At 61.8% G+C, this 56,297-nt stretch carries 58 protein-coding genes and 1 riboswitch (2 of these 59 running past the window's edge); of the genes, 29 read left to right on the forward strand and 29 right to left on the reverse strand.

The features are described from left to right. The 4 genes from B058_RS17225 to nifJ form a co-directional block, all read right to left on the reverse strand. Positions 1-222 carry the 5' portion of a hypothetical protein gene (locus B058_RS17225; RefSeq protein WP_157265501.1) on the reverse strand. The gene continues 57 nt to the left of window position 1, outside the view, so only the first 222 of its 279 coding nucleotides appear in the window; the start codon lies at positions 220-222; its stop codon lies off the left edge, out of view. 255 nt (positions 223-477) lie between these two features. Beyond that, positions 478-1,170: a cation:proton antiporter domain-containing protein gene (locus tag B058_RS17230; protein WP_081616720.1), complete on the reverse strand. Its 693-nt coding sequence runs from the start codon at positions 1,168-1,170 to the stop codon at positions 478-480. Between the two features lie 73 nt (positions 1,171-1,243). Further along, positions 1,244-2,260: a dihydroorotate dehydrogenase-like protein gene (locus B058_RS0104075; protein WP_018507203.1), complete on the reverse strand. Its 1,017-nt coding sequence runs from the start codon at positions 2,258-2,260 to the stop codon at positions 1,244-1,246. 1 nt (position 2,261) lies between these two features. After that, a complete protein-coding gene (gene nifJ / locus B058_RS0104080; RefSeq protein ID WP_018507204.1) occupies positions 2,262-5,972 on the reverse strand; it encodes a pyruvate:ferredoxin (flavodoxin) oxidoreductase in 3,711 nt (1,236 codons plus the stop codon). 151 nt (positions 5,973-6,123) lie between these two features. Here nifJ and B058_RS0104085 point away from each other — a divergent pair, with 151 nt between their 5' ends. Next, complete coding sequence (locus B058_RS0104085; RefSeq protein WP_018507205.1) at positions 6,124-7,830, forward strand: cation:proton antiporter domain-containing protein; 1,707 nt, start codon at positions 6,124-6,126, stop codon at positions 7,828-7,830. Positions 7,831-7,901: 71 nt separating this feature from the next. On the opposite strand, the gene cysG is transcribed toward B058_RS0104085, so the two are convergent. The 15 genes from cysG to dsrA all read right to left on the reverse strand — a co-directional run bounded on the left by cysG (position 7,902) and on the right by dsrA (position 22,128). Beyond that, positions 7,902-9,341, reverse strand: coding sequence for a siroheme synthase CysG (gene cysG, locus B058_RS0104090; RefSeq protein WP_018507206.1), 1,440 nt, complete (start codon positions 9,339-9,341; stop codon positions 7,902-7,904). A gap of 6 nt (positions 9,342-9,347) precedes the next feature. Beyond that, positions 9,348-9,683, reverse strand: coding sequence for an iron-sulfur cluster biosynthesis family protein (locus B058_RS0104095; RefSeq protein WP_018507207.1), 336 nt, complete (start codon positions 9,681-9,683; stop codon positions 9,348-9,350). A 19-nt stretch (positions 9,684-9,702) separates the two neighbouring features. Then, entirely contained in the window at positions 9,703-11,076 is a 1,374-nt protein-coding gene (locus B058_RS0104100) for a cobyrinic acid a,c-diamide synthase CobB (RefSeq protein WP_018507208.1), read from the reverse strand. 91 nt (positions 11,077-11,167) lie between these two features. After that, the gene (gene nrfD / locus B058_RS0104105) at positions 11,168-12,370 is read right to left on the reverse strand and encodes an NrfD/PsrC family molybdoenzyme membrane anchor subunit (RefSeq protein WP_018507209.1); all 1,203 of its coding nucleotides are present in this window, start codon (positions 12,368-12,370) and stop codon (positions 11,168-11,170) included. A 6-nt stretch (positions 12,371-12,376) separates the two neighbouring features. Beyond that, entirely contained in the window at positions 12,377-13,156 is a 780-nt protein-coding gene (dsrO, locus tag B058_RS0104110; protein WP_018507210.1) for a sulfate reduction electron transfer complex DsrMKJOP subunit DsrO, read from the reverse strand. Continuing rightward, positions 13,153-13,650, reverse strand: coding sequence for a hypothetical protein (locus tag B058_RS0104115; RefSeq protein WP_018507211.1), 498 nt, complete (start codon positions 13,648-13,650; stop codon positions 13,153-13,155). The genes dsrO and B058_RS0104115 overlap by 4 nt, the downstream gene beginning before the upstream one ends. A gap of 2 nt (positions 13,651-13,652) precedes the next feature. Continuing rightward, the gene (locus B058_RS0104120) at positions 13,653-15,611 is read right to left on the reverse strand and encodes an NAD(P)-binding protein (RefSeq protein ID WP_026240625.1); all 1,959 of its coding nucleotides are present in this window, start codon (positions 15,609-15,611) and stop codon (positions 13,653-13,655) included. Positions 15,612-15,675: 64 nt separating this feature from the next. Further along, positions 15,676-17,199 carry a sulfate reduction electron transfer complex DsrMKJOP subunit DsrK gene (gene dsrK, locus B058_RS0104125; RefSeq protein WP_026240626.1) on the reverse strand — a complete coding sequence of 508 codons (1,524 nt, stop codon included), beginning with the start codon at positions 17,197-17,199 and terminating at the stop codon, positions 15,676-15,678. 49 nt (positions 17,200-17,248) lie between these two features. Continuing rightward, positions 17,249-17,974 (reverse strand): respiratory nitrate reductase subunit gamma, encoded by a 726-nt coding sequence (locus B058_RS0104130; RefSeq protein ID WP_245539262.1) that lies wholly within the window; start codon positions 17,972-17,974, stop codon positions 17,249-17,251. A 183-nt stretch (positions 17,975-18,157) separates the two neighbouring features. Beyond that, positions 18,158-18,493 carry a TusE/DsrC/DsvC family sulfur relay protein gene (locus B058_RS0104135; RefSeq protein WP_018507215.1) on the reverse strand — a complete coding sequence of 112 codons (336 nt, stop codon included), beginning with the start codon at positions 18,491-18,493 and terminating at the stop codon, positions 18,158-18,160. Positions 18,494-18,516: 23 nt separating this feature from the next. Further along, positions 18,517-18,816 carry a sulfurtransferase complex subunit TusB gene (gene tusB, locus B058_RS0104140; RefSeq protein ID WP_018507216.1) on the reverse strand — a complete coding sequence of 100 codons (300 nt, stop codon included), beginning with the start codon at positions 18,814-18,816 and terminating at the stop codon, positions 18,517-18,519. 10 nt (positions 18,817-18,826) lie between these two features. Continuing rightward, on the reverse strand, positions 18,827-19,222 hold the full coding sequence (gene tusC / locus B058_RS0104145; protein WP_018507217.1) for a sulfurtransferase complex subunit TusC: 396 nt from the start codon (positions 19,220-19,222) through the stop codon (positions 18,827-18,829). An 11-nt stretch (positions 19,223-19,233) separates the two neighbouring features. Next, entirely contained in the window at positions 19,234-19,593 is a 360-nt protein-coding gene (gene tusD / locus B058_RS0104150) for a sulfurtransferase complex subunit TusD (protein WP_018507218.1), read from the reverse strand. 82 nt (positions 19,594-19,675) lie between these two features. Then, complete coding sequence (gene dsrB, locus B058_RS0104155; protein ID WP_018507219.1) at positions 19,676-20,746, reverse strand: dissimilatory-type sulfite reductase subunit beta; 1,071 nt, start codon at positions 20,744-20,746, stop codon at positions 19,676-19,678. A gap of 80 nt (positions 20,747-20,826) precedes the next feature. Further along, complete coding sequence (gene dsrA, locus B058_RS0104160) at positions 20,827-22,128, reverse strand: dissimilatory-type sulfite reductase subunit alpha (protein ID WP_018507220.1); 1,302 nt, start codon at positions 22,126-22,128, stop codon at positions 20,827-20,829. 373 nt (positions 22,129-22,501) lie between these two features. Between dsrA and B058_RS0104165 the strand changes: the two genes are divergently transcribed. The 14 genes from B058_RS0104165 to grxD all read left to right on the forward strand — a co-directional run bounded on the left by B058_RS0104165 (position 22,502) and on the right by grxD (position 32,997). Then, positions 22,502-22,723, forward strand: coding sequence for a DUF6967 family protein (locus B058_RS0104165; protein ID WP_018507221.1), 222 nt, complete (start codon positions 22,502-22,504; stop codon positions 22,721-22,723). Further along, the gene (cas6, locus tag B058_RS0104170) at positions 22,720-23,379 is read left to right on the forward strand and encodes a type I-MYXAN CRISPR-associated protein Cas6/Cmx6 (RefSeq protein ID WP_026240628.1); all 660 of its coding nucleotides are present in this window, start codon (positions 22,720-22,722) and stop codon (positions 23,377-23,379) included. The genes B058_RS0104165 and cas6 overlap by 4 nt, the downstream gene beginning before the upstream one ends. 57 nt (positions 23,380-23,436) lie before the next feature. Continuing rightward, a complete protein-coding gene (locus tag B058_RS0104175; RefSeq protein WP_018507223.1) occupies positions 23,437-23,769 on the forward strand; it encodes a TusE/DsrC/DsvC family sulfur relay protein in 333 nt (110 codons plus the stop codon). Between the two features lie 81 nt (positions 23,770-23,850). Further along, a complete protein-coding gene (locus tag B058_RS0104180) occupies positions 23,851-24,699 on the forward strand; it encodes a sulfurtransferase (RefSeq protein ID WP_018507224.1) in 849 nt (282 codons plus the stop codon). A gap of 2 nt (positions 24,700-24,701) precedes the next feature. Next, positions 24,702-25,322, forward strand: coding sequence for a hypothetical protein (locus B058_RS0104185; RefSeq protein ID WP_018507225.1), 621 nt, complete (start codon positions 24,702-24,704; stop codon positions 25,320-25,322). Positions 25,323-25,330: 8 nt separating this feature from the next. Further along, positions 25,331-26,245, forward strand: coding sequence for a TauD/TfdA family dioxygenase (locus B058_RS0104190; protein ID WP_018507226.1), 915 nt, complete (start codon positions 25,331-25,333; stop codon positions 26,243-26,245). Positions 26,246-26,295: 50 nt separating this feature from the next. Next, the gene (hemA, locus tag B058_RS0104195; RefSeq protein ID WP_018507227.1) at positions 26,296-27,546 is read left to right on the forward strand and encodes a glutamyl-tRNA reductase; all 1,251 of its coding nucleotides are present in this window, start codon (positions 26,296-26,298) and stop codon (positions 27,544-27,546) included. Further along, positions 27,543-28,625: a peptide chain release factor 1 gene (gene prfA, locus B058_RS0104200; RefSeq protein ID WP_018507228.1), complete on the forward strand. Its 1,083-nt coding sequence runs from the start codon at positions 27,543-27,545 to the stop codon at positions 28,623-28,625. Before hemA ends, prfA begins: the two co-directional genes overlap by 4 nt. 3 nt (positions 28,626-28,628) lie before the next feature. Further along, a complete protein-coding gene (gene prmC / locus B058_RS0104205) occupies positions 28,629-29,492 on the forward strand; it encodes a peptide chain release factor N(5)-glutamine methyltransferase (RefSeq protein WP_018507229.1) in 864 nt (287 codons plus the stop codon). Between the two features lie 143 nt (positions 29,493-29,635). Further along, on the forward strand, positions 29,636-30,301 hold the full coding sequence (locus B058_RS17765) for a hypothetical protein (RefSeq protein WP_157265503.1): 666 nt from the start codon (positions 29,636-29,638) through the stop codon (positions 30,299-30,301). Between the two features lie 38 nt (positions 30,302-30,339). Then, the gene (locus tag B058_RS16420; protein WP_018507231.1) at positions 30,340-30,594 is read left to right on the forward strand and encodes an HPr-rel-A system PqqD family peptide chaperone; all 255 of its coding nucleotides are present in this window, start codon (positions 30,340-30,342) and stop codon (positions 30,592-30,594) included. After that, complete coding sequence (locus tag B058_RS0104220) at positions 30,591-31,511, forward strand: HprK-related kinase A (RefSeq protein ID WP_018507232.1); 921 nt, start codon at positions 30,591-30,593, stop codon at positions 31,509-31,511. The genes B058_RS16420 and B058_RS0104220 overlap by 4 nt, the downstream gene beginning before the upstream one ends. Before the next feature lie 5 nt (positions 31,512-31,516). Beyond that, complete coding sequence (locus tag B058_RS0104225) at positions 31,517-32,614, forward strand: nucleotidyltransferase domain-containing protein (protein ID WP_026240629.1); 1,098 nt, start codon at positions 31,517-31,519, stop codon at positions 32,612-32,614. A 62-nt stretch (positions 32,615-32,676) separates the two neighbouring features. Continuing rightward, complete coding sequence (gene grxD / locus B058_RS0104230) at positions 32,677-32,997, forward strand: Grx4 family monothiol glutaredoxin (RefSeq protein ID WP_018507234.1); 321 nt, start codon at positions 32,677-32,679, stop codon at positions 32,995-32,997. A gap of 79 nt (positions 32,998-33,076) precedes the next feature. On the opposite strand, the gene ntrC is transcribed toward grxD, so the two are convergent. The 4 genes from ntrC to glnA all read right to left on the reverse strand — a co-directional run bounded on the left by ntrC (position 33,077) and on the right by glnA (position 37,756). Then, a complete protein-coding gene (gene ntrC / locus B058_RS0104235; RefSeq protein WP_018507235.1) occupies positions 33,077-34,495 on the reverse strand; it encodes a nitrogen regulation protein NR(I) in 1,419 nt (472 codons plus the stop codon). A gap of 5 nt (positions 34,496-34,500) precedes the next feature. Beyond that, entirely contained in the window at positions 34,501-35,556 is a 1,056-nt protein-coding gene (gene glnL / locus B058_RS0104240; RefSeq protein ID WP_018507236.1) for a nitrogen regulation protein NR(II), read from the reverse strand. Positions 35,557-35,742: 186 nt separating this feature from the next. Then, the gene (locus tag B058_RS0104245) at positions 35,743-36,213 is read right to left on the reverse strand and encodes a DUF4124 domain-containing protein (protein WP_018507237.1); all 471 of its coding nucleotides are present in this window, start codon (positions 36,211-36,213) and stop codon (positions 35,743-35,745) included. Between the two features lie 133 nt (positions 36,214-36,346). Continuing rightward, entirely contained in the window at positions 36,347-37,756 is a 1,410-nt protein-coding gene (gene glnA, locus B058_RS0104250) for a type I glutamate--ammonia ligase (RefSeq protein ID WP_018507238.1), read from the reverse strand. A 285-nt stretch (positions 37,757-38,041) separates the two neighbouring features. Between glnA and B058_RS0104255 the strand changes: the two genes are divergently transcribed. The 5 genes from B058_RS0104255 to B058_RS16430 all read left to right on the forward strand — a co-directional run bounded on the left by B058_RS0104255 (position 38,042) and on the right by B058_RS16430 (position 41,481). After that, positions 38,042-38,497, forward strand: a complete 456-nt coding sequence (locus B058_RS0104255) for a rhodanese-like domain-containing protein (RefSeq protein ID WP_018507239.1) — start codon at positions 38,042-38,044, stop codon at positions 38,495-38,497. 36 nt (positions 38,498-38,533) lie between these two features. Continuing rightward, positions 38,534-39,331: a shikimate dehydrogenase gene (gene aroE, locus B058_RS0104260; RefSeq protein ID WP_018507240.1), complete on the forward strand. Its 798-nt coding sequence runs from the start codon at positions 38,534-38,536 to the stop codon at positions 39,329-39,331. Further along, the gene (mtgA, locus tag B058_RS0104265; RefSeq protein ID WP_018507241.1) at positions 39,331-40,029 is read left to right on the forward strand and encodes a monofunctional biosynthetic peptidoglycan transglycosylase; all 699 of its coding nucleotides are present in this window, start codon (positions 39,331-39,333) and stop codon (positions 40,027-40,029) included. Before aroE ends, mtgA begins: the two co-directional genes overlap by 1 nt. A gap of 76 nt (positions 40,030-40,105) precedes the next feature. Then, entirely contained in the window at positions 40,106-40,624 is a 519-nt protein-coding gene (locus B058_RS16425) for a hypothetical protein (protein WP_040723288.1), read from the forward strand. A gap of 80 nt (positions 40,625-40,704) precedes the next feature. Next, complete coding sequence (locus tag B058_RS16430; RefSeq protein ID WP_169335075.1) at positions 40,705-41,481, forward strand: hypothetical protein; 777 nt, start codon at positions 40,705-40,707, stop codon at positions 41,479-41,481. 361 nt (positions 41,482-41,842) lie between these two features. Here the strand turns inward: B058_RS16430 and B058_RS0104285 are convergent, their stop codons facing one another. After that, a complete protein-coding gene (locus tag B058_RS0104285; RefSeq protein WP_018507245.1) occupies positions 41,843-43,213 on the reverse strand; it encodes a magnesium and cobalt transport protein CorA in 1,371 nt (456 codons plus the stop codon). Between the two features lie 168 nt (positions 43,214-43,381). On the opposite strand from B058_RS0104285, the gene B058_RS17770 reads away from it, so the two are divergent. The 4 genes from B058_RS17770 (at position 43,382) to B058_RS0104305 (ending at position 47,315) form a co-directional block, all read left to right on the forward strand. Further along, positions 43,382-43,534: a hypothetical protein gene (locus tag B058_RS17770; protein ID WP_018507246.1), complete on the forward strand. Its 153-nt coding sequence runs from the start codon at positions 43,382-43,384 to the stop codon at positions 43,532-43,534. Next, positions 43,531-45,273 carry a lipid A export permease/ATP-binding protein MsbA gene (gene msbA, locus B058_RS0104295; RefSeq protein ID WP_018507247.1) on the forward strand — a complete coding sequence of 581 codons (1,743 nt, stop codon included), beginning with the start codon at positions 43,531-43,533 and terminating at the stop codon, positions 45,271-45,273. Before B058_RS17770 ends, msbA begins: the two co-directional genes overlap by 4 nt. 122 nt (positions 45,274-45,395) lie before the next feature. After that, positions 45,396-46,124: a tRNA 2-thiocytidine(32) synthetase TtcA gene (locus tag B058_RS0104300; RefSeq protein ID WP_018507248.1), complete on the forward strand. Its 729-nt coding sequence runs from the start codon at positions 45,396-45,398 to the stop codon at positions 46,122-46,124. A 75-nt stretch (positions 46,125-46,199) separates the two neighbouring features. Beyond that, positions 46,200-47,315, forward strand: coding sequence for a pyridoxal-phosphate-dependent aminotransferase family protein (locus B058_RS0104305; RefSeq protein WP_026240631.1), 1,116 nt, complete (start codon positions 46,200-46,202; stop codon positions 47,313-47,315). 57 nt (positions 47,316-47,372) lie between these two features. Here B058_RS0104305 and B058_RS0104310 read toward each other — a convergent pair whose 3' ends face one another. The 5 genes from B058_RS0104310 to metK form a co-directional block, all read right to left on the reverse strand. After that, the gene (locus tag B058_RS0104310) at positions 47,373-48,689 is read right to left on the reverse strand and encodes a hemolysin family protein (protein WP_018507250.1); all 1,317 of its coding nucleotides are present in this window, start codon (positions 48,687-48,689) and stop codon (positions 47,373-47,375) included. A gap of 119 nt (positions 48,690-48,808) precedes the next feature. Next, positions 48,809-49,639, reverse strand: a complete 831-nt coding sequence (gene metF / locus B058_RS0104315) for a methylenetetrahydrofolate reductase [NAD(P)H] (RefSeq protein WP_018507251.1) — start codon at positions 49,637-49,639, stop codon at positions 48,809-48,811. Between the two features lie 3 nt (positions 49,640-49,642). Next, a complete protein-coding gene (locus B058_RS0104320; RefSeq protein WP_018507252.1) occupies positions 49,643-49,990 on the reverse strand; it encodes a phage holin family protein in 348 nt (115 codons plus the stop codon). A 27-nt stretch (positions 49,991-50,017) separates the two neighbouring features. After that, on the reverse strand, positions 50,018-51,433 hold the full coding sequence (gene ahcY, locus B058_RS0104325) for an adenosylhomocysteinase (protein WP_018507253.1): 1,416 nt from the start codon (positions 51,431-51,433) through the stop codon (positions 50,018-50,020). Positions 51,434-51,491: 58 nt separating this feature from the next. Beyond that, positions 51,492-51,564, reverse strand: a riboswitch (S-adenosyl-L-homocysteine riboswitch). Positions 51,565-51,599: 35 nt separating this feature from the next. Further along, on the reverse strand, positions 51,600-52,766 hold the full coding sequence (gene metK / locus B058_RS0104330; RefSeq protein WP_018507254.1) for a methionine adenosyltransferase: 1,167 nt from the start codon (positions 52,764-52,766) through the stop codon (positions 51,600-51,602). A gap of 219 nt (positions 52,767-52,985) precedes the next feature. Between metK and B058_RS0104335 the strand changes: the two genes are divergently transcribed. The 5 genes in view from B058_RS0104335 to dapF are tightly spaced (each overlapping or abutting the next) and all read left to right on the forward strand, a layout consistent with a single transcriptional unit that may run on beyond the window. Then, a complete protein-coding gene (locus B058_RS0104335) occupies positions 52,986-53,876 on the forward strand; it encodes a lysophospholipid acyltransferase family protein (protein ID WP_018507255.1) in 891 nt (296 codons plus the stop codon). Continuing rightward, positions 53,873-54,787 carry an LpxL/LpxP family acyltransferase gene (locus B058_RS0104340; RefSeq protein WP_018507256.1) on the forward strand — a complete coding sequence of 305 codons (915 nt, stop codon included), beginning with the start codon at positions 53,873-53,875 and terminating at the stop codon, positions 54,785-54,787. Before B058_RS0104335 ends, B058_RS0104340 begins: the two co-directional genes overlap by 4 nt. Next, positions 54,780-55,277, forward strand: coding sequence for a GNAT family N-acetyltransferase (locus B058_RS0104345; RefSeq protein ID WP_018507257.1), 498 nt, complete (start codon positions 54,780-54,782; stop codon positions 55,275-55,277). Before B058_RS0104340 ends, B058_RS0104345 begins: the two co-directional genes overlap by 8 nt. Beyond that, complete coding sequence (locus B058_RS0104350; protein ID WP_018507258.1) at positions 55,274-55,693, forward strand: CoA-binding protein; 420 nt, start codon at positions 55,274-55,276, stop codon at positions 55,691-55,693. The genes B058_RS0104345 and B058_RS0104350 overlap by 4 nt, the downstream gene beginning before the upstream one ends. Next, positions 55,690-56,297: the 5' portion of a diaminopimelate epimerase gene (gene dapF / locus B058_RS0104355; RefSeq protein WP_018507259.1), read on the forward strand. It continues 241 nt past the right edge of the window; only the first 608 of its 849 coding nucleotides appear in the window; the start codon lies at positions 55,690-55,692; its stop codon lies beyond the right edge, outside the window. The genes B058_RS0104350 and dapF overlap by 4 nt, the downstream gene beginning before the upstream one ends.

A 56,297-nucleotide genomic window follows, 5' to 3' on the forward strand; every position in this document is an offset into this window, starting at 1 on the left:
CCCGCTCAACCGGGTTTTCTTGATCACGGCCTCATCGGTGAACCATTGAGTCAAGGCTGCGTGCGCCATGTCCTTGCCGAACAGGAAGCGGCCCCGCAGATGACGCGAACGGGCCGCAAGCTGTTTTTCGTCCTCGGGCATCAGCTGGTAGGCCGGCGCACGCCCGAACAAGGGGGCGAAATGCAGCGCCGCCAGCGAATTGACATCGTCGTTGCTGGTCATGGCCATGAGTTTCCGATCCCGCTGATCTCGACACGGTCCAGCACGGTGCCGGAAAATATGCTGGCATAAAAGGTCGAATGCCGGCCATGCGTGCAGCCGACACGTTGTGCAGGCTGTTGTCCACCAGCATGACGGCATAGCCTTCATCCAGGAGGACCTTGGCCATTTCGCGAACCCGGAAGCGCCCTCCCAGAAAGAGGACGCCTTGCGGTTCGGCCTTGGCCAGGCCAAGCCGCCGCGCGACCAGCGGCGCGGTCAGGCCATACAGGGCCACGGTTCCGATGATGGCAAAGAAGGTCTGCGGAACCGGCACATCGGCATTCTCCAGCCCCACCTCCTCCATGCGCAGTGCGAATACCTGCTCCACGGCAGGGCGACGATGCCGCGCGGTGCCATCCACGATATGAACAGCTTCTCGCGGAAACTGGGCTTGCTGCCCAGCGTGGAGGCAAAGACGGCGGCCGGCCGCGCAATGAACACCAGGACCAGGAAAAACGCGAAACTGGCGATCCCGATCTGGTCGAGGCCTGATGGCTGGAGGTGGGCGGCCAGCAGGATGAATACGCCCGTGATCAGCAGTACCCGCAGGTTTTCCTTGAATTCGACGATGTGATGAATCGGGACGACTTTCTGGTTGGCCATGGCAAATCCCATGATCGTCACGGCCAGCAAACCCGACTTGGATTGCAGCAGGTGGGCGCCGGTAAAGACCGCGACGACGAACATGACGGCCACCGGGTTTTGCAGGGAATCCGGAATCAGGTCCCGTTTCAGGCACAGCCCCAGGATCAATGCGCCCAGCAGGATCGCCAGGGCCAGTCGAGCCCGAGTGTCCAGTGCGCCGCCAGCGTGTCGATGGCCCAGGTGATACCCGCTCCCAGCGTGACCAGCCAGGCCACCACGTGGCCAATGGCGCGAAACTCCTTCACCGGCGACGATGCCAAGCATGACGACGGCACTGAGGCTGACCAGGGCGTGTTCAACCAGGCATTACTCTTCTTGACATGGCGCCGGCATCCGCTCAGGACCAGACACCCGGCCGCGGGGTAAAACTGTCCAGCACGCGCAGGTAGCTCGCACGCGCGACGAGCGAGGGATCGGGCAGGTTCTTCTGGCTCATGCTGCCTTTCAACTGGGCGATCGAGGCATATTCCTTTTCCTCCATCCAGTTCTGCATCGCCGCGAGAATCCCGGTCAGCTTGTCGGGACCATGCTGCAGCAGGCAGGAGGCCAGGTGCACGACGTCGGCGCCGGCCAATAAGAGTTTCAGCGCCTCACTCTCGCTATGGACGCCGCCGGTGGCGGCAAGCGTCAGGCGAGTGCGGCCGTACAAGATGGCGATCCAGCGGATGCGCAACAGGGCCTCTTCGGCCGACGAGAGATGCAGCTGGTCGGTCATGCGCATCTCGTCGAGGTCGATATCGGGCTGGTAGAAGCGATTGAAGACGGCGACGCCGTTCGCACCGGCCGCTTCGAGTTGGCGCACGAAATGCGGCAGCGACGAAAAGAAAGGTGACAGCTTCATGACGATGGGCAGGCTCACCACGCGACGCAGTGCGGTCAGCAGATCGATGTAACGCGCCTCGACAGCCTCGCCGGCAGCGTGCATGTCGGCGGCGACATGATAGACGTTGAGTTCGAGCGCATCGGCGCCGGCCTGTTCCAGTGCACGCCCGAGTTCTACCCAGCCCGACGGCGACACGCCATTGAGGCTCGCCACCACGGGAATCTCCAGGCGTCGCTTGAGCTGGTGCAGGTGCGTCAGGTAGCGCTCGAGCCCGCCTTGGACTTCACCCAGGTCGGGCAGGAAGCCATCCTCCGCTTCGCTGCACCCAAGTCCTCTGTGCAGCAGAAAGCGATCCATCATCGCGTCCTCCGCCCGCAGTTCTTCCTCGAACAGGGAATACATCACCAGTGCGGCGGCACCGGCATCTTCCAGTCGCAGCGCGGTGTCGAAACTGCGCGACAGCGGCGAGGCCGATGGCACCAGCGGATTCTTGAGCGTGAGACCGAGGTAGTCGGTGGAGAGGTCGATCATGTCAGGCTCCGGATTTGGATTCGTCGGCATGGCCCTGCACCCGCGAAGGGCACGCCGCCAGATCTTTATGACCTTCAGGGTGCTCGCCCTCCGGGCGGTCTTGGCGCAGCGCCATGTCCTGATAGGCCTTGTAGCGCCGGTCGGCTTCCTGCTGGGCCTGCTCCAGGAAGTGCAGCGCTGCCTCGGGATGGCTGCGCTGCAACATGGCGAAGCGGGTCTCCGATTCCATGAAGACCTTGACCGGTTGGCTGGGCGCCGCGGAGTCAAGCCTGAAGGGGTTGGCACCGGTTTCCGCCAGTCGCGGGTCGAAGCGGATGAGTGGCCAGTGTCCGCTTTTCACCGCAAGCTCCTGCTGGCGCTGGTTGTAGAGCATGTCATAGCCATGGGCGATGCAGGGACTGTAGGCGACGATGAGCGAGGGACCGGCATACGACTCGGCTTCGTGGAACACGCGCAGGGTCTGCACGTCCTTGGCGCCATACGCTGCCGTCGCCACATACACGTGGCCATAATCGGTGGCGATTTTGGCGAGGTCCTTTTTCGCAGTGGCCTTGCCACCGGCGGAGAACTTTGCGACCGCACCGATCGGCGTGGCCTTGGAGGTCTGACCGCCGGTGTTGGAATAGACCTCGGTATCGAGTACCAGGATGTTGACATCGTAGGGCAGCGCGAGCACGTGGTCGAGGCCGCCGTAGCCGATGTCGTAGGCCCAGCCGTCGCCGCCGATGATCCATACCGAGCGGCGGATCAACCATTCGGCGACGCTGGCGAGCGCCTGCGCGCGTGGGTGCCGCGAAGACACCAGTTTTTCGAGAAGCCGTGCCACACGTTGGCGCTGCGCGACGATCTCCGCCTCCTCGCGCTGGTCGGCTGTGACGAGTGCGTCGGCAAGATCGCCACCGATCTCCGTGGCCATTTCCTTGACCAGTTGCTGTGCGTAGCCCATCAACTGGTCGGCCGCCAGCCGCATGCCGAGGCCGAATTCGGCGTTGTCCTCGAACAGAGAATTGCTCCACGCCGGACCGCGCCCGGCGCCGTTCACCGTGTAGGGCGTGCTCGGCAGGTTGCCGCCGTATATCGACGAGCAGCCGGTGGCATTGGCGACCAGCATATGGTCGCCGAACAACTGGGTGGCGAGGCGGATGTAGGGCGTCTCGCCACAACCGGCGCAGGCTCCGGAGAACTCGAACAGCGGATCGAGCAGCATGGCACCCGGGATGGTGTTGTGCTTCACCGCGGTACGATCGAACTCGGGCAGGCGCAGGAAGAAGGCGAAGTTGTCGCGTTCCTGCTCGCGCAGCGGCGCAACCGGCGCCATGTTCACGGCCCGGCGGGATACGTTCGACTTGTCGTGGATCGGGCAGGCTTCGACGCAGTCGCCGCAGCCGGTGCAGTCTTCCGCCGCCACCTGATAACTGATGTGGGTCCCGGCAGGGAACTCCTTGCTCTTCGCCGGCACGTGCTTGAAAGTCGGCGGCGCCTCCTTGACCGCCTCGGCCGCGAACGCGCGCGCACGAATCGCCGAATGCGGGCAGACGAATACGCACTTGCCGCACTGGGTGCAAAGGTCAGCCTCCCACACCGGGATTTCCAGCGCGATGTTGCGCTTCTCGTATTGCGCGGTGCCGAGCGGATAACTGCCGTCAGCCGGCAAGCGGGACACCGGCAGGGCATCGCCGTGGCCGTGATAGATCGGCAGCGTCAGATCGCGCACAAAGTCCGGATAGGCAACGGGCATCCCGGTTTCGGCAAGCTGTCCGGGCGCCACGCTTGGCGCTCGCTGGGCGGGAATCGCAACCTGCTGCAGTCTGGACAAGGTCGTGTCGATGGCGCGGTAATTCAACTCGACCAGCCGGCGGCTCTTCTTGCCGTAGGTCTTGTCGACCGCCTGCTTGATCGCAGCGATCGCCTCGTCCTTCGGCAGAATGCCGGAGATGGCGAAGAAGCAGGTCTGCATGATGGTGTTGATGCGCCGTCCCATGCCCGCCTCCGCGGCGACGGCATAGGCGTCGATCGTCCACAACTGCAGACGTTTCTCCCGTATCTGTGCGCGCAATGCCTGCGGCAGCGTATCCCATACCTGGTCCGGCGGCGCGGGCGTGTTGAGCAGGAAAACCCCGTCGGGCGCGGCGTGTTCGAGCAGTTCATAGCGGTCGACGAACATCGGCTGGTGGCAGGCGACGAATCCGGCCATGCCGGGCTCGACCAGATAGGTGGAGCGGATAGATTCCGGACCGAAACGCAGGTGCGACACCGTGACGGCACCGGATTTTTTCGAATCGTAGACGAAATAGCCCTGGGCCTGCAGGTCAGTGGTCTCGCCGAGGATCTTGATCGAATTCTTGTTGGCCGACACCGTGCCGTCGGCGCCGAGCCCCCAGAACACGGCATGCTGCAGTTGCCGCGAGGCATCGGTGCGGAAGTTGGTGTCCCATGGCAGCGACAGGTGGGTAAGATCGTCGTGGATGCCGACGGTGAACTGGCGCATACGACCTTTCACGGGCTTCAGCCCGTCGAAAGTCGGAGTCCCCTTGGGGGGCTTGGGCACGCCCTGCGAAAGCTCGTCGAACACCGCCTTCACCATGCCTGGAGTGAATTCCTTGCTGGCCAGACCATAGCGGCCACCGATCACGCGCGGCATGCTGCGCAGGCCGTCTGCCGAAGCCTGCGCCAGCGCGCCGAGCACATCCTTGTAGAGCGGTTCGCCGTCGGCGCCAGGCTCCTTGCAGCGGTCGAGCACGGCAATGGATTTCACAGTGTCCGGCAGCGCGGCCAGAAGTGTCGCCGGCGAGAATGGCCGGTACAGTCGCACCTTCAGCACCCCTACCTTTTCGCCACGCGCGACGAGATGCTCGACTGTCTCGTGTGCGGCCTCGGCGCCGGATCCCATCAGTACGATCACCCGCTCGGCATCCGTGGCCCCGACATAGTCGAACAGCGTGTACTGACGTCCGGTGAGTTCGCCGAAACGATCCATCGCGTCCTGCACGATGCCGGGGAAGGCATCGTAGTAGGGATTGGCGCGCTCGCGCGACTGGAAGAACACGTCAGGATTCTGCGAGGTACCACGCAGCACCGGATGTTCCGGCGACAGCGCGCGTGCCCGATGCGCTGCCACGAGGCTGTCATCGATCATCGCGCGCACGGTTTCCGCATCGACCGCAGCGATTTTCGCCACCTCGTGCGAGGTGCGGAAACCATCGAAGAAATGGATCACCGGGATGCGTCCTGCCAGGGTTGCCGCCTGCGCGATCACCGCAAAGTCCTGTGCCTCCTGCGGGGAATTGGCGGCAAGCATGGCGCAACCGGTGGCGCGGCATGCCATGACGTCGGACTGGTCGCCGAAGATGGACAGTGCGTGCGTCGCCAGTGTGCGCGCCGCCACATGCAATACGAAGGGTGTCAGTTCACCGGCGATCTTGTAGAGGTTGGGAATCATCAGCAGCAGGCCCTGGCTGGCCGTGAAGCTGGTCGCCAGCGCGCCGGAGGTGAGCGCGCCATGCAGCGCGCCGGCGGCGCCGCCTTCAGACTGCATCTCGATGATTTTCGGCACCGCCCCCCACAGGTTGGACCGGCCCTGCGAGGCCCATTCGTCCGCCCATTCGCCCATACTGGATGCCGGCGTGATGGGATAGATCGCAATCACCTCGTTGCCGAGGTAGGCCATGCGGGCAACGGCTTCGTTGCCGTCGATGGTGAGTGTTGTGGTCATAAGTGACTCTTACAGGATAACTCCGTCCTTTATTCTAGACACGACACGCGAATGAGCCAGCCACCGCGCGACGATAAGCACATCGGGAATGAATTTGCATCCAGTACACTAAACCCTTTGTGTCCACTGAAGCTCCGTCCGCTCACCTGCCATGCCCCACAGCGTCGAACTCATCACCACCATTGCTGCCGCGCTCGGCCTGGCGCTGATATTCGGTTTCATTGCCGTTCGCTTCAAGCTGCCTGCATTGGTCGGCTATCTGCTGGCTGGCATCGTGATCGGCCCTTTCACCCCGGGCTTCGTGGCGGATACCGCGCTCGCGGGCCAGCTCGCGGAAATCGGGGTCATGCTGCTGATGTTTGGCGTGGGTCTGCATTTCTCGCTCGACGACCTTCTGTCGGTGAAGAAGATCGCCCTGCCCGGCGCCATAGTCCAGATTGCCGTGGCGACCGCGATGGGCATGGCGCTGGCCAGCTGGTGGGGCTGGGATCTGATGGCCGGCATCGTGTTCGGCCTGTCGCTGTCGGTCGCAAGTACGGTGGTGTTGCTGAAGGCGCTGGAAAGCCTGGGTGCGCTGGCCACGCCGAACGGCCGCATCGCAGTGGGCTGGCTGATCGTGGAAGACCTGGTGATGGTGATGGTGCTCGTATTGCTGCCGCCGCTGGCCCAGGTGTTCGGCAACACCCCTGGGACGACAAGTGGTCATTCGCTGGTGGCTACGTTGGCGATCACGCTCGGAGAGGTTGCGCTGTTCATCGGGTTGATGCTGGTCGTTGGGCGGCGCTTCTTCCCCTGGCTACTGTGGCAGGTGGCTCGCACCGGCTCGCGCGAACTGTTCACGCTGTGCGTGGTGGCCGCTGCGCTCGGTATTGCCTACGGCTCCTCCGTGCTGTTCGGCGTCTCCTTTGCGCTGGGCGCATTCTTTGCCGGCATGGTGCTGCGCGAATCGGCATTGAGCTACCGCGCCGCCGAGGAAACATTGCCGTTGCGCGATGCTTTTGCCGTACTTTTCTTCGTCTCGGTCGGCATGTTGTTCGATCCGAGCGTATTGCTGAACCAGCCGCTGCAAGTACTCGCCGTGGTTGCCATCATCGTTTTCGGCAAGTCATTGGCGGCGTTTCTGCTGGTGCTGGCGTTCCGCTACCCGCTCAATACCGCGCTGACCGTCTCGGCGAGCCTCGCGCAGATCGGTGAATTCTCCTTCATCCTGGCGGGCCTGGGCGTGATGCTCGGCGTACTGCCCACCGAGGGGCAAAGCCTGATCCTGGCCGGCGCACTGATTTCGATTGCGCTCAACCCCCTGGTCTTCACAGCCATCGTGCCCGCACAGACGTGGATCCGCTCACGCTCGAAACTGGCTCGCAAACTGGAACAACGTGACGACCCGCTGGCCGAACTGCCCTCCGACGTCACGCCACACACGCTCACGGGCCACATCGTACTGGGGGGATATGGCCGCGTCGGCCGTCATATCGCGGAAGCGCTCGATGCTCAGGGCCAGCCCTATGTGGTAGCCGAACAGCAGCGCGAGGAAGTGGAAAAACTGCGTACCCGCGGCATTCACGCCGTTGTCGGGGACGCTTCCGAACCGGCCGTCCTGATCCAGGCACACATCGCACGCGCGCTGCTGCTGGTCATCGCCATCCCCGACGCCTTCCAGGCACGCAAGATGATCGAGATCGCACGCACGCTCAACCCTCGCATCCACATCGTGGTGCGTTGCCATTGTGAAGACGAGGCTGCCCTGCTACGGCGCGAACAGAGCGTGGATGTCCTGGTGGCGGAACGTGAGTTGGCGAACAGCATGGTGCGCCACGTGAGCGAGTGCGTGAAGGGACAGGCCGAGGCACACGCCTAAACGCACGCCTCTCGGCACGATATGTCGGACGCGGTAGCGGCCGGCCCTGAAACCGCTATCGGCCGAACGATTCAGCGCAAGTGATCCACCGCCTCGAGAGGGGTGGCGTGGGCCTGCTCGCTGTGCAACTCGGGCTGATACCAGCCGAGCTTTTCGCGCAGCTTGACCACATTGCCGACGATGATGAGCGTCGGCGCCTTGAGCCCGGCTTGCTCAGCCAGCTTGGGCAGCGTGGTGAGATCACCGGTGATGACGCGTTGCGTCGGCAGAGTGCCATGCTGGATGATGGCCGCCGGCGTGTCGGCGGTCAGGCCATGCTTGATCAGCGCCTCGCACAACAGCGGCAGGCCTTTCAGCCCCATGTAGATGACGATGGTCTGGTCTTTGCGCGCGATGCCCTCCCAGTTCAGGTTGAAGGTGTTTTCCTTCAGATGTCCTGTAACGAAGGCAACCGACTGCGCGTAATCGCGATGGGTGAGTGGAATCCCGGCGTAGGACGCCACGCCGGCGGCGGCGGTGATGCCCGGCACCACCTGGAACGGCACGCCGTGCTCGACCAGGGTTTCGATCTCCTCACCGCCACGGCCGAAGATGAAGGGGTCGCCTCCCTTGAGCCGCAGCGTCCGCTTGCCTTCCTTGGCCAGTCGCACCAGCATCAGGTTGATTTCCTCCTGCGGCACGGCGTGGTCGTCGCGCTCTTTGCCGACGTAAATGCGCTCGGCATCGCGCCGGCACATGTCGAGAATAGGCGGCGAGACCAGGCGATCGTAGACGATCACGTCGGCTTGCTGCATCAGGCGCAGGGCGCGGAATGTGAGCAGGTCGGGATTGCCTGGGCCGGCACCGACCAGATAGACTTCGCCGCGGCTGGTAGTATGCTCGGCGCCGTCCTGGATCATGGCCTGGAGCTGTGCCTCGGCCTCGGCATCGCGCCCGGAGAACACCATTTCGGCAACCGGCGAGAGGAACACTTTTTCCCAGAACGCGCGACGCTGTTCCGGCTTGATCGCCGCACGCACACGATCCTTGTAGCGCGAAGCCAGTGCGCTCAGGCGGCCGTAGGCAGCCGGGATCAGGGTTTCCAGCCGCGCCCGCAGCATGCGCGCGAGCACCGGCGATTCGCCGCCGCTCGAGACCGCCACCATGATCGGCGAACGGTCGATGATCGACGGCAGGATGAAGCTGCACAATGCCGGCTTGTCGGCCACATTGACCGGGATGTGGCGCGCGCGCGCGGCGTCGGCGACGACCTTGGCGGCTACCGCATCGTCCTCGACCACGATCACCGCATCCTTGCCATCGAGCAGGCCGGGCGTAAAGGCATCCGCCACGCGATTCAGGCAATCGGCATGTGGCAGACGTTCAAAGCCTTCATGCAGGGAGGGGGCGGCGACATCGACGCGCGCACCGGCACGCAGCAGCAGTTCGGCCTTGCGTGCGGCAGTCTCGGAACCGCCCACCACCAGGCAGTGGCGGTCGCGCAAGTCGAGGAAAATCGGCAGGTAGTTCATAAGGATTTACTCGGTGGTCGCAGCATCGTCGCCCGACTCGGCAGGTCCGTCTTCCGCCGAATAGGGTGGGATAAAGATGAAGCGCATGTCGCCCGGCTTCATTTCGACGAAATCGAGCGTCACGCCCTGCAGATAGGGGGTGCTCGATGCGGCGATCAGGATTTCGATGCCGTTGATGACGAGGTGTTCGTCGGCCTCGCGTTCGGTATCGAAGCCCATGCCGTAGTTCACGCTGCCATCGTCCTCCTGGTAGGCAGCCACCCGCAGGATCATCTCGAATACATCGGGATTATTGTTGGCAGCGCGAATCTGCGCGGCAGCAGCGTCGGTGATCTTGATCATGGGTTTGTCCCTCGATTAATTAAGCGGCAGCGCGCGCCTTATGCGCACGCACCTGATTCAGAAAAGGCGCGATCCAGCCCTGTTCCCCGCTGCCGCGGCGATGCACGTAACCAGCGAGAAGATTGTATTGCTGGTAGCCGTCATGTACGCCATCGATGCCATGACCGCGCTTGACCCGGTACGCATAGATGGAGTCGGCCGGGAGATTTTCCAAGCTGGAGTAATGAAATTCGTGCGCGGGAATGCGCACGGATTCCCGCCAGCGATCGACACCGGTCGGCTGCAGACTGGCGTAGCCCCGTCCAACCGGACGCTCGTGCATGACCGTATCGCCCGGCACCACGCCCACCATCTCGCACGTACGGCCCTGCCAGCTGAGTCGCCGCGACAGATACATCAAACCGCCGCACTCGGCATAGGTGGGTAGACCCGCTTCGATGGCGGTACGAATACTGGCGCGCAAAGGAACATTGGCTTCGAGTTCATCCATGAAGACTTCTGGAAAACCGCCCCCGATAATGAGCCCGTCCACCTCCGGCAGGGTATCTGCATGCAGCGTATCCAGCTCCACCAGCTCCACATTGGACGAACGGAGGCTGTCGAGATCTTCGCTGTAGTAGAACCCGAATGCCGGATCGTGCGCGATCGCTACCCGTACCCGCTCCGGGACAGCTTGCCCGGAGCGTTCGGCGGGCACCACTTCACGCGCGGGTGCGCTGTCTGCGATAACCAGCAGCCGGTCAAGATCGACCTGGGCGGCGACCCGCTCGCCCACGTGCCGGATGCGCGCCAGTGCAGCCTGCTGCTCGTTGGCCGGCACCAGGCCCAGATGGCGTTCGGCGATCTGCATGCTGGCGTCGTGCTGGACGGCGCCGATCACCTCGACCTCGGTGTAATGCTCGATCACTGCGCGCAGTTTGGACTCATGGCGGCTGCCGCCGAGATTGTTGAGGATGACGCCGGCGATGCGGATGTCCGGATCGAACGCCTGATAACCCAGGATCAGCGGCGCCACCCCGCGTGTCATGCCGCGCGCGTCGATCACCAGCACCACCGGGGCACCCAGCAGCTTGGCAAGTGCGGCATTGCTGTTGCTGCCGTCGAGATCGAGGCCGTCGTACAGCCCTTTGTTTCCCTCGATCAGGCTGATGCGCGCACCGGCCGCGGCACTGGCGAACTGCCGCTCGATTTCGCTGCGCTGCATCATGTGGAAATCGAGGTTGTAGCAGGGACGCTGCGCTGCCATGCCCAGCCACAGGGGATCAATATAATCCGGGCCTTTCTTGAACGGCTGGACCCCATGACCACGCGCATGCAGCGCAGCGCACAAACCCAGCGTGAGCGTGGTCTTGCCCGACGATTTGTGCGCGGCAGAAATAAAGACGCGGGGCATTGGAGCCCCGCGCTTGTCAGAATCGTTTGATGTGGCTTGCTGGTTCATTCCGGACGATCCCCTGCCGGACTGACGTCCGGCAGGTTATGCATCAATGTTCCAGTTTGGCAACCGTGGCGTCGTCCAGATTGGCCGGCAGCAAACGCAGTACCTTGACGGCAAAGGTGGTGGCCAGCAGCGCAATGGCCACGCCGCCCAGCCCCAGGAAGAGCTCGGCCATGGTCGGCGAATACTGGTGGATCACGCCGTCATAGAAGCTGCTCTTCATCGTCATCCCCGGGAACATATCCAGCGGGTAGGCTTGGGCCCCGATAATGGTGACATACATCTGTGCAATACCGCCCAGGATGACCAGCGCACTGGCAATCATGATCCAGCTGCGCTGTCTGCCCAGGCTGCTCAGCAGGATCACCAGCGGGGCGGCACAGCCGATCACGATCTGTCCCACCCAGAACAAGGTGGTGATGATGCCGCCGTCGCGCAGGATGAAGCTTTCGACGCTGCCCATCTTGGCGAAGTACAGGTTGGTCAGGTGATACACCACGACGAAGTAGAGCACTGCGGCGACGAACACCGCGAGGAGGCTCTTCAGCCGCATCATCACGGCATCGCCAAGCGGCCGGCCGGTCCAGGCGTAGGCCGCGACCAGCACCATCAAGTAGATGGCCAGTCCGTAGGCGAACGACATGATGATGAACATTGGCGCCAGCATCGAAGTGCCGTACAGTTCACGTGCGACCAGAAAGCCGAACAATGAACCGGTACCGGTGGTCAGCGTCAGACGCCAGATGAAGGCCGCCGTGCCTGCCGCCTTGGAATAAGCCTTGACGTTGCGGTCCAGCATGGTCCACAGGTAGATGCCCACCAGCGCGAAGAAGCCGGAATAGAGGAACACGTTCCAGGTGAACATCGACTTGAAGTTGAAGTGCGTCATCGCCACGATCAGACGATCGGAGCGCCCGAGGTCGAGCACCAGCACCAGCAGGCCGCCCAGCATCAGTGCCAGCGCCAGGATGGCCGACAGCGGTGCCAACGGCTTGTACATCGGCTTGTTGAAAACCGAGGCGATGGAGGCTACGTTCAGCGCACCCGAGGCGGCCACGATCAGGAACACCGCAAATACGTGCGGCAGGCCCCAGACGATCTGGTTGTCCATGCCGGTCACCACGTGGCCGTGATGGTGCATATACAAATAGGACAGAAAGCCGAACAGTACAAAGAGGCCGATGCCCCCGAACAGCATCCAGTACTTCAGGCTGCTGCCTTCAACTTCGCGGAAAGTAATGCTTGCCATGTTGTTTTAGATTCCGTGATAGCGAACGCCGAGGTTGAGATTGAGGTCGGCCCGCACCTGCTTGGTCGGCAGTTCGCGCAGACGCTTGGAGATCTCGCTTTCGGGGTCGTTCATGTCGCCGAACACCAGGGCGTTGTGCCCCGAGGCCGTACACGCTTCGACACAGGCCGTCGTGCCGTCGCCGCGATCGACCTTCTGCACGCAGAAAGTACAGGCTTCGACGCAGCCGATGCCACGCGGTACATCCGGTTTCTGGGTATCGTTCAGCGGTTCGTGCACCAGCGAGCGCGCCTTGTAGGGGCACGCCATCATGCAGTAACGGCAGCCGATGCAGGTATGGCGGTTGACCAGCACGATGCCGTCAGCACGTTTGAACGAGGCCCCGGTCGGGCACACGTCCACGCACGGCGGCTCTTCGCAATGCTGGCACATCATGGGCAAGTTGGTTTCCGCCTGCGTCAACGGGTCCTGCAATTCCAGCTTGCGGATCCATTGCGGCGCCTGCTTGGGATGCGCGCTTTCAGCCACTGGGGTCCAGCCGTTTTCGGTACTGCAGGCCGACACACACTCGTCACAGCCGCTGGCGCACTTGGTCGCGTCGACCAGCATGCCCCAGCGCACCGCGTTACTGGCAGCCTGCTCTTCAGGACGGCCATGCGCCACGTCGATCAACATCACGCCAGGGGCCAAAGTCACGCCTGCCGCCGTCACCGTCGCGACGCTGATAAAACGACGACGCTCGGGCGAACTGGGCGTATCGTCGGACATCGATTTCATATTGTTCATTGGGCTATCCCAGCCATCTCTTCCGCGCTGACCTTGCTATTGGCCTGGGCCGCAAGCTTGTGCGCGTAATGCGCCGTCTCAGCGTTCAAAGGGTGCATCGCCATCGAGCCCTGCGGCTTCGTGGAATGGCAGTCGAAACAATCGATTTTCACAGCCGCATAGCTGTGGCAGCTCACGCAAAAGTCGTCCTTGGACGCGGCAACGCTGCCAGTTTTTTCACTGGCATGGCAATTGATGCATTCCTTGAGGCTGTATTTCTTGGTACGGACACCTTCAAGCACAGTCTCATCGCGATGATGCAGCAGCACTTTCATGTGGTTGCGTCGCATGAAGTCGTTGGGTTCGACGCACTGCTCGCCCTTGACAGCCTTCGTAATCACGGGCTTGGGCGCGCCACTGGCCTTGGGCTGGTCATCCGACCCGGCCCAAGCCAGGGCCGCGGTCGTCAACACGACCGCACCCAAAGCCAGGAGGCGTTTGATCTTGCCTGCCACGCTCAGTCACCCATACCCATGACGATGTAGCCGGTCGGGCAGACGTCGGCGCAGATATGGCAACCGATGCACTTGCCATAGTCAGTGTCGACGTAACGGCCCACAGTGGGATTGTCCTTCTTCTTCACCTTGAACACGGCGGTCTGCGGGCAGTACACCACGCAGTTGTCGCACTCGAAGCACTGGCCGCAGGACATGCAGCGCTTGGCTTCGTCGACAACGGCCTTCTCGGATAGCGCGTGCAAACGCTCTTCGAAGTTGCCCAATGCACCTTCCTTGTCGAGCATCGTCACCTCGCGGATATTGCGCGGCACATTGGGGAAATGGCCCAGGAACAACTCGGTGTGCGAGGTGATGTGGCGCGCCGAACGGTCTTCGAAGTTGTGCAGGATGTCCTTGCGCTCTGAGGTGCCCCAGATCTGGCCCTTGACTTCGCTGTACTCGTGGCCGGATTCGAGCCACTTGCGGATTTCGTCGAAATGGTGGACGTCGACCTTCGGGCGCTTGTCGAGTTCCTTGCCGGCAAGGAAGGCATCGATGCCGTCGACGGCGATGGCGGCATGGCCGATCGCAGTGGTCAGCAGGTGCGGACGCAGCACGTCGCCGCCGACGAAGATGTGCTCTTTGCCGGGGAAGCGATAGTTCTTGTCGGCCTTCATCAGGCCGTTGTTGTTGTTGAACTGCTCGAGACCGGTGAAGTCGACGCCCTGGCCGATGGCGGACACGATCAGGTCGGCCGGCAAATCGCGCTCGGTTCCCTCGACGATCTTGGTTTCCTTGCCTTCCATCACAAAGTCGGCCACGCGCAGCGCGGTAGCACGGCCATTCGCGTCGACGACCACGGCAACCGGGGTCACGCCGCCGATGATCTCGATGCCTTCCTGCTGGGCATGCTCGACTTCGTGCTTGTTGGCAGCCATCTTGTCAACCGTAGCGCGCGAAACCAGCACCACCTCGGCACCTTCACGGGCGGAGATCGAGGCGACGTCGGACGCCATGTGGCCAGCGATCACAGCCTCGGGACGGTCATCATGGGTACCGGATTTGGTCACGTTGCCGAGACGGCGGGCAACGGTCGCAACGTCGATCGAGGTGTCGCCACCGCCGATAACCACCACGCGGTTGCCGACGTGCTGCAGGCGACCTTCGTTGAAGGCGCGCAGGAACGCAACGGCAGTCACGCAGTTGGGGGCTTCGGCACCGGGAACCGGCAGCGGACGACCTGCCTGGGCACCCATCGCCATGAAGATGGCGTCGTATTCTTTTTCAATCTGCTCGAAGCTGACGTCGGAACCGATACGGGTCTTCAGACGGGTCTCAACGCCGAGGTCGATGATGCGCTTGATTTCGGCATCGAGCATTTCACGCGGGGTACGGAAACCGGGAATGCCGTAACGCATCATGCCACCGAGTTCTTCGTGCTCGTCGAAAATGGTCACGCCGTGGCCGCGCAGACGCAGCTGGTAGGCGGCGGCCAAGCCGGCAGGGCCGGCGCCGATCACGGCAACCTTCTTGCCGGTTTCGGCAGCGGTGGACGTGTAGGCCATGTTGTTTTCGATGCCCCAGTCGCCAACGAAGTGCTCGACCGAGTTGATGCCGACGTGGTCTTCGACCTGATTGCGGTTACAGCCGGATTCGCACGGTGCGGGACAGACACGGCCCATCACGCCCGGGAAGGGGTTGGCTTCGGTGATGCGGCGGAACGCATATTCCTGCCAGGTCACGCCTGCAGGCGGCTTCTCGATGCCGCGCACGATATTGAGGTAGCCGCGAATGTCTTCACCGGCCGGGCAGGAGCCCTGGCAAGGCGGCGTAGCGAGCATGTATTCCGGGCACTTGTGCGTCCAGCTCGACTGGAAAATCCTGTCCTGTGCGGAACGGAAGTCAGCGTCTGACTCGCCATCCTTATAACGACGCCATGTAACGCCTTCGGTTTTTGCTTTGTTCGTCGTGACAGCCATGTTGGTTCTCCTAACGCCTACGTAACTAAAGATAGATAAATCGCAATCAGCCCGGTAATCGAACTCAGTCCAGCTTGATCGCCTTGCTAACCAATTGATGCACCCCGCCCACCATGCTCATGTCGAAGCCATATTTAGGCAAAACTTTGGTGAACTGCGCCTTGCAGATGGCGCAGATGGTGGCCATGAAGTTGACCTGGTATTCCTTGACCACATTGTTGAGTGCAGTGGCGCGCGGCAACGCGCCCTTGACGCGTACTTCCATCAGGTCGTCCGTCAGTACGCCGCCGCCGCCGCCGCAGCAGTATGTGGCTTCATAGATGGTGTCGTCCGCCATGTTGTGGAAGTTGTTCACGACCGACTTGATCAATTCGCGCGGGATGGTGAACTGGCCGCCCGGTTCGGTGCCCATGCGCGACGCGCGGGCCACGTTGCACGAATCGTGATACGTCACGATCAGGTCATCGTTCATCGACGGGTCGACCTTGATCCTGCCGGACTTGATCAGATCATTGGTCAGTTCGCAAATATGCTGAGGCTGCGGATAGGTCGGATCAAGCTGCTTTTGCAGTTCGATCGAGAAGGGATCGTTGCCGCCGTAGCCGATGCCAGTCAGCGTGTTCCAGAAACTGTAGGCGACGCGCCAGGCATGGCCGCATTCGCCGACGACGATGCGCTTGACACCGAGTTCCAGCGCCGCATCACGGATGCGCATGGCAACCTTGCGCATGGTTTCGTAGTTGCCGTTGAACAAGCCGAAGTTGCCCGCTTCTGCCGCATGCGTGGACAGGGTCCAGTTGATGCCCGCGGCATGGAACACCTTGGCATAGCCGATCAGCGATTCAACATGCGGTTCTGAGAAGAAATCGGCGGACGGCGTGATCAGCAGGACTTCAGCGCCTTTCACATCGATCGGCATCTTGACCGGCACGCCGGTATCGGCCTCGATATCCTCTTCCAGGCCTTCCAGGGTGTCGATCAGCGCCGGGCCGGGCAGACCCAGGTTGTTACCGATCTTCTGTACCTTGCCGAGAATCTCATTGGAGTATTTCTGGCCCATGCCGACATGGTTCAGGATCTCACGGCCGGCCATGGTGATTTCGGCCGTATCGATGCCATACGGACAATACACCGAGCAGCGACGGCATTCCGAGCACTGGTGATAATAGCTGTACCAGTCGTCCAGAATTTCCTTGGTCAGATCTTTCGCGCCCACTAGTTTGGGGAACAGCTTGCCCGCAGTGGTGAAGTAGCGGCGATAGACCTGGCGCATCAGGTCCTGGCGTGCCACCGGCATATTCTTCGGATCCGAAGTGCCCAGATAGTAGTGGCACTTGTCGGTACAGGCACCGCAGTGCACGCAGGCGTCGAGAAAAACCTTCAGCGAGCGGTACTTGCCAAGCAAGTCGCCCATCTTGTCGATGGCGCGCTCTTTCCAGTCTTCGCCCAATTCATGCGGATAGCCCATAAAGTCCTGAACCGACTTGGGCGCAGGAAAGGACTTGATATGCGACATCACGCCTTCCCGAAGCTTGGGAATCTCGATGTCGTCTTTCATTTCCGGAATGTCAAATTCAGCAACAGCCACTTGAGTGTCCTCTGTCCGTACTTAATGTTCGTTATTCAATGTCAACGAATCAGTTGTTCTGATCGAGTCGGGCAGCCCATGCGGCCACATGGCGATGCTCACGAGGGTTGTCAACCTGGTTGCGGGTGGGGCTAAAGAACAAACCCGGTGCATGCAGCAGCTTGCTGATCGGGAAGATCGCCATCAGCGAAGCCACCAGGGCCAGATGCACCATCAGGATCGGATCCTGCGGAAGCGGCTGGATATCCAGATACATCAAACCCATGAAGAACTCTTTCAGCGAAATGATGTCGGTATGGGCGACGAAGGTCATCAGCATGCCGGATACGCCGATCGCTATCAGCAGGACCAGCATCAGGTAGTCGGACGGTGTCGAGATGTAGCGTACCCGGTCGACCACGAAACGGCGTGCCAACAGTCCGGCCAGGCCCGCGACCATCATGATGCTGGCGTATTTACCGAAGGGCTGCACGATGTCGACCCAGAACCAGACAGGCTGGGTGAAATAGCGAAGGTGACGCGCTAGAACCAGGAGCAGACCGAAATGGAACAGCCAGCCGAATACCCAGATCCACTTGTTCGATTTGAACAGCGATTCGAATACCACCACCTCTTTCGCCATCCTGTACACCACGCCGGTTCGCGTAGTCGGAGCAGGGGTCGTCGGGATGACCAGCGGTGCGGGTGTGCGGCTGTAATCAAAAATCTTGTAGACCAGACCCACCACCAGCAGAAAGGTGGCGATGTAGAACATCCCGGCGTAAATCATCGTCACAGTAGACAAACTCACTCTCCTATCGGACTCCGTCCCGCCACGCGATGAAATGCCTGGCGGAATCGCATTCCTTACCAACGTTTTGTTTACAAATCAAACGCAAACTGGCACCGCCACATTTGATTGGGAAACACAACGATCGGAGCCGCCCCGGAAATCCGAGGCGACCCGATGGTTTACGACTTAGATGCAGCCGGTCGGCTTGGGCAGACCCGCGATCTTACAAGCCTGCTTAGCGGGGCCGTAGGGGAACAACTCGTACAGGTACTTGTTGTTGCCTTTTTCCGGGCCGAGCTTCTTGCCGATGGCCTTGGTCAGAACGCGCACAGCGGGAGCGATCTGGTATTCGGCATAGTATTCACGCAGGAAGTTGACGACTTCCCAGTGGCTATCGGTCAGATCGACCTTTTCTTCGACAGCCATGTACTTGGCGATGTCTTCGTTCCACTGCGACAGGTCGACCAGATAGCCTTCTTCGTCGACTTCGACTTCTTTACCGGCGATATTCACCATGGGCATAGCAATACTCCTTTGATTAAAAGTTACAGCCAAGACTGACAGTTGCTGTGCTCTGCGACCAGATCCACAAAACCGCCGTAATCCACGACATTGACTCCGTCCAGCACACGCCCGGCCATGCCGCGCGCCGCCAGATCAGGACCGAGTGCGTAAATCTTGAGGTCAGCCGCTGCTGCCTGGATTTTCGCCGCTGCCGCGTTGCCGTTCGTCGCCGCGTAGACCGCGTCTTCAATCAGCAATACAGCAGAACCTTTGGTGGCCATGCGCAAGCAGCTTTCCAGCGAACTGCGCTCAGCGGCCGATTTGTTCACAATATGCAGCATGTCTATCCCCTTAGAAGCTGATCACGACGTCTTGCTCAGCCATGAGATTGGCCATCTCATCGACGGAGAGCACCGTCACATCCACAATCAGGTCGTCTTCGGTCAGACCACGCGCATCCATCGACGCCTGGTCGACATAGAGCTTCTCGATGTCGTACCCTTCCAGCGCACGGTAGGTCTTGGAGAAATCCTTGACCTCGATGCCCTTGGTGTCGATGCCCTTCATCAGCTGGAAGACACCGTCATCGGTGAACACCAGGCTCACATCCTGATCGAAGGCAGCGGTAATCAGCACCACCTCCAGGCCTTCCAGCGCATACACGGTACCGTGGGGCGCCTTGCGGTTCAGGAACATGAATTTCTTGATGATGCCGGAGCCGTCATCCATTTCGTCCATATCGCTCATCTCGCTATTCCTCAATCACCGAACGTCACGAGACGATCGTACTGAATACCCATTTCCACCAACTGACCCAGACCTGAAATCCGGTAACCCGGCGCCAGAATGTCATCGCTGATGCCGCGACGCTGTGCAGCAGCGACGCACACAACCAGATCAACGCCATGGTCGGCAGCCAGCTTGGACCAGCGTGCGGAGACGTTACGATCATCCTGCGGGGGCGTTGCCAAGCGCGTGGAATTGTTCACGCCATCATGGTAGAAAAACACACGCGGAACTTTGTGACCCTTCTCGATCGCCGTGCGGGCGAAGAGATAAGCGGTGTCACTGGCCTGATGGGTGTAAGGCCCTTCGTTTACAAGAATGCCGAATTGCATGGCTAGGTCAAACTCCGAAAAATCCAGTCATTGTTTTCGCACTTCTTCCCGTCGCGGCCAACCCGCGACGGGCGCACACATCTTAGAAACGGATGTGAGCAGAAGCGTTCAGGTTGGCACGACCGCCACGCCAGTTATCGATGTGATACTTGGTGAAGGGCAGGCCGGTCTTCTCGAAGAATGCGGGCCAGCCGATGCGGTCGATCCAGTCGATCATGCGCTCCCACGGCTTGCCGTCTGCCTTGTAGGTGGCGAGGATCTTCTTGACCACTTCGGCGACTTCCGGCCAACGCGGGGCGTTGTTCGGCAGGCCGGCCGCAACCAGCTTGTGAAAGGTCGGCTTGGAGCGGGCATTGGAGTTCTTGCCGCCAACCCAGATCGCGATCTTGGAATGCTCGGGATCGTTGATCTGCATCGGGGGGCAGGGCGGGAAGCATGCGCCGCAGCAAATGCACTTCTTCTCGTCGACTTCCAGCGAGGGCTTACCGTTCACCAGAGCGGGACGGATCGCAGCCACCGGGCAGCGTGCCACAACGGAAGGACGCTCACACACGTTGGCAACCAGATCGTGGTTGATCTTCGGCGGCTTGGTGTGCTGAACGATGATCGCGATGTCGGCCTGGCCGCCGCAGTTGATTTCGCAGCAAGAGGTGGACATCTTGACGCGGTTGGGCATCTCGCACTTGACGAAGTCGTCGTACAGCTCGTCCATCAGCGCCTTCACCACGCCGGAGGCGTCGGTGCCGGGGATGTCGCAGTGCAGCCAACCTTGGGTGTGGGCAATCATGGACACCGAGTTGGCGGTACCGCCGATGGGGTAGCCCTTGTCGTTCAGAGCCTTGATCAGCGGCTCGACCTTGGAGCCGTCGGCCACCATGTATTCGATGTTGGAACGCGCGGTGAAACGCACGAAGCCGTCGCCGTATTGATCAGCGATGTCGGCCAGTTCACGGATGGTGTAGTGGTCCATCTGACGCTGGGTACCCGCCTTGACGGTCCAGATTTCGTCGCCGGACTCAGCACGGTGATACAGAACACCCGGCTTCGGATGGCTGTGGAAAGACCACTTGCCATAGTTCTTCACCATCACGGGGTGCATGTAGGGCATCGGATCCGGTGCGCCGGATTCGATAGGCGGACGTAGTTCTGCCATGTTTTATCTCCAACTGATTTAATGCACGGACCCCAGCACTCGCCGAGGCCCGCCCTATGCGAACAGGTACAGCGCGAAACTTAAGCGGCGGACTGCTTGTACTCGTTCCACTTCTCGACTTGCTCGTCCCAGTCGTCGGAACGGAAGTAGGGGTTGGAACGCGGCTCCTTGATCATGTTGGGATCGACCGGGATGTCCAGACCTTCGAGGAAGTTGGTCAGGCCGATACGCTCGATCATTTCGCCGGTACGCTCGTGCTCCAGCGCGTTTTCAGCGAAGAAGTCGAGGATGTTGCGAGCCAGTTCGTTCAGCTTCTCGAAGTCCTCGTCGGACTCGAGCTTCATGAACGGGATCACCACGGTGCCCATGGTCGCGCCAATCTTCAGCACACCCTTGCCGCCCACCAGAATGGTCACGCCCTTGTCCACACCCGTCCGCAGGCCGCCGGGGATGACGTTCAGGCAGTGCATGCAGCGCACGCAGTTCTTGTTGTCGATGCACAGGGTGTTACCATCACCCAGATTGGCGGCAGACACGTGCTCGCTGGCCTTGAACTTGTCGCTGGCAACCAGGGTGATGGCCTTGGTCGGGCACTTGCTGATCACGTCATTGACCAGGTCGTTCATGCCATGGGCCTTGTAGTAGTCCTGCACCAGCGCCTCGTCGACGCGGATGTTGTCGCGCCAGGTGCCGATGGTAGCCATGTCTGAGCGCTGGATGGCGTTGACGCAGTCGTTACCGCAGCCGGAGAACTTGAACTTGAACTTGTAGGGCAGGGACGGACGGTGCATGTCGTCCAGGTTGTTGTTGATGACGGTACGCAGCGCCTTGGCTTCATCGAAGCAGGAATGTTCGCAGCGGGCCGCGCCGACGCAGGACATCGAGGTGCGCAGCGCCGGGCCGGCACCACCAAGGTCGAAGCCCATTTCGTTGAATTCGTCGAAGGCCTTCTGGACGTTTTCGGTCTTGATGCCCTGGAACATGATGTCGCCGGACTGGCCATGGAAGGCGATCAGGCCCGAGCCGCCGGTAGCGGACCAGACGTCGCACATCTTGCGCAGCAGATCGGAAGTGTAATGCATGCCTGCGGGCGGTTGCACGCGCAGCGTATGGAATTCGGCCGCCTCAGGGAACAACGGCTGGTGGTTTTCGTCCTTCAGCTCGGTGAAACGCGGGATCACGCCGCCGCCGTAGCCGAACACGCCGACCGTACCGCCCTTCCAGTAACCGAACTTGGTCTTGTAGGACGTTTCCAGTTGACCCATCAGATCAACCATCATGTCGTTATCCTTAGCCAGACGCTTCAGACCGGTAACGAAGCTCGGCCACGGGCCTTTCTCGAGCTCGTCCAGATTGGGCGTATCAATCATCTTCTTTGCCATAGTTTTCTCTCCTAGAACATTTCGAAATGCCCGCTCAGCCGGCAGCTTAACGGTATCCCATCATCGTATTGAGTTGACGATTGCATCACCATCATTCTCATGGGTAAAACGATTACCCCATCGCGGTAGGTTCAGACCTACCCAAAAGGAGTAGATCGATTTCCCCAACGCGGTAATGCCCCATCTAGGCAAAGGGTGAGACATTACGTGGCCGCCACAGGAATCAATAAGAGTATTAAAATATTGTTGCAAACGCAAGCCCATGCACCAAGCAGGGTTGAAATGTTACGCAACATCCTCATTAAAGCAAGGCTTGCTTGTGTTGCTGTGCAACGCATTCATATCAAATTGAAGCAACACGGATCGAGATTCCATGCCTGAGATCACCCCACTAGACAAGATGCGACTCCCCTTCGGCGGTCAGGAGATCGAATTCCAGCACCTGACCCACGAATCGGGAGGCGTACCGTTTCTACGCATCCGCATACGCGAAAACAAGCGCTTCACCATTTTCGACGTCGATCCGGTCAGCGCGCAGAAATGGGCCGACGTGATGCAGGCCTGGGCCAAGGACCATGCGGGAGACGCGCCGTGAGTTGGGCAGGCTGGCCTGAGAACAAGCCCGAAACGTACACGCCACACATGATCGACCTGCAATTCGATCTCGTCGGCACGACCATCCCCGCAGACAATGCGCAATTGCTTGCCGATGCGTTGCAACGTCTGCTTCCATGGCTGGGCGAGGATGGCGGAACCGGCATCCAGCACCTGAAAGGGGCGGAAACCAACAGCGGCGATGCCACGCTCAACATCAATCGGCGCACCAAGCTGTATGTACGGGTGCCCAAGGCGCGGCTGGACGACATGCAGCAATTGGTCGGGCAAACGTTCGACCTGGCGGGGCACAGCCTGCAGATCGGCAGTTTCAAGACGCGCGAGTTCACTGCATTTGCCAACATCTACGCGCACTTCGTTGACACGGGTGGTGCCACTGAAGAACAATTCGTGCAGGACGTGATGCGCGAACTGGACGGTCATTTCCAGTTGCGTTGCGGATTCATCTGCGGCAAGCGGCAAACCCTGCAAAGCGCGTCCGGCCCCATCCATGGCTACAGTCTGATGTTGCACGACGTTCCCCCGCACAAGTCCCTGCAACTGCAGGACGAAGGCATGGGACGCAACCGTTTGTTAGGCTGCGGGATTTTCATCCCGCATAAATCCATCGCACCGGTGATGCCGGCGAACCATTAACCAACGGCCGGACATTCCGGCGAATCTTTAAACTTGATCAACCTGAAAGGAGAAAGCATGTCTTATGTTGTAAATGGCGAAGAGCTCGAAACCGGTGAAGAGGACTTTCTGCTGGAAGCCAATTTCAGCGACGACGTCCCCCCCGTCATCGCCGCGGCTGAAAAAATCACGCTGACCGATGATCACTGGACGGTCATCAATTTCATGCGCGAGAAGTACAAGGAAGACGGCTCTACCCCCAACTTCCGCAATATGCTTGCCGAAATGGATGAACTGCACCCGGGCACCGACTGGAAGAAAAAGCTGTATGAGCTCTTCCCCAACCAGCCCGCACGTCAGTCGGCCCGCATTGCCGGTCTGACCAAGCCTTACGGCAAGGGCGGCTACTGATATCCATCAGAAGCGACACCAAAACGGGCAGCGTATTTCGCGCTGCCCGTTTTTCCCCAGGCCCCTCTCACAGCCCCAACCATGTTTTCCAATACCCTCGTTACCACTGAAGACCTGGCCGCACATCTGAACGATCCGAACTGGGTCATTCTGGACTGCCGCTTCACCCTCACTGACATCGAGGCTGGTCGCCAAGCGTACGAGAAAGCACATATCCCGGGTGCACGCTACGTGCATCTGGACGACGACCTTGCTGCCCCCGTAAGCGAAACCACGGGGCGCCATCCGCTGCCCGATCCCCACGTCCTGACCGAAAAGCTGTGCGCGTGGGGCGTCGGTGTCAACAAGCAGGTCGTGGTGTACGACGACAGTTACGGCGCCATGGCCGGCAGGCTGTGGTGGATGCTGCGCTGGCTCGGCCATCCGGGCGTGGCCTTGCTGGACGGTGGCTACCCGAAATGGTTGCGCGAAAAGCGCCCGGTCGACGCCGACATCCCTGCGCCGCACAGGGGCGCGTGCGCCTGCCTGCCCGAACCCACACAGATCGTGATGGCAGACGAGGTGATGCGCGCCTCACAAACCGGCGAACAACTCATCCTCGATGCCCGTCCCGATCGCCGCTTCTCCGGCGAGTTCGAGCCGCTCGACCCGGTGGCCGGCCACGTGCCGGGTGCCATCAACTACCCGTTCGACGAGAATCTCGATGTGGACGGAACCTTCCTGCCGCCCGAGGCGCTGCGCGAGAACTACCAGGCCCTGCTGAAAGGCAAACCGGCCTGGCAAGTCATCCACATGTGCGGCTCCGGCGTCACCGCCTGCCATAACGTACTGGCGATGGAAATCGCCGGCCTTCCCGGTTCACGGCTTTACCCGGGCTCGTGGAGCGAGTGGATCATCGATCCCGCCCGCCCGGTCGCCACAGGAGAATAATCATGGCCATGCCCATCCGCGTCAAAACTGTCTGGTTCAAGAAGGACGGCGAGCGCAGCGCCGAAGAGATCGCCACAGCGGTCGCCACCACCACCTGGCGTGTCGCCGACAAGGCCGTGGACAACCTCGGCAGAGAGAACTACGACATCATCACGCCAGCGCGTGGCTTCAAGCTGATCGCCGAATTTCTCGCCTTTCTGGTGCATTACTGCGACCGCATGGCCTACGCAACGCTGACGCCCGAACGCCGCACCGCAGTATTGCAGGCCGTCGCCAACCGGCTCGGCGAAGTAATGGAAGAGAACATCATCAGCGTGGTCGGTCCCGATCCCGGCCGCAACTTCAAGGCCGAGTTCATCGATTTCCTCAACCGTCGCTTCAACGATTACGCCGAGTTCGAGTTCCCCGACGACGAAAAGGCCAGCTTCCCCGCATTACGATTCCTCGGCCTGCAGATCCGTGACGAAATGGGCGACAGCGATAAAACCTGGATCATGGATCAGATCATGGATATCGAAATGCCCGAGATGATGGGCACAGTGCGCAAGAGCTTCAAGGGGCTGCTGTCCGACGCGCCGGTCAAGCGCGGCTTTGGCTCGCCCGACATGCTGCCGCCGGAATAAGGCGCAACATGGCGAACTCGCCTTTCGATCTGGGCAACGAAAGCGGCTACCGCGTCTGGCGCGATGCCAAGCTCGCCGCCTATCCGCGCAGCACCGACGAACTGGTCGTGCCCTTGGCCGATCCACGCCATCTCAGCGCGGACGAAACAGACGCGATCGAGGCGCGCTGCGCGCGCGCCAACATGGCCATCTACAGCGCACCGCACCTGCCTGCTGCCGACAAGTCGATCCCGCATCGATTGGCACAACAACTCGGCCTTGTCCGCCTCGAAGGCAACTACCTGGCCGATGAAGACGGACTTTCCAGCATCACCCCTGCCAGCGACGAAGGCGGCAGCGTGCGCGGCGACTTCATTCCCTATACCCACAAACCGATCAACTGGCATACCGACGGCTACTACAACGCGCTCGACCGCCGCATTCTCGGCATGACGCTGCATTGCGTGCAGGATGCCGAATCCGGCGGCGAGAACGCCCTGCTCGACCACGAAATCGCCTACATCCAGTTGCGCGATGCCAATCCCGATTATGTTGCCGCACTGATGCAACCCGACGCGATGACCATCCCTGCACGCATGGACGAGGACAACGTCGCCCGCCCGGAACAGAGCGGCCCGGTGTTCGCGGTCGATCCCGACGAGGGTTTTCTCAGCATGCGCTATACCGCACGCACCCGCTCTATTGTGTGGAAGGGCGACGCGATCACGCAGGCCGCCGTCAGGGCGCTAGCCGACATACTCGCCGGCTCGGAATACATTCTCACTGCCCGCCTTCTCCCCGGCATGGGGCTCATCTGCAACAACGTGCTGCACACCCGGAACGGATTCTCCGATTCTCCCGGCCACCGTCGTCTGCTCTATCGCGGACGCTACTATGATCGCCTGCGCTTCGATCTGAACACCCGCCCCGCACGCGCCGCTTAGGCGACGGGTAAAGTAAAATAGCGGTCTTCATTTTTCGGCCATCTGCCGTCATGCAGCTTCTTACCCTCGGGGTCAACCATCACACTGCACCCCTCGCGATCCGCGAGCAGGTGGCGTTCGGCCCCGAAAAGCTGGTGCAGGCACTGCATGAACTGACGCAGAGCCAGCGCGCGTCCGAAGTCGCCATCCTGGCGACCTGCAACCGCACAGAACTGTATGTCAACACACCTTCCCCCGACGAAGTGACGCAATGGCTGGCCGATTTCCACCATATCGACCGCCGCGAGCTCGCGCCCTATCTGTATACGCTGCCACGTGAGCAGGCAGCGCAACATGCCTTCCGCGTCGCGGCCGGTCTCGATTCGATGGTGCTGGGCGAGACACAGATCCTCGGACAAATGAAACAGGCGGTACAGGCCGCCGAAGAAGCCGGCACCCTCGGCCTGCTGCTGCACAAGCTGTTCCAGCGTACCTTCTCGGTCGCCAAGGAAGTGCGCACCAGTACCGAAATCGGCGCCAACTCGGTGTCGATGGCCGCCGCCGCCGTGCGGCTCGCCGAACGCATCTTCCCCAGCATCCGGGACCAGGCCTGCCTGTTCATCGGCGCCGGCGAGATGATCGAGCTGTGCATCACCCACTTTGCTGCGCAACACCCGCGCCGCATGACTGTCGCCAACCGCACGACCGAACGCGCCCGTCCGCTGGCCGAACGCTTCAATGCAGAGGTGATCCCGCTAACCTCGCTGCCCGACGAGTTGCCCGCCTATGACATCATCATCACCTCCACCGCAAGCCCGCTGCCCATCCTCGGCAAGGGCATGCTGGAGCGTGCAATCAAGCAGCGCCGCCACCGCCCGATCTTCATCGTCGACCTCGCAGTGCCACGCGACGTCGAAGCTGAAGTCGCCGACATGGACGACGTCTTCCTCTACAGCGTGGACGACCTTGGGCAGGTCGTGCGCGAGGGCATGGACAATCGCGTGGCGCAGGTCGCGCAGGCCGAGGCCATCATCGAAACCAGCGTGGAAAACTTCGTGCACTGGATGGAAGGCCGCGAACTGGTGCCGTTGATCCGTTCGCTGCGCGACAATGCCGAACGCCATCGCCGCCACGAAATCGAGAAAGCCGAGAAGGCGCTGGCGCGCGGCGGCGACCCGCGTGCGATACTCGACGCGATGAGTCATGCGCTCGCCAACAAGCTGCTGCACGCCCCCACCCACGCGCTCAATCACGCCAACAGCGCCGAACGCGACCAGTTGGTCCGCCTCATCAGCCAACTCTACGGGCTGCACCACGAATGAAAGCCTCGCTGGCCGACAAGCTCGCTCGCGCCGACGAGCGGCTCGAGGAACTCGACGCCTTGCTGTCGCAGCCGGAAATCGCCGGCGACATGGAAAGCTATCGCAAGCTCACCCGCGAGCATGCCGACCTCAGCCCGGTGGTGGCGCTTTACCGCCAATACAAGCAAGCCGAGGCCGACCAGAAAACCGCCAGCGAGATGCTTGCCGACCCGGACATGCGCGAACTCGCCGAAGCGGAACTCGCAGATTGCGCAACGAAAATCGGGCAACTGGAAGCTGAACTGCAGACTGCGCTACTGCCGAAAGATCCCAACGACGAGCGCAACATCTTTCTGGAAATCCGCGCCGGCACCGGCGGCGACGAGTCGGCGCTGTTCGCCGGCAACCTGTTGCGCATGTACACGCGCTACGCCGAGCGCCAGGGCTGGAAGGTCGAAATCGTGTCGGAAAACCCCGGCGAAGTCGGGGGCTACAAGGAAGCGATCCTCCGCATCGTTGGGCAAGGCGCCTACTCGCGTCTGAAATTCGAATCCGGTGGCCACCGCGTGCAACGCGTGCCCGAAACCGAATCGCAGGGCCGCATCCACACCTCGGCCTGCACCGTCGCCGTGATGCCGGAAGCCGACGAAGTCGGCGAAGTCGACATCAACCCGGCCGACCTGCGCATCGACACCTTCCGCGCCTCGGGCGCCGGTGGCCAGCACATCAACAAGACCGACTCCGCAGTACGCATCACCCACCTGCCCACCGGCCTGGTGGTCGAATGCCAGGACGACCGCTCCCAGCACCGCAACCGCGCCCAGGCGATGAGCGTACTGGCGGCACGCCTGAAGGATCGCGAAATCCAGGCGCAGCACGCCACTGAAGCCAGCACTCGCAAGAGCCTGATCGGCAGCGGCGACCGCTCCGATCGGATCCGGACCTACAACTTCCCTCAGGGCCGCATTACCGATCATCGCATCAACCTTACGCTGTACAAGATCGACGCGGTAATGGACGGCGATCTCACCGAACTGCTCGATGCGCTGGCGGCCGAACATCAGGCCGAATTGCTGGCAACGCTGTCCGGCGAGGGGTGACGCATGACACGCGAGGCGATGACCGTCGCCAGCCTGCTCGACGACGCCACAACACGCATTGGCGCGACGCTCGGACTGGAAACGCGCGAAGCGCGGCTGGAAGCACGCGTGCTCGCCGCGTTTGCCTGGGGCGTAGCGCCTGCCTGGCTGATCGCGCACGACACCGACCTGCCGGTCCAAGCGCAAATTACGCAATTCGGGACACTGCTCGCGCGCAGGCTGGCAGGCGAGCCAATCGCCTATCTCACCGGCATGCGCGAGTTTTACGGCCGCAGCTTTCGCGTGTCGCCCGACGTCCTGATCCCTCGGCCCGATACCGAATTGTTGGTGGAACGAGCCCTGGCGCACATGCCAGACGACCTGGCAGTAACGGTCCTCGATCTCGGCACCGGCAGCGGCTGCATCGCCATCACATTGGCACTGGAACGACCGCTTGCATGCGTGACCGCCGTGGATTGCTCCGCTGCCGCGCTCGCCACCGCGACACACACCGGCAGCATCCTCAACGCACCTGTCGAGTTTCTGACCAGCGACTGGTTTTCTGCACTGACCGGACGCCGCTTCGACCTCATTGTCGGCAACCCGCCCTATATCGCCACCGCCGATCCCCACCTGGCGCGTGGGGATGTGCGATTCGAGCCGCTTTCCGCGCTCGCAGCGGGTCCGGACGGTCTGGCCGACCTGCGCCACCTGATCGCGGCGGCACCCGAACACCTCAAGCCCGGCGGCGCGCTGCTGGTGGAACATGGGTACGATCAGGCAAATGCCGTCCGAGCCTTGCTCCAAGCCACGGGATTCTCCCATCCGCAAAGCTGGCCGGATCTGTCCGGCATCTGCCGTGTCAGCGGGGGGATCTTGTCGGAATAATTTACACTCGTCCTAAGCCAGGGCACGCCCGATAGGCCGGCAGACAGCATAAGATGGGCAATTCAGGCAGGAATGACGTACATTGGTGCGATTCTTGCTGTATTTTCCGGGGACAGAATCCAGAATGATTATCGAGGCCTGACATGTCCGACCACACACCCGAAACTCCAGACACCTCGCCCGAGGCAGTGCCAAACAGCGAAATCAATCCCTCACGTCGAAGGCTGGCGGGAGCCGCACTGGGCGTATCCGCCATTTTCACGCTGGCCAGTCGCCCCGTATTGGCGACCGACCAGTGCATGTCGCCTTCAGCTGCCGTTTCCGGCAATCTGAGCCAGCATGGCACGCCTACGCTGTGTAGCGGCAGGACGCCGGGTTACTGGAAAACGCATTCAGGATCCTGGCCGTCGCCTTATCTTCCCGGGAGCTGCAACGCGGGGAATAGCTGTAACCTGGTCCAGAACTGGAAAGGCGGCACCCTGTTCCACCCGCTTTTTTCCGGCACCCAGTTCATGGCGGATCTCGATGGCAAGCCCGGCACGCCCAATACCTCGCTTTCCTTAATGCAGGTTCTGATGCTGAGCAATGGTTCCAACCCTTGGGGGCTGACCGACCCTGACAATTTGGGTGCGCATATCGTTGCCGCACTGTTGAATGCCAAAGCCGGTTTAACTCCGGTCCTCTCGGAAACGGACGTGATCGGCATCTGGAACGAATGGGTCAGCAAAGGCTACTTCGAGCCCACAGCCAACGTACAATGGAATTCGGCGCAGATCGTGGATTACCTCAAGACCACCATGCCCGTATGACCTGAGCTTTCCTCCAATACGCTTCCCGTCAAACACGATTGGCACGTTTTCAGATCAAATCCTTTGAACAGGAAGCTGTTGTATTCGATACGGCATCCGGCGACACACACTATCTCGCTCCGTTCAACGTAACGCTGTTCCAGCTGGTCCAGGACAATCCGGGCATGACTTTGGACGAATTGCATGGCACCCTGGCTTCCCGGCTATCACTCGAGCCGGGCCCGGATCTCGTCCATCAAACGGATCAAGCGCTCGCAAGCCTGCGTCGGATCGGCCTGCTGGAAACACCATGAAACTGCTCCAGCTCTCTCCGTCCGATTTGCGGCATCAGCTCGCCGGTAATGGCGTATGGTTGCGCACCGGCCCTTTCTCGCTCCGGATCCGTTCGCGCCTGCCGCGCGTCGCCGAGGGGCTGACTGAGCTCTATGGCCAATTTGAAGTGCGCAGCGCGCACCAGGCTTTTGCGGATTTCCATGTCGAACTGAACCCCCCTTCCCGCCTGCGGCGCTGGTTCCGGCCCCAGGTCAATTTTTCCTTCGATGGCGCCCAGCCCTTCAAGCCGCTCCCGCTGGACCAGGCCTACCCCATGCTGGAATGGGGTCTGAACTGGTGCGTCTCAATGCACGCGCACCATTACCTGATCATTCATGCCGCCGTAGTAGAGAAGAATGGCCTGGCAGCCATTCTTCCGGCGCCGCCCGGCTCGGGGAAAAGCACCCTGACCGCAGGACTGGTGTTGTCGGGCTGGCGCCTGCTTTCCGACGAGCTGACCCTGATCGATCGCAGGACAGGCCTGCTCCATGCGTTGCCGCGCCCCGTCAGCCTGAAAAACCAATCGATCGATGTCATCCGCCAGTTCAGCCCTGAAGCCTTCATCAATCGCGTCTCCCACGACACCGCCAAAGGCTCCGTTGCACACATGCGCCCTCCCCGGGACAGCGTATTGCGCCAGCATGAACCGGCCCGCCCCGGCTGGGTGATTTTTCCCAAATGGGAAGCCGGCGCCGAAACACAACTGACCCCCCGTTCCCGGGCCGAGACCTTCATGTTTCTGGCAGAGAATGCATTCAACTACAGCCATCTGGGCGCGGACGGTTTTCGCGTCGGCACCACGCTGATCGACCATGCACACTGCTACGATTTCCGCTACAGCGCATTGAGCGAGGCAGTCGCCGCTTTCGATCGCCTGGCCGAACGCCGGGCTGCGTGAAATTCATGAAATCCAGGTCCCGCGATTTGCTCAGTTGCACCTTGCGTTCGCCCGATTCCGTCACGCGCTTTTCGATGGGCGAATGGGACCTGCTGGTGCGGCAGGCACGGAGTGCCGGCCTGCTGGCGCGTGTTCGACACGTTCTGGCCCGACACCAGCTGACCGAAACCATCCCGGCCGTCGCACGCTGGCATTTTGATGCGGCGGCCACATTGGCCGCGAAGCAGCAACTGGCCGTGCGCTGGGAAGTGGACAAGATCCGAACCGCCTTGAAAGGTCTGGCCTTCCCCTTCATTCTCCTGAAAGGCAGCGCCTACGTCATGGCCAATCTGCCTGCGGCAAGCGGACGCCTGTTCAACGACATCGATATCCTGGTCCCGCGGGCTCAACTCGGCGCGGTCGAAGCCGCACTCATGCTTGCTGGCTGGCACCCGACCCTGCTGTCGGACTACGACCAGCGCTACTACCGCCGCTGGATGCATGAGATCCCGCCGCTGCAACATGCCATCCGTGCCACGGTGATCGACGTGCATCACGCCATCCTGCCCGATACGGCACGTTATCACCCGGATTCCGCCACTCTGCGCAGCCGTGCCATCGCAGTGGAGGACATGCCTGGCGTCCAAGTGCTGGCGACGGAAGATCGCATCCTGCATTCGGCCACCCACGTATTTCACGACGGCGAATTGCCGCACGGCCTGCGCGATCTGACCGACCTCGACCTGTTGCTGCGCGATGCCGCTGCCAACCCCGATTTCTGGCCGCGACTGACGGCGCGCGCCAACGAGTTGCAACTGGGCCGTTCGCTGTTCTATGCGCTGCGTTATCTACGCTATTTTCTCGATACGCCGATTCCCGACAGTGCAATCGCGGCCCTCGAGCGCGACAAGCCACATCGCCTCACCCTCGCCCTGATGGACTGCATCTTCACACGGGTTCTCGCGCCCGACCATGCAAGCTGCGCCGACCGCTTCACGCCAGCCGCGCGTCTGGCCGCTTTCGTGCGCGCCCACTGGCTGCGCATGCCCGTGCATCTGCTGATCCCGCATCTGCTTCACAAAGCCTTCGTCAGTCCCTATCAGCGAAACGAGAAACCAGCTTGACGCCGGTTTCGCCGAGCGTATAATTCCCGACTATTCCAGTCAAGTATTGTCCAGGAGCTCCCATGACCCCTCTCGACCGCATCCGTGACCAAGTCACCAACAATACCGTCGTGCTGTACATGAAAGGCACGCCCCAGTTTCCGCAGTGCGGCTTCTCGTCGCGCGCGGCGCAAGTGCTGCAAGCCTGCGGCGTGAAGGATTTTCTGGCGGTCAGCGTGCTGGCCGACCCGGAAATTTTCGAAAACCTGAAGTACTACGCCAACTGGCCGACTTTCCCGCAACTGTATGTGAAGGGCGAGCTGATCGGCGGCTCCGACATCATGATCGAGATGTACCAGAAAGGCGAAATCCAGAAGCTTCTGGAAGAAGCCCAGGCCGCCTGATCTACTCTATGCGCCTCCGCAAAAAAGCCGACCCAGGTCGGCTTTTTTGTTGCGTGAACTCCGCCCGTCAAGCGGATGGCTATTTCGGCTCGCCGCCTTCGGATTCCGCATCCATCCCCAGCTCATGGATTTTCCGCGTGAGCGTATTGCGTCCCCAACCGAGGAGATGCGCCGCTTCGATCCGGCGTCCACCGGTGTGGCGGAGCGCCACCTCGATCAACGTCTTTTCGTAGGCCTGGGTAAGATCATCCAGAATCGCCGCTTCGCCGCGCGCCAGCCGCGCGCCGGCTTCGGCGGCCAGTCCCTGCAACCAGTCGCCGCCGCTTGGCTCGACCGTCCCCTGCATCAGATCGGCCGGCAGATCCCCGACCTCGACCACCTGGCCGGGCGCCATCACGGTCAGATAATGACTGACATTCTCAAGCTGGCGCACGTTGCCGCTCCAGGGCAGATTGACCAGTGTCTTCATCGCTGCGTCCGACACGCCCTTGGTCTCCATACCCAGTTCGCGCGCGCTTTTCTGCATGAAATGGCGCACCAGCAGGGGAATGTCCTCGCGCCGCTCGCGCAGCGCCGGCAGGCGCAGGCGGATCACGTTGAGGCGGTGAAACAGGTCTTCGCGGAACAATCCCTCGCGCACCCGCACTTCCAGATCCTGATGGGTGGCGGCGATCACCCGCACGTTGACCTTGATCGGCGTATGCCCACCGACCCGGTAAAACTGGCCGTCGGCCAGCACGCGCAGCAAACGGGTCTGCAACTCGGCCGGCATGTCGCCGATCTCGTCCAGAAACAGCGTGCCGCCGTCGGCCTGCTCGAAACGGCCGCGCCGCTGCGCCGCCGCGCCCGTGAAGGCGCCGCGCTCGTGACCGAAGAGTTCCGACTCCAGCAAATCCCTGGGGATGGCCGCAGTATTCAGCGCGATGAACGGCGCGCCGGCACGCGGGCTGTGACGATGCAGCGCACGCGCCACCAGTTCCTTGCCGCTGCCCGATTCGCCCGTGATCAGCACGGTGGCATGCGACTGCGCCAGTCGCCCGATGGCGCGAAACACCTCCTGCATGGCAGGTGCCTGTCCGAGAATTTCCGGCACCGGCGCATCGCTGCTGGCAGGCACGTCCCGGCTCGCATTTTCCGCCAGCGCGCGGCGCACCAGTTCGAGCGCCTGGTCGACGTCGAAAGGCTTGGGCAGGTACTCGAATGCGCCGCCCTGGAAGGCCGCCACCGCGCTGTCGAGATCGGAATATGCCGTCATGATGATGACGGGCACCTTAGGCAGCCGCTCCTTCAGCGCCTGTAGCAATTCCAGGCCGCTCACCCCCGGCATGCGGATGTCGGACAGCACGGCGGTGGGCGTGCTGCGTTCCAGTTCGCGCAGCGCATCGCTGCCCGAACTGAAAGTCATGCACGCGATATCTTCGCGCAGCAGGGCTTTTTCGAGCACCCAGCGGATGGAGCGGTCGTCGTCAATGATCCAGACGCAGCTTGATTTCGACATAGTGTTCAGCCAGGCAAAGGAAGAAAAATGGAAAACGCGGTACGGCCGGGACGGCTTTCGCAATCGATAGTGCCGTGGTTTTGCGCGACCAGCGTCTGCGCAACGGCGAGCCCGAGGCCGCTGCCGCCTTCGCGCCCGGACACCAGCGGAAAGAAAATCTGTTCACGGATCTCTTCGGGTATACCCGGGCCGTTATCGATGATCTCGACGCGCATGCCGAGCTGGTAGCGCCGGCTTTCCAGCGTGATCTGCCGCGCCACCCGGGTCTTGAAAATGATCTCACCCTGGCCATGCATCGCCTGCACGGCATTGCGTGCGATATTGAGCGTCGCTTGAATCAGCTGCTCGGCATCGGCCCGGATTTCGGGCAGGCTAATATCGTAGTCGCGGCGGAGCGACATGCTCGGGGTTTCAGCCAGAATCAAGCTGCGAACCCGCTCCAGGACCTCGTGAATATTCACCGCACCAAAACGGGGCATGCGATGCGGGGTAAGCAGCCGCTCCATCAGCGACTGCAAGCGATCGGATTCCTTGATGATGACCTGGGTGTATTCGCGCAAGGATTCGCGCGGCAATTCATGCTCCAGCAACTGCGCCGCGCCGCGGATGCCGCCGAGCGGATTCTTGATTTCATGTGCGAGGTTGCGCAGCAGTTCGCGGTTGGCTTCCTGTTGCAGGCGCGCCTGTTCCAGCCGGGCAATACGAAGATGCGGATCGACCGCGCGCATTTCGATCAGCACGGCGTCCTGAGGCTTGTCCAGCGGCGACACGCTACAACTCAGCCGGATCGGCGGGTGGCCGCTCACCACCACGTCAAGCTCGTATTCGATGACGGTTTCCTGCTGGGTACATGCTGTCTGGACCGCGGCAAGCAACTCGGGGCTGCGCTCGAACACCGACATGACATCATCCCCAAGCAGCAGGGCGCCCGATACGCCCAGCAAGGTCTCGGCTGCAGGATTGACGTATATGATGCGGCGCCCGGCATCCAGAATCATGGTGCCGGTGGAAAGGTAATCCAGTCCTGAATAATCGGTAGGCGAGAACGGCGGCATGCTCATGCACTCGGATGAAGCACTGATTGTGCCAGAGCGTGGTTATTGAAGCTTCAGCTTCTTACAACCACGGCCTGCCCCTCGCGGGTGGCGCGTGGTTGTTACCGCTTTAGCGGTTCGATAGCCATGGCCGGTTGTTGCGGTGGGGCAGGGCTGGCGCAGGGCGTCGTCTTGAATGCGTATGCAGGCGCCTTACTTCAGATTGGCCAGTTCGCGCTGGATGGAGGTGATGTTCTGATCGTGCTGCTGCACCGTCGTCCGGAGTTTGCTCACGCGATCGAGATAAGTGGCATCGGTCGCACGCTCACCCGGCTGCAGGCGTTCGCCCAGCGTCATCTGACGGCGCGCTTCATCGGCATTGCGGCGTTCGCTGGACAATTCATCCTGCAACACTTGGCGCCGGATATCGTCGCGCCGCTTCTGGGTGCCCGGATCGATACGCGGAAAATCCGCCGGGCTGGGCGTATAGGCAGCCCGCCTGGGTGCTTTGCCTCTGGCCGGCAGCTGTGCCGGCGCACCGGGCAGGTCGACGCGCTTGGCACCTTTCTTGTAGACATCGGTAAATGTCACCTGGCCGTTTTCATCGACGTATTTGTAGATTTCCGCCTGCGCGGGCGCAGCCAGTATCAGGCACAGAAGGAAGGGCAGACGGGCGATGGGCATAGGGCTGAGTGTAGCGTACCCGTTTGCTAACGGACATCGGCCGGCCAATCTTGATCCCGGAACGGCCCGGCCAGTAGGCACATCGAAAAAAAGGGCGGCCGAAGCCGCCCTATTATTTGCACACGTCCTGTGTTTACAGCGAGTAATACATTGCGAATTCGACCGGGTGCGTGGTCATGCGGAACTTGGTGACTTCTTCCATCTTCAGGGCGATGTAGGCGTCGATCATGTCGTTGGTGAACACACCGCCGCGGGTCAGGAACTCGCGATCCTTGTCCAGCTCTTCCAGTGCCATTTCCAGGCTGTGGCAGACCTTCGGGATCTTCGCGTCTTCTTCCGGGGGCAGGTCGTACAGATCCTTGTCCGACGGATCGCCGGGGTGGATCTTGTTCTGGATGCCGTCGAGACCGGCCATCATCAGCGCAGTGAAGCACAGGTAGGGGTTGGCGGTCGGATCCGGGAAGCGGGTCTCGATGCGGCGGGCCTTCTCGCTGGCGGCGATGGGAATACGGATCGAAGCCGAACGGTTACGTGCAGAGTAGGCCAGCATCACGGGCGCTTCGAAGCCGGGCACCAGACGCTTGTACGAGTTGGTCGACGGGTTGGTGATCGCGTTCAGCGCCTTGGCGTGCTTGATCACGCCGCCAATGTAGTACAGGCACAGTTCGGACAGACCGGCATAGCCATTGCCCGCGAACAGGTTCTTGCCGTCTTTCCACAGCGACATGTGCACATGCATGCCGGAACCATTGTCGCCGACGATGGGCTTGGGCATGAAGGTCGCGGTCTTGCCATACGCGTGGGCGACGTTCTGCACGATGTACTTCAACGTCTGGGTCCAGTCGGCACGCTTGGTCAGCGTGCTGAACTGGGTACCGATTTCGCACTGGCCGGCGGTCGCCACTTCGTGGTGGAACACTTCAACCGGGATGCCGGCTTCTTCCAGTGCCAGCACCATGGCGGCACGGATGTCCTGCAGGCTGTCGACCGGGGGCACGGGGAAGTAGCCGCCCTTGACGCCGGGACGGTGGCCGGTGTTGCCGTTCTCGAATTTCTCGGCAGACGACCAGGAGGCTTCCTCGGAATTGATCTGCACGCCGCAGCCCGACATGTTGTCGTGCCAGGTGATGGAATCGAAAATGAAGAACTCGGGCTCGGGACCGAAGTAGGCAGTATCGGCGATACCAGTCGACTTCAGATAAGCCTCGGCGCGCTTGGCCACCGAACGCGGATCGCGCTCGTAGCCCTTGCCGTCGGACGGCTCGATTACGTCGCAGGTCAGGATGAGCGTGGGCTCGTCGAAGAAAGGATCCATGTAGGCCGAATCGGGATCGGCCTTCAGCAGCATGTCGGACGCCTGGATGCCTTTCCAGCCGGCGATCGAGGAGCCGTCGAACGGATGGCCGTCTTCGAACCAATCCTCAGTCACGATGCGGGCAGGAATCGAAACGTGCTGTTCCTTGCCGCGCGTATCCGTAAAGCGCAGATCGACGAATTTCACTTCGCCTTCCTTAATCATCTTGATCACATTGGCCACGGCCATGCTGAATCTCCTCAAACTGAAATGAATTGAATTACGACGCCGCATATGGCCCAAATCCGCCACACAAAACGTCACACAGAAAAGGTGTTAGCAGCAACCGTGCCATACCCAAAATCGAGCGCCAGCCATTGTGCCATAAGGCTCAAGCAAGGGGATAGTGCGCCATCATTTTCTCTATCGCACCAAAACAATGCGCAAAAACCATTTCGTGCACCAATGTGGTGCAAATTGCATCGGGCAAGGGGTTTCATATACTGAATTGACAATAAATAAAAGGACATCGTCATGGGACGCATCACTGAGTTGCTCGACACCGCCCATCATCGGAGCCAAGCGCATGTCTGGTCATTCGCCGGCGCGCTATTACCACACGAAGCGCACGAATTGCTGCAGATCACGCCCGGAAGTCGTCTAATCGATGTACGTTCCCATGCAGAACTCGAATTCAACGGGGTTATCCCCGGGGCGATGCATGTCGAATGGCAATCCTGGCCCGGCTGGGTTCTCAATCCTCATTTTCTGATTCAACTGGCCCAAGCCACCGATCCGGAATCCCTGCTGTTCTTCATTTGCCGCAGCGGCGAACGCTCGCACCGTGCCGCCGTTGCCTGCACCGAGGCCGGACGCGGCAGTTGCTACAACGTGCTGGAAGGCATCGAAGGCGACCTCAACAAGGCCACCGGCCACCGCAACGAACTCAACGGCTGGAAACACCGAAGCCTGCCCTGGACGCAAAGCTGATCCATATCTCATCGGCGCACTTTAGAATAGCGCGCCATGACCGACCGTTACGCCGTATTCGGGCACCCGATTGCCCACTCCAAATCCCCGCAGATCCATACCGCGTTTGCCCGCCAGACCGGCCAGGACATGACGTACGAAGCCATCCTCGCGCCGCTCGACGGCTTTGCGGAGAGCGTCGCTGCGTTCATCGCGGCAGGCGGGCGCGGCGCCAACGTCACCGTGCCGTTCAAGGAGGAGGCCTTCAGGCTGGCCAGCCGACTGAGTCCGCGCGCCCAACGTGCCGGCGCGGTCAACACGCTGATGTTCGACGCCGACGGCATCCTCGGCGACAACACCGACGGCGCCGGGCTGGTCGCCGATCTCACTCGCAACCTGCTCTGCACGATCGTTGGCAAACGCGTCCTGCTGCTCGGCGCCGGCGGCGCGGCGCGCGGCGTGATCGAGCCGTTGCTCGACCAGCAGCCCGCGGCGCTCGTCATCGCCAACCGCACCGTCAGTCGCGCCGAGGAACTCGCCGAACTGTTCGGCCGCGGCGTCCGTGCATGCAGCTTCGACGCGGCCGACACCCCCTTCGACCTCGTCATCAACGCCACCGCCGCCAGCCTCGCCGGCGACCTGCCGCCGCTGTCGCCGCGCGTGTTCACCCCGGACACACTGGCCTACGACATGATGTACGGACGCGACACGCCCTTCCTCGACTTCGCCCGCACGCACGGCGCGCGCACCGCCGACGGCCTCGGCATGCTGGTCGAACAGGCGGCCGAAGCGTTTTATCTGTGGCGCGGCGTGCGCCCCGACACCGCGCCCGTCATCGCGAGCCTGCGCACATGATGCGCACCGCATGGCGCTGGTTCGGCAAGGGCGTCGCAACAGCGGTCACGCTGGTACTGCTGTATCAGGTGTGGCTGTTCGCGCACGTGCTGTGGTGGATCGATCACAACCCCGCCTCCACCTCCTTCATGGAAGCGGGCCTGGCACGCCAGCAGGAAAAGGACCCCGACGCCGAACTGCGCCACAAGTGGGTGCCCTACGACCACATCTCCATCCATCTGAAGCGCGCCATCGTCGCCGCCGAGGACGCCAAATTTCTCAACCATGAAGGCTTCGACGTCGAGGGCATCCAGACCGCAGTCGAGAAGAACCTGAAGAAAGGCCGCCTCGTCGCCGGCGGCTCCACCATCAGCCAGCAGCTCGCCAAGAACCTCTTCCTCTCCGGCGAGCGCAGCTTCATCCGCAAGGGCCAGGAAGCCGTGATCACGCTCATGATCGAAGCCACCTGGAGCAAGCGCCGCATCCTCGAGGTCTACCTCAACGTCATCGAATGGGGCAACGGCATCTACGGCGCCGAAGCCGCCGCCCGCCGCTACTACAAGACCTCCGCCGCCAACCTCAGCCGCGACCAGGCCGCCCGCCTGGCCGCGATGGTGCCCAACCCGCGCTGGTACGAGAACCACCGCAGCTCGCGCGCGTATCAGCGTCGCGTTGCAGTCATCAGTCGCTATATGGGGAGTGCGCAGGTGCCGCGCTGAGTCGAAAATACCTGTCTATTTATAAAAAACGTCTGGACCCCATGGGTCTCTATATTAACTGTTGGAAATTACAGCCATGTCTGAATTCATACCTCAGCAGCTACCAGAAAGGGAAGGCCATTTTCCGAACACAGGAAACACAATTGTTGAGCTACACCGTCTGCTTGCAATCTTTCTATCTAGTCGAAATTTCGCAATGCTTTGCGTGGAATTCCCTGGCGAGGGATTTGACCCAATCTACAAAACCCAAGAAGTAGAAGCTGACGAAATCACCAGAATTTTGCTGTCCTTGGCAGTTACAGCGCGTGTGGTCGATGATCGGGAAGGGAAAGTGTTTGAACTTGTTGGCTCTGACTGCGGAACGTTGCAGAAAGATATGGCAATGGCTGATTGTGTCCCTTTAGAAATTCGAGAGGCCTGCAACAAGATAATTCACGCGCAGAAAGTCAGGTTTGATATTGAGGAAATAGGTGTTCAGAGATATATGAATCCAATCATTTATCTTTACGGCACCATGCAAAATAAGGAATGGCGAGCAACATTGGACGTCATCAAGTTCTGCAAGGAGTATGTCACTCTTGTTTGCCATTTCTAACACTTCGGTCAAGTGGACGCTCCGCCGGCGAGCGGGCTCCGCACCCCTTACCTCCAACGTTAGGTTCTCCAATGACGTCGATGCCGAATTTACTCAAAGGTCCGAAGTTCGGTGTTTGCAGACTTACGGGGACGCGTGGCCCCTATGTCAAGTCACACATCATTCCTGCCGCACTTACTCGCCTTCCAACCAACGGTCAGAAGGCCGTTGAAACCGGTATTGGCCTCGGCGTAAAAAGGAGATTTGTTAGCTGGTATGACAACGAACTGGTTACGCGAGTAGGCGAAGACATACTGGAAGAAATTGACACTCCTGCCATTGATGTACTTCGAGAGCACAAACTAATCTGGGGCAGTTGGGGGCCTGAGAACCGGCTGAAGACTAGTGACCTTCTTGCCGAGCCTGATGAACGAGCATATCGCGTAGTTAAATTCTCCCGCGCTAAGGAGTTACAGCTTTTTTTCCTTAGCGTGGTCTGGCGCTCCGCGGCAAGTCAACGGCCCGAGTTCTCTGATGTTCAGCTCCCAGCTGAACTCATGGAAGATCTTCGGCGACGTGTCTCCGCTAAGGACCCTGGTGCTTTTGGTGATTATCCAGTTCAGTTATTCCAAATAATCTCCAAGGGAATCGTGCACAACCGCGCCCCGCTGCTGGAGAGAACGGTTGTGGAGTTGGAGGCTGGTGACCGCCGCGAAATGGATTACGTTCGAATCTACTTCGATGGTCTGGTCGCGCGCGTGCATTTGGCACTTCGCGAAGTTTCGACGAGCGGTATCTCGGAACGTGTCTTCGATCCGGAGAAGGAACCATTGTCTTTGCTCATGAATTTGAGGTGTCACGTACCGCAGCGAATATGAAGGAGATGGTCGCGACCGTTGTAAAGGAAGGCATGAAGCCACCGGCACGACTGACCGCAATTGCCGCAGCCGTCCGCGATGCGCTGACAACCTAACCCTTCAGTCAATCGGACGTCCACGAGCGTGCTTCTTCCGCTTGCGGCCGCCGGTTACTTCAAACGTTGAACAGCGCGTCGACCGCTTAGGGCCGAAGATCCGACATATGGCATGGTTAGCCTAACCGGCAGCTTCGGCCGAGAACCCGACGTTAGACTCGGCGAGTCAGACTGACCGCATTGGGTCGATTTGAGCCGTCTACCGAACCCAGTCTTTTTTCAAAAACGGACGTACTGATTGAAACGAATATCCGTAGAAGGCGCCCTCAGGCTTCCTTCCGCTGCCGCGCAGCGAGCGTCTGCTGGGCCTTGCGCTGTTCGAGATGGCGCAGTGCGTGATAGGTGCCGAAACCGAGCGCGCCCATCGCCAGCGTGAAGGCGCCGTAGGAAATCGGCCACGGGATGCCGGCGGTCATCATCGAGAATTCAGACATGCCGCCGATGCCGGCGATGATGTTGATCGGCACGAACACGACCGAAATCGCGGTCAGCTTGGACACGCGCTTGTTCTGGTTGATGTTGATGAAGCCGACGGTGGCATCCATCAGGAAGTTGATCTTGTTGAAGAGGAAGGACGTGTGGCCGTCGAGCGATTCGATGTCGCGCAGGATCTGCCGTGCGTCCTCATGCTGCTCCGTCGTGAGCAGGCGGCCGCGCATCAGGAAGGAGAGCGCGCGGCGGGTGTCGAGCACGTTGCGGCGGATGCGGCCGTTCAAGTCCTCGCCCTTGGCGATCTCGGCGAGGATTTCGGCGGCTTCGTCGTCGGTGACCTGCGGCGACAGCACCTGGCGGCCGACGCGCTCGAATTCGCCGTAGACGTCCTCGAGCGCGTCGGCCGAGTATTCGACATCGGCACCATAGAGGTCAAGCAGGACGTCCTTGCCGTCGGAAACATAACCGGGCTGGGTGCGGGCGCGCAGCCGCTGCAGGCGGAAGACCGGCAGTTCCTCGTTGCGCACCGAGAACAGGATGTTGCGGTGGAGAATGAAGGCCACCGGGACGTTGCGCGAATCGCCCTGCTTGTCGAGCAGGAAGTTCGAGCTCATGTGCACCGCATCGTTGTCGTCGATGTAGAAGCGCGCGCTTTCCTCGATGTCGGTGACCTCTTCCGGGTCGGGCAGGTAAAGCTCGAAGAACTCGCCTACCCAGGCGCGCACGCTTGCGGTGGGCGCGACGAGGTCGACCCACATCGGGTTGACGTTGGCCAGGTCGGCGCGGCTGTCGATGCGCACCTGGCTCAGGCGGCCATTCTTCAACTCGAAGGCCGAGAGCATGTTGCGCGCGCTGCTGTGGGGACGCGCCCCCAACAGTTCGGCGCGCACGTCGTCCGATACGATTTCCAGGACCAGTTCGCAGCGGTTTTCTTCGACTTCCTGCCAGGCGGCAAGTCGATCTTCTTCCGGCAAGGCCTCGATGACCCGCGCGATCTCGCCGGCCGACAGTCGGCGCAGCAGGTTGTGCAGTTCGACCAGATGCTGCCGGTGCACCAGGCCTTCGACCAGTTCGTGGCGCGGCATGTCCTGCTTCTGCACCAGGGCTTCGACGCGCCGCTGGCGCGCGAGCAGCAGTTGCACCTCGCTGAGGTGCTGCTCCAACTGGTTCTGCGCGCGCGGGCGTTGATCGATGGGTTCCGACATGGCGCGTATTCTACGCTCGACGACTCGTTCAAGGCACGGCTTCAGACCGCGAATAGGCGACAAAATGCCATCCCGCCAGCAACCCGAACCGGAGGCGCTCATCCCGGCAGAATCGACGCCAGCGAACCATGGCGCGTTACAATCGCGGGGCTTTTTAATATCCACCCCATGACCGAAAACCCCGAAAACCCGTCGCCACACATCAGTCAGGAACGCGTGAAGCACGATCCGGCCATCGGCGCGTCGGTACGGCCCGTTGTCATCCCTGACAGCATGGGCTTCTTCATCTTGCACGGGCTCGCCACCCTGTTGCTGCCATGACGCCCGCTCCCGACAGCCGCGTGCTATATGGCCGCCTGCTCGGCTATGTAAAGCCGTATTGGCGCATGTTCGCGCTGTCCCTCGTCGCGCTGGTCCTCACCGCCGCCACCGAGCCGATGCTGCCGGCCTTGTTCAAGCCGTTGCTGGACAAGGGCTTCGTTGCCAAGGATCAGGATTTCATCCGCTGGGTTCCGATCCTGTTGCTGGCCTTGTTCCTGGTGCGCGGTATCACCAGCTTCATCAGCACCTATTGCATGGCCTGGGTCGGCAGCCGCCTGGTGATGGATCTGCGCGCCACCATGTTCGACAAGCTGATGACGCTGCCGACGCGCTACTTCGACCAGAACCCGAGTGGCCAGCTGATCGCCCATCTGGCTTTCAACGTCACCCAGGTGACGCAGTCGGCCACCAGTTCGCTCACCACGCTGGTGCGCGACACGGTGACGGTGCTGGGGCTGCTCGGCTATCTGCTGTGGCTGAACTGGCAGCTGACGCTGATCGTGTTCGCGCTGGTGCCGCTCACGCTGTGGGTGGTGCGCGTCGCAAGTAAACGGTTACGGGGCCTGTCGCGCAAGGCGCAGCAGAACATCGGCGACCTCACCCAGGTGGTCGACGAAGCGGTGGGCGGACACCGTGTGGTCAAGCTGTATGGCGGCGAGGACTACGAGCAGACGCGCTTCCGCGCGGCGGCCAATCTGGCGCGACTGTTCGAGATGAAGCGCGTCGCCGCCAACGCGGTGTACGAACCCGTGATCCAGCTGATCGCCGCGATCGCGCTCGCCATCATCGTCTACATCGCCGCCGACCAGGCGAGCGACAACGCCACCACGGTGGGCGGCTTCGTCGCTTTCTTCATGGCGATGCTGCTGCTGTTCGCGCCGCTGAAACGGCTCACCTCGGTCAACGACCAGCTGCAGCGCGGGCTGGCCGCGGCCGAGACCATATTCATCATGCTCGACGAGGACGCCGAGCGCGACAGCGGCACGCGCACGCTCGAGCGCATCGAAGGCCGGCTGGCGCTGCGCGACGTGGCGCTGACCTATCCCGGCAAGACCGTGCCGGCGCTGGCCGGCATCACGCTCGACATCGCCCCCGGCGAGACAGTGGCGATGGTCGGTGCGTCGGGCTCGGGCAAGACCACGCTGGCCAATCTGGTGCCGCGCTTCTACGACCCGGATTCCGGCTCGATCCAGCTCGACGGCTTCGACGTCCGCGACATCCGCCTGCAGAACCTGCGCAGCCACATTGCCCTGGTGTCGCAGGACGTGGTGCTGTTCAACGATACGCTGGCGCACAACATCGCCTACGGCCACAAACGCGACGCCACGGTCGACGAGATCCGCGCCGCCTGCGTCGCCGCGCATGCCTGGGATTTCATCCAGGCCATGCCCGACGGCCTCGACACGCTGATCGGCGAGAACGGCATGCGACTGTCCGGCGGCCAGCGTCAGCGCATCGCCATCGCACGCGCTATCCTGAAGAACGCACCGCTGCTGATCCTGGACGAGGCCACCTCGGCCCTGGACAACGAATCCGAACGCCACGTGCAGGCCGCGCTCGAAGCACTGATGGCAAACCGCACCACGCTGGTCATCGCGCATCGCCTGTCCACCATCGAACGCGCCGACCGGATTGTCGTTCTGGAAGGCGGTCGCATCGTCGAAGTCGGCAGTCACGCCGACCTGATCGCCCGGCAGGGCCGTTACGCACAGCTGCACGCGCTGCAGTTTTCCGCATGAGTCAGGACTTGAACGTAAGCGCCGTTCGGCCTGAGCCCTTCGACCCGGCTCAGGACAGGCCTGTGGAAGGCTATGTGTCCGCCCATGCTTCGACAGGCTCAGCACGAACGGATACAGCCTGGGTGAAACCCGCGCGCTCGCTGCTCACCGCGGCCGGCCGCGCCATCGGCGACTTCCGCATGATCCGCGAAGGCGACCGCATCCTGCTCGGCCTGTCGGGCGGCAAGGATTCGCTGTCGCTGCTGCATACCCTGCACCATCTGCAACAGAAGGCGCCGGTGAAATTCGAACTGCTCGCCTGCACGGTCGATCCGCAGTCCGACCAGTTCGATCCCTCGCCGCTCACACCCTACATGGCCGCACTCGGCGTGCCCTACTTCCTTGAATCGCAACCCATCCTGGATGAGGCGCAGAAGACGCTGACCAAGGACAGCGACTCGTACTGCGCCTATTGCTCGCGCATGCGGCGCGGCATCCTCTATCGCGTCGCGCGCGAACAAGGCTGCAACGTCGTCGCGCTGGCACAGCATCTCGACGACCTCGCCGAAACGCTGATGATGTCGATGCTGTTCGGCGGCAAGCTCCGGACCATGTCGCCGCATTACCTGAACGACGCCGGCGACCTGCGCATCATCCGGCCCTTCGCGTATGCGCGCGAACGCCAGACCCGCGCCTTCGCCGCCGATTCCGGCTTGCCGGTGATCTTCGAGAACTGCCCGGCCTGCTTCGCCAAGCCGCAGCAGCGCTACGCGATGAAACAGATGCTGGCCGAACAGGAGAAACAGCATCCGCGTATCTTCAACAGCCTGTTGACCGCGATGCGGCCGCTGATGGGCGAGCCGCCTGCCTGATTTCCAGGCACTGTCGTTTCCCCGTAAAATCAACCCTTTGTTTTGGTTGACATTTTCCACAAAGAGAACAAGGTTATGACCGCTTCCTTTATTCCGCCCAAGCGCATCCTCATGGGTCCGGGGCCCTCCGACGTGCCCCAGCGCGTGCTCGACGCGATGGCACGTCCGACCATCGGCCACCTCGACCCCGCGTTCGTCGACCTGATGGAACAGATCAAGTCCATGCTGCGCATGGCGTTCCAGACCGAGAACGCGCTGACCTTCCCGGTCTCGGCACCGGGTTCGGCAGGGATGGAAATGTGTTTCGTCAACCTGGTGGAGCCCGGCGACAAGGTGATCGTCTGCCGCAACGGCGTGTTCGGCGGGCGCATGCTGGAAAACGTCAAGCGCACCAGCGGCGTGCCGGTGATCGTCGACGACGCCTGGGGCGCACCGGTCGATCCGCAGAAAGTGCGCGACGCCTTCAAAGCGAATCCAGATGCAAAAATGCTGGCGTTCGTCCACGCGGAAACCTCGACCGGCGCGCAAAGCGACGCCGAGGCGCTCAGCAAGATCGCGCAGGAATTCGGCGCGCTCACCATCATGGATTGCGTCACCAGTCTGGGCGGCACGCCGCTGTATATGGACAAATGGGGCATCGATGCAGTGTATTCCGGCAGCCAGAAATGCCTGTCCTGCACGCCCGGCCTGTCGCCCGTTTCGTTCTCCGAGCGCGCCATCAATCGCATCAAGGCGCGCACAACCGTCGTGCAGAGCTGGTTCCTCGACCTCAACCTCGTGCTCGGCTACTGGCAATCCGCCGGCAAGCGCACCTACCACCACACGGCACCGATCAACCCGATGTACGGTCTGCACGAAGCGCTGGTGATCCTGGAGGAAGAAGGTCTGGAGAACGCCTGGGCGCGCCACCGTGCCATGCACGAAAAACTCAAGGCCGGTCTCGAAGCCCTGGGCTTGAAATACGTGGTGGATGCGTCCGCGCGCCTGCCGCAGCTCAACTCGATTTACGTGCCCGAAGGCGTCGACGAGGCAGCGATCCGCGCCCGCCTGCTCACTGAGTTCAACCTTGAAATCGGCGCCGGCCTCGGCGACATGGCCGGCAAGATCTGGCGCATCGGCTTGATGGGCTATTCCGCCAAGCAGGAGAATGTCGACTATTGTCTGAAGGCACTCAAGGCCTGCCTGCACTGATCCAGGCACGGTAAGCCACGCAGGTGTTCAAAATAAAAACCGGTATCGAACCGGTTTTTATTTTTCTTCAGTTGTCGTAGCGCTTTCCGCTACCTGTGTCGCCAGAACCTGATCCACCCGGTTGCGGTCGACATCCACCACTTCGAACTCCCAGTCTGCCCAGGTGAAGCGCTCCGCCTTGCGCGGAATGCGGCCCAGCGAGGCCAGCACGAACCCGCCGACCGTGTGATAGTTGCCCAGCGATTCCTGGGGTACATGGCGAATCCCCAGCCGGTCCTTCATCTCGTCGATGGGCAGCAGGCCATCCAGCAGCCAGGAGCCATCGGCCCGGCGTACGGCCAGGGCGTCTTCGGTGTCATCGGCCAGGGGCATCATGTCGCCCACCAGCGAATACATCAGGTCGTCCAGTGTGACGATGCCTTCGGTAAGACCGAATTCGCTCACCACCAGGGCGAAATTGGCGCGCTGCTGGCGGAAGGTACGCAGCAGGTCGATGAGGGTGAGACTGGACGGCACGAACAGGGGTGGCGCGAGCGGCAGTTCGGCGAAGTCGATGTCGCCTTCCATGGCGGCCTTGAGAATGTCGTGGCTTTCGGCAATGCCGATCACCTGCTGCAGGTCGCCCTTGCAGATGGGCAGGCGGGAATGCGGTGCCTCCTTCAGGGTGCGCAGGTTGTGCTCGCGGGGCGAGAGCAGATCCAGCCAGGCCACGTCCGCGACGGGCGTCATGATGGTGGCGAGACGCCAATCCTCCAGGCGCAGCACGTTGCCGAACAGCTCGCTTTCCTCCGGCGCGATGGTGCCTCTCCGCTCCCCCTCATCCACGAACGCCAGGATGTCCTCGATGCTGGTGACCGCGGGTGCTGACTCAATCGGTAGCAAGGCCAGTACACGGTCCGCAGCGAAGGACAGAAAACGGATTGCCGGGGACAACAAGTGGATGAACAAGGACATGAAAGGCGCGCAAAACGCTGCCACCTTTTCCGGATGCGCGAGCGCGATCCGCTTGGGCACGATCTCGCCCAGGATGATGGAAACCGCCGTGACGATCACGATGGTGGCGCCGAAGGCAATGGACTCACGCCATTCGGCCAGGCCGGGAATCGCGGCCCGGATGGCCGATTCGATGGACGTGGACAGAGCCGACTCGCCATAGATCCCCATCAGTAGTGCGGCGGCGGTGATCCCCGTCTGACTGGCGGCCAGGAGCCTGCTCGGATGCTCCTTGATGGCCAGTGCCTTGGCGGCCCCCATGTCGCCGGCCTCGGCAAGCTGGGTCAAGCGACCGCGGCGGGCGGAGGCGAGCGCCATTTCCGCGAGCGAAAACATGCCGGAAAGCAGGATGAGCAGGATCAGGATCCACAGGGCATTCATGATCAGGAAGCGGGAGCGGGGATGAGGGCGATTCTACCCGTCGCCTCGGACAGAGGACACGGCACGCACGACAAGGCCCGCAGTCAGCGGGCCTTGTCGACAACATCAAGCCGGGGACATCACAAACCCAGTCGCTGCCAGATGGTAGTGCTGGGTCCCGCCTGGTTCATGGTGTAGAAATGCAGGCCCGGCGCACCGCCGGCCAGCAGGCGGTCGCACAGGTCGGTCACCACGTCGAGGCCGAAGGCACGGATCGACGCCAGATCGTCGCCGTAGGTTTCAAGCTTCTTCCTCAGCCAGCGTGGGATCTCCGCGCCACAGGCGTCGGAGAAGCGCGCCAGCTGCACGTAGTTGCCGATCGGCATGATGCCGGGGACGATGGGAATGGCGACGCCGAGCGCGCGCGCGTCTTCGACGAAGTTGAAGTAGGCGTCGGCATTGAAAAAGTACTGCGTGATCGCAGAGTCGGCGCCGGCGTCGACCTTGCGCTTGAAGTTGGCCAGATCTTCGGTGGCGGAACGCGCCTGCGGGTGGACTTCCGGGTAGGCGGCGACTTCGATCTCGAACCAGTCGCCGGTTTCCTTGCGGATGAAGGCCACCAGTTCGTTGGCGTAGTTGAATTCGCCGGCGTCCATGGTGCCGGAGGGCAGGTCGCCGCGCAACGCGACCAGATGGCGGATGCCCTGGCTCTTGTATGCGTTGAGGATGTCGCGGATGCTCTCCTCGGTGGAGCCGATGCACGACAGATGCGGTGCGGCTTCCGAGCCGGAGGTCTGGATCTCGCACACGGTTTCCAGGGTGCGGTCGCGGGTGGAGCCACCGGCACCGAAGGTGACCGAGAAGAACTTGGGGTTGAGCTGCGCGAGCTGTTTGCGTGTGGCGCGCAACTTCTCCGCCCCTTCAGCCGTCTTGGGGGGAAAAAATTCAAAGCTGTATGTGCGTTCGGTCATGCTTCAACCTCTGGAATGGGGGATGAGTGCGGACAGCGCCCAGGCAATCACGCCATACAGGATCGCACCGACCATCGCCGAAACGAAACCCTGCACGTGAAAACCGGGCAGCAGCGCACTGGCAAGCCAGAACAACAGGCCGTTCAGGATCAGATAGAAGATCCCCAGCGTCAGCACGGTGATCGGTAACGTGAGCAACGCCAGCACTGGCCGCACCAGCGTGTTGATGAAACCCAGCACCAGCGCAGCGGCCAGCGCCGAGCCGAAGCCCGCCACCTGGATGGTGGGCAGCAGATACGTCACCGCCAACAGGGCGACGGCGTTCAGGATCCACAGCAGCAGCAGACGCATGGCGCCCTCCTTTTCAGGCGAAACCGATCAATAGCGGTAGTGCTCGGCCTTGTAGGGGCCGGTCTTGGGCACGCCGATATAGGACGCCTGCTGGTCGGTCAGCTCGGTCAGCTGCGCGTTGAGCTTCTTCAGCTGCAGGCGCGCGACCTTCTCGTCGAGGTGTTTCGGCAAGGTGTAGACGCCGACCGGATATTTGCCGGAATCGCGCTCCAGCCACAGTTCGATCTGCGCAATGGTCTGGTTGGCGAACGACGACGACATCACATAGGACGGGTGGCCGGTGGCGCAGCCCAGGTTCACTAGACGACCCTTGGCCAGCAGGATGATGCGCTTGCCGTCCGGGAAGATGATGTGATCGACCTGAGGCTTGATTTCTTCCCACTGGTATTTCTCGATCGAGGCGACGTCGATTTCATTATCGAAATGCCCGATATTGCAGACGATGGCCTGGTCCTTCATCTTCGCCATGTGGTCGTGGTTGATGACATGGAAGTTGCCGGTGGCCGTAACGAAGATGTCGGCCTTGTCGGCGGCGTATTCCATGGTCACGACGCGGTAGCCTTCCATCGCCGCCTGCAGCGCGCAGATCGGATCGATCTCGGTCACCCACACCTGCGCGGAGAGTGCACGCAGCGCCTGCGCCGAACCCTTGCCCACGTCGCCGTAGCCGGCGACCACTGCGACCTTGCCCGCCACCATCACGTCGGTCGCGCGCTTGATGCCGTCGACCAGCGATTCGCGGCAGCCGTACAGGTTGTCGAACTTCGACTTGGTCACCGAATCGTTGACGTTGATCGCCGGGAACTTGAGTTCGCCACGCGCGTGCATCTGGTACAGGCGGTGCACGCCGGTGGTGGTCTCCTCCGTCACGCCCTTCACTGCGGCGAGGCGCACCGAATACCAGGTCGGGTCCTTGGCCAGCTTGGCCTTGATCGCGGCGTAGAGCACGCGCTCCTCCTCGCTGGTCGGGTCAGAGATCACCGAGATGTCCTTTTCCGCACGCGCGCCAAGGTGCAGCAGCAGCGTGGCGTCGCCGCCGTCGTCGAGGATCATGTTGCTGTAGCCGCCGTCGGTCCATTCGAAGATGCGGTGGGTGTAGTCCCAGTAGTCTTCGAGCGACTCGCCCTTGACCGCGAACACCGGGATGCCGTCCTTGGCGATCGCGGCGGCGGCGTGGTCCTGGGTCGAGAAGATGTTGCACGACGCCCAGCGCACCTGCGCGCCGAGCGCGGTCAGCGTCTCGATCAGCACGGCGGTCTGGATGGTCATGTGCAGCGAACCGGTGATGCGCGCGCCCTTCAGCGGTTGCGAGGCGGCAAACTCCTCGCGGATGGCCATCAGGCCCGGCATTTCGGTTTCGGCGATGCGGATTTCCTTGCGGCCCCAGTCGGCAAGCGCGAGGTCGGCAATGACGAAATCGGAGAAATTGGATACTGCATTCATGGTGAAACTCCTTGAATGACAGCAGGGGTGCGCTCGTTTGGCCGCAGCCCCAGCTGCAAGTCAACGAGCGCCGTTGGAACATCACCTATACCGAGCCTGGCGGGTAAACCGTCGCAGCGCTCCTCGGTACAAGGGGGCGAAGCCTTCGCCCAAAAAAGAAAGCGGATTATAACCCTGCGGCCGCCTTCAGCGCAGCCGCCTTGTCCGTCACCTCCCATGTGAAATCCGGTTCGTCACGGCCGAAGTGACCGTAGCTCGCGGTCCGCGTGTAGATCGGACGCAGCAGGTCGAGCATCTGGACGATGCCCTTGGGGCGCAGGTCGAAGTGGGCGTGGATCAGTTCGACGATCTTGGCTTCGGGAATCTTGCCGGTACCGAAGGTGTCGACCATCAGCGAGGTCGGCCTGGCGACGCCAATCGCGTAGCTCACCTGCACCATGCACTTCTCGGCCAGGCCGGCGGCGACGATGTTCTTCGCCACGTAGCGGCCGGCGTAGGCGGCCGAGCGGTCGACCTTGGACGGGTCCTTGCCGGAGAAGGCGCCGCCGCCGTGCGGGGCTGCGCCGCCGTAGGTATCGACGATGATCTTGCGGCCGGTGAGGCCGGCGTCGCCCATGGGGCCGCCGACGACAAAGCGCCCGGTGGGGTTCACGAGATAGCGCGTGTCGGGGGTCAGCATCTCTTTCGGCAGCACCGGCTTGATGACTTCCTCGATGACCGCCTCGGACAACTGGGCGTGCGAGACTTCGGGGTGATGCTGGGTGGACAGTACGACGGTGTCGATGGAATGCGGCTTGCCGTCGACGTAGCGGATCGACACCTGCGACTTCGCATCCGGGCGCAGCCACGGCAGTCGGCCATCCTTGCGCAGTTCGGACTGGCGCTCGGTGAGGCGGTGCGCGAGGTAGATCGGCATGGGCATCAGGACCGGCGTTTCGCTGCAGGCGTAGCCGAACATCAGGCCCTGGTCGCCGGCGCCCTGGTCGAGATAATCGTCGTGCGCGCGATCCACACCCTGCGCGATATCGGGTGACTGCTTGCCGACGGTGACCAGCACCGAGCAGGTATTGTAGTCGAAGCCGATTTCGGATGAGTCGTAGCCGATGCGCTTGATGGTCTGACGCGCAATCTGGTTGTAGTCGATCACCGCCGACGTGGTGATCTCGCCGGCGATGACACACAGACCTGTAGTCAGTAGCGTCTCGCACGCCACGCGCGCATGTTTGTCCTGGGTTAGAATCGCGTCGAGTACCGCATCCGACACTTGATCCGCCATCTTGTCGGGATGCCCTTCAGACACCGACTCAGACGTAAAAATGAAATCCTTCTGCATGACAGCTCCTGTTGTCCCGATTACCGACTGCGTAACCGGCTCGGGGGACAAACGAAGCGGCGACGCTTTAGCTGTATTTGTATCCCGCCCGCAAGTTGTCAAGATTAACGCGGCGGCTCCAACGCGTGCATTGTGCCCTGCCCCGTCCTTCAGCGTCAATTCCCCCTGCAATACCCTGATCCCCTATGGGCTCTTGCACCCTTCAGGGAGGAAGCCCATGTGGAGTCGCATGTCCGCATGATGTTCCTGTTCAAGTTGCTGGCCCGCCTGCCGCTGCCGTTGCTGCACGCGTTGGGCATCGCCGTGGGCTGGTTCATCTACTGGGCGCCGGGGCGCCATTCCAGGCGTATGCGCAACAATCTGTTCGACAGCGGCCTCTGCACACCCGGGCGCGACTGCACGCGCTTGCTGCGTCAGACCGTCGGCGAGTCCGGCAAGGCCATCGTCGAACTGCTGCCGGTATGGCTGCGCCCGTACGACAAGGTCGTGAAACTGGTCAGGGGCACCAGCGGCTGGGCGCATATCGACGCCGCGCGCGCCGCGGGCAAGGGTATCATCCTGATCGGCCCGCATGTCGGCTGTTTCGAAATCATCAATCTGTATTACGCGTCGCTGCATCCGTTCACGGCCATGTACAAGCCGCCGCGCAAGCCGGTACTGGCGGCCCTGATGCTGGCCGGCCGCCAGCGCGGCCAGGCAACGCTGGTGCCGACCGACCTGTCGGGCGTACGTGCCCAACTGGCGGCGTTGAAACGCCACGAAGCCATCGGCATCCTGCCCGACCAGGTGGCCACCGGGGGCGATGGCGTGTGGGCGCCCTTCTTCGGGCGCCCGGCCTATACGCCCACGCTGGTTGCCAGCCTGCAGCGTAAGACCGGCGCAGCGGCGTTCTTCGTTGCGGCCGAGCGCCTGAGCTGGGGCCGCGGCTACCACATCCATGTCTACCCGCTCGATACCCCGCTGCCCGCAGACAAGACCGCTGCCGCCACCCTGATCAACCGGGGCGTGGAAGACATCGTGCGACGCTTTCCGGCGCAGTACCTGTGGAGCTACAACCGCCACAAGCGTCCAGGCAGCGTGGCGTATCCGGACGACCCGCCCGAAGAATGAGTCCCACCCAATCCAACAAGCTGATGCGCCCGGCGCTGCTGCCGGTCTGGTTCAGCGTCGGCCTGCTGTGGCTGCTGCACTGGCTGCCGCTACCGTTGCAGGCAGCGCTCGGCAATATCCTGGGCGGGCTGCTGGCGCTGCTGCCGGGCAAGCGCCGGCACGTCGTCGCCACCAACCTCGCCCTGTGTTTCCCCGATACCCCCAAGCGGGAACGCAATCGCTGGCTGCGGCAGACCTATCAGGCCTCCATGCGTGCCGTGCTCGAGCACGGCCTGTTGTGGTGGGGGAGCGAGGCGCGTCTGCGGCGGCTGGTCCGCATCGACAACCCCGACGCCGTACTGGGGGATGGCAAACGGCCGGTGATCTGGCTGGCGCCGCATTTCGTCGGGCTCGACATGGGCGGCGTGCGCCTCAGCATGGATCGCCAGGTCGCCTCGATGTACGCCCCCTCGAAGAACCCCGCCTCGGATTGGCTGATGCTGCGTGGGCGCTCGCGTTTCCATGCACCGGTGCTGATCGCCAAGTCGGACGGTATCAAGCCGGTGCTGAAGGCGCTGAAGGCCCACCTGCCGTTCTATTACCTGCCGGACCAGGATCAGGGTCGCCTCAATGCCGTATTCGTTCCATTCTTCGGCATCCAGGCCGCCACCCTCTCGGCGCTGCCGCGGCTGGCCAAACTCACGGGCGCGCAGATCGTCCCCGTCATCACCCGCCAGTTGCCCGGCGGCCAAGGCTACGCCGTGCGTTTCTACCCGCCGTGGGACAATTTCCCGAGCGACGACGTCGAAGCCGACGTCGCGCGCATGAATGCCTTCATCGAGGAACGCATCCGCGAAATGCCGCCGCAGTATCTGTGGCTGCATCGCCGATTCAAGACGCGCCCGGAAGGCGAGGCCAGCCTGTATGAATGACACGCGCCTGCACCGTCTGACGCCGCAGGAGATCGACGCCGTCCGTGCGCTGGCACGCACTGTCTGGCAAGCCACCTATCCGGCGCTGATCTCGCAGGCGCAGATCGACGCCATGCTGGCCGATCGCTACGCCGCGGACCGCATACGTTCGCAGCTCGACGACCCGGATCACGCCTGGTGGGCCGCACGACAGGGCCAGGTAACGGTGGGGTTCGCCCATGCAGTATGCGATGGCACGCGTTGCAAACTCGACAAACTGTACGTCGATCCCGGCCACCAGCGCCAGGGCATCGGTGCGGCGCTGCTGCAGGTCGTCCAGGACTGGGCACGCCAGCGGCAGGCGCGCCGGCTGTGGCTTCAGGTGAATCGCGGCAACACACAGGCTGTCGCCGCCTATCTTAAATACGGGTTCGGGATCATCGAATCGCGCGTGTTCGACATCGGGCATGGCTTCGTGATGGACGACCACGTCATGGAGTTGCCCCTATGAGCTTCGCCAACCCCGACGACGCCAGCTTGCGCGCACTGCTCGATCGCGTCAGGACCATCGCGGTCATCGGCTTGTCGCCGCAGCCTGCACGCCCGAGCTACCGCGTGGCGCAGGCGATGCAGCGCTATGGCTACCGCATCGTTCCGGTGCGCCCGCTGGTCGACGAGGTGCTGGGCGAGAAGGCGTATGCCAGTCTCGCCGACATTCCGTTCGCGGTCGACCTGGTCGACGTGTTTCGCGCCGCCGAGCATGTGCCTGCTATCGTCGAACAGTGCCTGGCGCTACACTTGTCCGCTATATGGATCCAGGAAGGCATCATTCATGAAGACGCCGCGTTGCGCGCGCAGGCAGGCGATATGAACGTGGTCATGGACCGCTGCCTGCTCAAGGAATACGTCAGACTCAAAACCGAATGAATACCCAAATGGGCACAAGACTGAAATTCACCAAAATGCACGGCCTCGGCAACGATTTCGTCGTCTTCGACGGCATCGGCCAGATCGTCGCGCTCACCGCCGAGCAGTGCCGCCGCATCGCCGACCGCCACTTCGGCATCGGCTGCGACCAGATCCTGCTGGTGGAGAAACCCACGCGTGGCGACGTCGATTTCCGCTACCGCATCTTCAATGCCGACGGCGGCGAAGTGGAACAATGCGGCAACGGCGCGCGCTGCTTCGTGCGCTTCGTGCGCGACAAGGGGCTGACCGACAAGACGGCGATCCGCGTGGAAACCGCATCCGGCGTGATCGAGCCGCGACTGCTTGCCAATGGCCAGGTCACGGTCGACATGGGCGCGCCACGCTTCGCGCCCGCCGACATCCCGTTCGCCGCCGAAGCCGAGGCGATGACGTATGCGCTCAAAGTCGGACAACATGTCATCGACATCGCTGCCCTGTCGATGGGCAACCCGCATGCGGTGCTGCGGGTGAACGACCTCGACAGCGCGCCGGTGGACATCCTCGGCGCCGCGATCGAATCGCACGCGCGCTTCCCGCAACGGGTCAACGCCGGCTTCATGCA

This window comes from Thiobacillus thioparus DSM 505 (genome assembly GCF_000373385.1).
In the GTDB taxonomy this organism is placed as follows: Bacteria; Pseudomonadota; Gammaproteobacteria; order Burkholderiales; family Thiobacillaceae; genus Thiobacillus; species Thiobacillus thioparus.

What these genes read in the sequence shown, in the direction of transcription:
- B058_RS17230 (WP_081616720.1), bottom strand. Translation starts at nt 1,170, where the DNA reads ATGCTTGGCATCGTCGCCGGTGAAGGAGTTTCGCGCCATTGGCCACGT.
- B058_RS0104075 (WP_018507203.1), bottom strand. Translation starts at nt 2,260, where the DNA reads ATGATCGACCTCTCCACCGACTACCTCGGTCTCACGCTCAAGAATCCG.
- nifJ (WP_018507204.1), bottom strand. Translation starts at nt 5,972, where the DNA reads ATGACCACAACACTCACCATCGACGGCAACGAAGCCGTTGCCCGCATG.
- B058_RS0104085 (WP_018507205.1), top strand. Translation starts at nt 6,124, where the DNA reads ATGCCCCACAGCGTCGAACTCATCACCACCATTGCTGCCGCGCTCGGC.
- cysG (WP_018507206.1), bottom strand. Translation starts at nt 9,341, where the DNA reads ATGAACTACCTGCCGATTTTCCTCGACTTGCGCGACCGCCACTGCCTG.
- B058_RS0104095 (WP_018507207.1), bottom strand. Translation starts at nt 9,683, where the DNA reads ATGATCAAGATCACCGACGCTGCTGCCGCGCAGATTCGCGCTGCCAAC.
- B058_RS0104100 (WP_018507208.1), bottom strand. Translation starts at nt 11,076, where the DNA reads ATGCCCCGCGTCTTTATTTCTGCCGCGCACAAATCGTCGGGCAAGACC.
- nrfD (WP_018507209.1), bottom strand. Translation starts at nt 12,370, where the DNA reads ATGGCAAGCATTACTTTCCGCGAAGTTGAAGGCAGCAGCCTGAAGTAC.
- dsrO (WP_018507210.1), bottom strand. Translation starts at nt 13,156, where the DNA reads ATGAACAATATGAAATCGATGTCCGACGATACGCCCAGTTCGCCCGAG.
- B058_RS0104120 (WP_026240625.1), bottom strand. Translation starts at nt 15,611, where the DNA reads ATGGCTGTCACGACGAACAAAGCAAAAACCGAAGGCGTTACATGGCGT.
- B058_RS0104135 (WP_018507215.1), bottom strand. Translation starts at nt 18,493, where the DNA reads ATGCCCATGGTGAATATCGCCGGTAAAGAAGTCGAAGTCGACGAAGAA.
- tusB (WP_018507216.1), bottom strand. Translation starts at nt 18,816, where the DNA reads ATGCTGCATATTGTGAACAAATCGGCCGCTGAGCGCAGTTCGCTGGAA.
- tusC (WP_018507217.1), bottom strand. Translation starts at nt 19,222, where the DNA reads ATGAGCGATATGGACGAAATGGATGACGGCTCCGGCATCATCAAGAAA.
- tusD (WP_018507218.1), bottom strand. Translation starts at nt 19,593, where the DNA reads ATGCAATTCGGCATTCTTGTAAACGAAGGGCCTTACACCCATCAGGCC.
- dsrB (WP_018507219.1), bottom strand. Translation starts at nt 20,746, where the DNA reads ATGGCAGAACTACGTCCGCCTATCGAATCCGGCGCACCGGATCCGATG.
- dsrA (WP_018507220.1), bottom strand. Translation starts at nt 22,128, where the DNA reads ATGGCAAAGAAGATGATTGATACGCCCAATCTGGACGAGCTCGAGAAA.
- B058_RS0104165 (WP_018507221.1), top strand. Translation starts at nt 22,502, where the DNA reads ATGCCTGAGATCACCCCACTAGACAAGATGCGACTCCCCTTCGGCGGT.
- B058_RS0104175 (WP_018507223.1), top strand. Translation starts at nt 23,437, where the DNA reads ATGTCTTATGTTGTAAATGGCGAAGAGCTCGAAACCGGTGAAGAGGAC.
- B058_RS0104180 (WP_018507224.1), top strand. Translation starts at nt 23,851, where the DNA reads ATGTTTTCCAATACCCTCGTTACCACTGAAGACCTGGCCGCACATCTG.
- B058_RS0104185 (WP_018507225.1), top strand. Translation starts at nt 24,702, where the DNA reads ATGGCCATGCCCATCCGCGTCAAAACTGTCTGGTTCAAGAAGGACGGC.
- B058_RS0104190 (WP_018507226.1), top strand. Translation starts at nt 25,331, where the DNA reads ATGGCGAACTCGCCTTTCGATCTGGGCAACGAAAGCGGCTACCGCGTC.
- hemA (WP_018507227.1), top strand. Translation starts at nt 26,296, where the DNA reads ATGCAGCTTCTTACCCTCGGGGTCAACCATCACACTGCACCCCTCGCG.
- prfA (WP_018507228.1), top strand. Translation starts at nt 27,543, where the DNA reads ATGAAAGCCTCGCTGGCCGACAAGCTCGCTCGCGCCGACGAGCGGCTC.
- prmC (WP_018507229.1), top strand. Translation starts at nt 28,629, where the DNA reads ATGACACGCGAGGCGATGACCGTCGCCAGCCTGCTCGACGACGCCACA.
- B058_RS17765 (WP_157265503.1), top strand. Translation starts at nt 29,636, where the DNA reads ATGTCCGACCACACACCCGAAACTCCAGACACCTCGCCCGAGGCAGTG.
- B058_RS0104220 (WP_018507232.1), top strand. Translation starts at nt 30,591, where the DNA reads ATGAAACTGCTCCAGCTCTCTCCGTCCGATTTGCGGCATCAGCTCGCC.
- B058_RS0104225 (WP_026240629.1), top strand. Translation starts at nt 31,517, where the DNA reads ATGAAATCCAGGTCCCGCGATTTGCTCAGTTGCACCTTGCGTTCGCCC.
- grxD (WP_018507234.1), top strand. Translation starts at nt 32,677, where the DNA reads ATGACCCCTCTCGACCGCATCCGTGACCAAGTCACCAACAATACCGTC.
- ntrC (WP_018507235.1), bottom strand. Translation starts at nt 34,495, where the DNA reads ATGTCGAAATCAAGCTGCGTCTGGATCATTGACGACGACCGCTCCATC.
- glnL (WP_018507236.1), bottom strand. Translation starts at nt 35,556, where the DNA reads ATGAGCATGCCGCCGTTCTCGCCTACCGATTATTCAGGACTGGATTAC.
- B058_RS0104245 (WP_018507237.1), bottom strand. Translation starts at nt 36,213, where the DNA reads ATGCCCATCGCCCGTCTGCCCTTCCTTCTGTGCCTGATACTGGCTGCG.
- glnA (WP_018507238.1), bottom strand. Translation starts at nt 37,756, where the DNA reads ATGGCCGTGGCCAATGTGATCAAGATGATTAAGGAAGGCGAAGTGAAA.
- B058_RS0104255 (WP_018507239.1), top strand. Translation starts at nt 38,042, where the DNA reads ATGGGACGCATCACTGAGTTGCTCGACACCGCCCATCATCGGAGCCAA.
- aroE (WP_018507240.1), top strand. Translation starts at nt 38,534, where the DNA reads ATGACCGACCGTTACGCCGTATTCGGGCACCCGATTGCCCACTCCAAA.
- mtgA (WP_018507241.1), top strand. Translation starts at nt 39,331, where the DNA reads ATGCGCACCGCATGGCGCTGGTTCGGCAAGGGCGTCGCAACAGCGGTC.
- B058_RS16425 (WP_040723288.1), top strand. Translation starts at nt 40,106, where the DNA reads ATGTCTGAATTCATACCTCAGCAGCTACCAGAAAGGGAAGGCCATTTT.
- B058_RS16430 (WP_169335075.1), top strand. Translation starts at nt 40,705, where the DNA reads ATGCCGAATTTACTCAAAGGTCCGAAGTTCGGTGTTTGCAGACTTACG.
- B058_RS0104285 (WP_018507245.1), bottom strand. Translation starts at nt 43,213, where the DNA reads ATGTCGGAACCCATCGATCAACGCCCGCGCGCGCAGAACCAGTTGGAG.
- B058_RS17770 (WP_018507246.1), top strand. Translation starts at nt 43,382, where the DNA reads ATGACCGAAAACCCCGAAAACCCGTCGCCACACATCAGTCAGGAACGC.
- msbA (WP_018507247.1), top strand. Translation starts at nt 43,531, where the DNA reads ATGACGCCCGCTCCCGACAGCCGCGTGCTATATGGCCGCCTGCTCGGC.
- B058_RS0104305 (WP_026240631.1), top strand. Translation starts at nt 46,200, where the DNA reads ATGACCGCTTCCTTTATTCCGCCCAAGCGCATCCTCATGGGTCCGGGG.
- B058_RS0104310 (WP_018507250.1), bottom strand. Translation starts at nt 48,689, where the DNA reads ATGAATGCCCTGTGGATCCTGATCCTGCTCATCCTGCTTTCCGGCATG.
- metF (WP_018507251.1), bottom strand. Translation starts at nt 49,639, where the DNA reads ATGACCGAACGCACATACAGCTTTGAATTTTTTCCCCCCAAGACGGCT.
- B058_RS0104320 (WP_018507252.1), bottom strand. Translation starts at nt 49,990, where the DNA reads ATGCGTCTGCTGCTGCTGTGGATCCTGAACGCCGTCGCCCTGTTGGCG.
- ahcY (WP_018507253.1), bottom strand. Translation starts at nt 51,433, where the DNA reads ATGAATGCAGTATCCAATTTCTCCGATTTCGTCATTGCCGACCTCGCG.
- metK (WP_018507254.1), bottom strand. Translation starts at nt 52,766, where the DNA reads ATGCAGAAGGATTTCATTTTTACGTCTGAGTCGGTGTCTGAAGGGCAT.
- B058_RS0104340 (WP_018507256.1), top strand. Translation starts at nt 53,873, where the DNA reads ATGAGTCCCACCCAATCCAACAAGCTGATGCGCCCGGCGCTGCTGCCG.
- B058_RS0104345 (WP_018507257.1), top strand. Translation starts at nt 54,780, where the DNA reads ATGAATGACACGCGCCTGCACCGTCTGACGCCGCAGGAGATCGACGCC.
- B058_RS0104350 (WP_018507258.1), top strand. Translation starts at nt 55,274, where the DNA reads ATGAGCTTCGCCAACCCCGACGACGCCAGCTTGCGCGCACTGCTCGAT.